59 protein-coding genes and 2 pseudogenes (1 of these 61 running past the window's edge) are annotated in these 57,671 nt (G+C 39.9%); 13 read left to right on the forward strand and 48 right to left on the reverse strand.

What is annotated here, in order from left to right:
• The 3 genes and pseudogenes from glmM to cdaA all read right to left on the reverse strand — a co-directional run.
• Positions 1–430, reverse strand: a pseudogene (gene glmM, locus AB2B47_RS04435) (phosphoglucosamine mutase); the annotation flags it as partial.
• Between the two features lie 32 nt (positions 431–462).
• On the reverse strand, positions 463–1,242 hold the full coding sequence (locus AB2B47_RS04440) for a CdaR family protein (RefSeq protein WP_320693720.1): 780 nt from the start codon (positions 1,240–1,242) through the stop codon (positions 463–465).
• Complete coding sequence (gene cdaA / locus AB2B47_RS04445; RefSeq protein WP_320693721.1) at positions 1,229–2,086, reverse strand: diadenylate cyclase CdaA; 858 nt, start codon at positions 2,084–2,086, stop codon at positions 1,229–1,231. Before cdaA ends, AB2B47_RS04440 begins: the two co-directional genes overlap by 14 nt.
• A 132-nt stretch (positions 2,087–2,218) precedes the next feature.
• Here cdaA and AB2B47_RS04450 point away from each other — a divergent pair, with 132 nt between their 5' ends.
• Positions 2,219–3,187, forward strand: coding sequence for an NAD(P)/FAD-dependent oxidoreductase (locus tag AB2B47_RS04450; RefSeq protein WP_320693722.1), 969 nt, complete (start codon positions 2,219–2,221; stop codon positions 3,185–3,187).
• Positions 3,188–3,226: 39 nt separating this feature from the next.
• Here AB2B47_RS04450 and AB2B47_RS04455 read toward each other — a convergent pair.
• The 15 genes and pseudogenes from AB2B47_RS04455 to rlmD all read right to left on the reverse strand — a co-directional run.
• Positions 3,227–3,518: pseudogene (locus tag AB2B47_RS04455) on the reverse strand (stress-induced protein); the annotation flags it as partial.
• Positions 3,519–3,655: 137 nt separating this feature from the next.
• Positions 3,656–3,886 (reverse strand): hypothetical protein, encoded by a 231-nt coding sequence (locus AB2B47_RS04460; RefSeq protein WP_368037989.1) that lies wholly within the window; start codon positions 3,884–3,886, stop codon positions 3,656–3,658.
• A gap of 16 nt (positions 3,887–3,902) precedes the next feature.
• A complete protein-coding gene (gene whiA, locus AB2B47_RS04465; protein WP_195183770.1) occupies positions 3,903–4,814 on the reverse strand; it encodes a DNA-binding protein WhiA in 912 nt (303 codons plus the stop codon).
• Positions 4,811–5,788, reverse strand: a complete 978-nt coding sequence (locus tag AB2B47_RS04470; protein ID WP_006151791.1) for a YvcK family protein — start codon at positions 5,786–5,788, stop codon at positions 4,811–4,813. The genes whiA and AB2B47_RS04470 overlap by 4 nt, the downstream gene beginning before the upstream one ends.
• Positions 5,785–6,675, reverse strand: a complete 891-nt coding sequence (gene rapZ / locus AB2B47_RS04475; protein WP_006151650.1) for an RNase adapter RapZ — start codon at positions 6,673–6,675, stop codon at positions 5,785–5,787. The genes AB2B47_RS04470 and rapZ overlap by 4 nt, the downstream gene beginning before the upstream one ends.
• 51 nt (positions 6,676–6,726) lie before the next feature.
• Entirely contained in the window at positions 6,727–7,107 is a 381-nt protein-coding gene (locus AB2B47_RS04480; RefSeq protein ID WP_001140424.1) for a RidA family protein, read from the reverse strand.
• 9 nt (positions 7,108–7,116) lie between these two features.
• Positions 7,117–7,704, reverse strand: a complete 588-nt coding sequence (gene yihA, locus AB2B47_RS04485) for a ribosome biogenesis GTP-binding protein YihA/YsxC (protein ID WP_006151693.1) — start codon at positions 7,702–7,704, stop codon at positions 7,117–7,119.
• Between the two features lie 8 nt (positions 7,705–7,712).
• Positions 7,713–8,945, reverse strand: a complete 1,233-nt coding sequence (gene clpX, locus AB2B47_RS04490) for an ATP-dependent Clp protease ATP-binding subunit ClpX (RefSeq protein ID WP_006152251.1) — start codon at positions 8,943–8,945, stop codon at positions 7,713–7,715.
• A gap of 31 nt (positions 8,946–8,976) precedes the next feature.
• Complete coding sequence (locus AB2B47_RS04495) at positions 8,977–9,147, reverse strand: hypothetical protein (protein ID WP_060955427.1); 171 nt, start codon at positions 9,145–9,147, stop codon at positions 8,977–8,979.
• Entirely contained in the window at positions 9,147–9,653 is a 507-nt protein-coding gene (locus tag AB2B47_RS04500) for a dihydrofolate reductase (RefSeq protein ID WP_320693723.1), read from the reverse strand. Before AB2B47_RS04500 ends, AB2B47_RS04495 begins: the two co-directional genes overlap by 1 nt.
• Before the next feature lie 127 nt (positions 9,654–9,780).
• A complete protein-coding gene (locus AB2B47_RS04505) occupies positions 9,781–10,299 on the reverse strand; it encodes a Dps family protein (RefSeq protein ID WP_320693724.1) in 519 nt (172 codons plus the stop codon).
• 148 nt (positions 10,300–10,447) lie between these two features.
• Positions 10,448–12,229: an ABC transporter ATP-binding protein gene (locus AB2B47_RS04510; RefSeq protein ID WP_320693725.1), complete on the reverse strand. Its 1,782-nt coding sequence runs from the start codon at positions 12,227–12,229 to the stop codon at positions 10,448–10,450.
• Positions 12,230–12,239: 10 nt separating this feature from the next.
• A complete protein-coding gene (locus tag AB2B47_RS04515) occupies positions 12,240–13,976 on the reverse strand; it encodes an ABC transporter ATP-binding protein (protein WP_006151955.1) in 1,737 nt (578 codons plus the stop codon).
• A gap of 230 nt (positions 13,977–14,206) precedes the next feature.
• Entirely contained in the window at positions 14,207–14,965 is a 759-nt protein-coding gene (gene tpiA, locus AB2B47_RS04520; RefSeq protein ID WP_006151862.1) for a triose-phosphate isomerase, read from the reverse strand.
• Between the two features lie 117 nt (positions 14,966–15,082).
• On the reverse strand, positions 15,083–16,450 hold the full coding sequence (gene rlmD / locus AB2B47_RS04525; protein WP_006151703.1) for a 23S rRNA (uracil(1939)-C(5))-methyltransferase RlmD: 1,368 nt from the start codon (positions 16,448–16,450) through the stop codon (positions 15,083–15,085).
• A 55-nt stretch (positions 16,451–16,505) separates the two neighbouring features.
• Here rlmD and AB2B47_RS04530 point away from each other — a divergent pair, with 55 nt between their 5' ends.
• The 3 genes from AB2B47_RS04530 (at position 16,506) to ntdP (ending at position 18,691) form a co-directional block, all read left to right on the forward strand.
• The gene (locus AB2B47_RS04530; protein WP_320693726.1) at positions 16,506–17,282 is read left to right on the forward strand and encodes an aminoglycoside 3'-phosphotransferase; all 777 of its coding nucleotides are present in this window, start codon (positions 16,506–16,508) and stop codon (positions 17,280–17,282) included.
• A 10-nt stretch (positions 17,283–17,292) separates the two neighbouring features.
• Positions 17,293–18,069, forward strand: coding sequence for a recombination regulator RecX (recX, locus tag AB2B47_RS04535; RefSeq protein ID WP_006152297.1), 777 nt, complete (start codon positions 17,293–17,295; stop codon positions 18,067–18,069).
• 88 nt (positions 18,070–18,157) lie between these two features.
• A complete protein-coding gene (gene ntdP / locus AB2B47_RS04540) occupies positions 18,158–18,691 on the forward strand; it encodes a nucleoside tri-diphosphate phosphatase (RefSeq protein ID WP_004252157.1) in 534 nt (177 codons plus the stop codon).
• 345 nt (positions 18,692–19,036) lie between these two features.
• Here the strand turns inward: ntdP and AB2B47_RS04545 are convergent, their stop codons facing one another.
• The 7 genes from AB2B47_RS04545 to AB2B47_RS04575 form a co-directional block, all read right to left on the reverse strand.
• A complete protein-coding gene (locus tag AB2B47_RS04545; RefSeq protein WP_006152178.1) occupies positions 19,037–19,894 on the reverse strand; it encodes an Rgg/GadR/MutR family transcriptional regulator in 858 nt (285 codons plus the stop codon).
• Positions 19,895–19,906: 12 nt separating this feature from the next.
• Positions 19,907–20,680, reverse strand: coding sequence for a class I SAM-dependent methyltransferase (locus AB2B47_RS04550; RefSeq protein WP_006151643.1), 774 nt, complete (start codon positions 20,678–20,680; stop codon positions 19,907–19,909).
• 292 nt (positions 20,681–20,972) lie between these two features.
• Positions 20,973–21,740 carry an epoxyqueuosine reductase QueH gene (locus tag AB2B47_RS04555; protein WP_004252154.1) on the reverse strand — a complete coding sequence of 256 codons (768 nt, stop codon included), beginning with the start codon at positions 21,738–21,740 and terminating at the stop codon, positions 20,973–20,975.
• Positions 21,741–21,807: 67 nt separating this feature from the next.
• Complete coding sequence (locus AB2B47_RS04560; protein ID WP_320693727.1) at positions 21,808–23,007, reverse strand: MFS transporter; 1,200 nt, start codon at positions 23,005–23,007, stop codon at positions 21,808–21,810.
• Positions 23,008–23,276: 269 nt separating this feature from the next.
• Positions 23,277–24,620 (reverse strand): asparagine--tRNA ligase, encoded by a 1,344-nt coding sequence (gene asnS / locus AB2B47_RS04565; RefSeq protein WP_006152324.1) that lies wholly within the window; start codon positions 24,618–24,620, stop codon positions 23,277–23,279.
• 150 nt (positions 24,621–24,770) lie between these two features.
• Positions 24,771–25,949, reverse strand: a complete 1,179-nt coding sequence (locus tag AB2B47_RS04570; protein WP_320693728.1) for a pyridoxal phosphate-dependent aminotransferase — start codon at positions 25,947–25,949, stop codon at positions 24,771–24,773.
• The gene (locus AB2B47_RS04575) at positions 25,946–26,434 is read right to left on the reverse strand and encodes a cell wall elongation regulator TseB-like domain-containing protein (protein WP_320693729.1); all 489 of its coding nucleotides are present in this window, start codon (positions 26,432–26,434) and stop codon (positions 25,946–25,948) included. The genes AB2B47_RS04570 and AB2B47_RS04575 overlap by 4 nt, the downstream gene beginning before the upstream one ends.
• Positions 26,435–26,702: 268 nt before the next feature.
• Between AB2B47_RS04575 and AB2B47_RS04580 the strand changes: the two genes are divergently transcribed.
• Complete coding sequence (locus tag AB2B47_RS04580; RefSeq protein WP_320693730.1) at positions 26,703–27,251, forward strand: NADPH-dependent FMN reductase; 549 nt, start codon at positions 26,703–26,705, stop codon at positions 27,249–27,251.
• A 42-nt stretch (positions 27,252–27,293) separates the two neighbouring features.
• On the opposite strand, the gene AB2B47_RS04585 is transcribed toward AB2B47_RS04580, so the two are convergent.
• Entirely contained in the window at positions 27,294–28,484 is a 1,191-nt protein-coding gene (locus tag AB2B47_RS04585; RefSeq protein ID WP_004252136.1) for an O-antigen ligase family protein, read from the reverse strand.
• Between the two features lie 212 nt (positions 28,485–28,696).
• Here AB2B47_RS04585 and birA point away from each other — a divergent pair, with 212 nt between their 5' ends.
• The gene (gene birA / locus AB2B47_RS04590) at positions 28,697–29,632 is read left to right on the forward strand and encodes a bifunctional biotin--[acetyl-CoA-carboxylase] ligase/biotin operon repressor BirA (RefSeq protein WP_006151414.1); all 936 of its coding nucleotides are present in this window, start codon (positions 28,697–28,699) and stop codon (positions 29,630–29,632) included.
• A gap of 58 nt (positions 29,633–29,690) precedes the next feature.
• Here the strand turns inward: birA and AB2B47_RS04595 are convergent, their stop codons facing one another.
• The 12 genes from AB2B47_RS04595 to AB2B47_RS04650 all read right to left on the reverse strand — a co-directional run bounded on the left by AB2B47_RS04595 (position 29,691) and on the right by AB2B47_RS04650 (position 43,441).
• The gene (locus AB2B47_RS04595) at positions 29,691–30,881 is read right to left on the reverse strand and encodes an acetate kinase (RefSeq protein ID WP_006151798.1); all 1,191 of its coding nucleotides are present in this window, start codon (positions 30,879–30,881) and stop codon (positions 29,691–29,693) included.
• A 50-nt stretch (positions 30,882–30,931) separates the two neighbouring features.
• On the reverse strand, positions 30,932–31,885 hold the full coding sequence (locus tag AB2B47_RS04600) for a class I SAM-dependent methyltransferase (RefSeq protein ID WP_006151658.1): 954 nt from the start codon (positions 31,883–31,885) through the stop codon (positions 30,932–30,934).
• 97 nt (positions 31,886–31,982) lie between these two features.
• Entirely contained in the window at positions 31,983–33,590 is a 1,608-nt protein-coding gene (locus AB2B47_RS04605; RefSeq protein WP_006151568.1) for a CTP synthase, read from the reverse strand.
• A gap of 270 nt (positions 33,591–33,860) precedes the next feature.
• A complete protein-coding gene (gene rpoE, locus AB2B47_RS04610) occupies positions 33,861–34,436 on the reverse strand; it encodes a DNA-directed RNA polymerase subunit delta (RefSeq protein ID WP_006152209.1) in 576 nt (191 codons plus the stop codon).
• A gap of 176 nt (positions 34,437–34,612) precedes the next feature.
• Positions 34,613–35,812, reverse strand: a complete 1,200-nt coding sequence (locus tag AB2B47_RS04615; RefSeq protein WP_006151612.1) for an ABC transporter permease — start codon at positions 35,810–35,812, stop codon at positions 34,613–34,615.
• Positions 35,809–36,702, reverse strand: coding sequence for an ABC transporter ATP-binding protein (locus AB2B47_RS04620; protein ID WP_006152132.1), 894 nt, complete (start codon positions 36,700–36,702; stop codon positions 35,809–35,811). The genes AB2B47_RS04615 and AB2B47_RS04620 overlap by 4 nt, the downstream gene beginning before the upstream one ends.
• Before the next feature lie 195 nt (positions 36,703–36,897).
• Positions 36,898–39,303: a phenylalanine--tRNA ligase subunit beta gene (gene pheT, locus AB2B47_RS04625; protein ID WP_006152266.1), complete on the reverse strand. Its 2,406-nt coding sequence runs from the start codon at positions 39,301–39,303 to the stop codon at positions 36,898–36,900.
• Positions 39,304–39,379: 76 nt separating this feature from the next.
• A complete protein-coding gene (locus tag AB2B47_RS04630) occupies positions 39,380–39,889 on the reverse strand; it encodes a GNAT family N-acetyltransferase (RefSeq protein WP_006151998.1) in 510 nt (169 codons plus the stop codon).
• Complete coding sequence (gene pheS / locus AB2B47_RS04635; RefSeq protein WP_006151624.1) at positions 39,889–40,935, reverse strand: phenylalanine--tRNA ligase subunit alpha; 1,047 nt, start codon at positions 40,933–40,935, stop codon at positions 39,889–39,891. The genes AB2B47_RS04630 and pheS overlap by 1 nt, the downstream gene beginning before the upstream one ends.
• Positions 40,936–41,211: 276 nt before the next feature.
• Positions 41,212–41,928 carry an LD-carboxypeptidase LdcB/DacB gene (ldcB, locus tag AB2B47_RS04640; protein WP_320693731.1) on the reverse strand — a complete coding sequence of 239 codons (717 nt, stop codon included), beginning with the start codon at positions 41,926–41,928 and terminating at the stop codon, positions 41,212–41,214.
• A 3-nt stretch (positions 41,929–41,931) separates the two neighbouring features.
• Positions 41,932–42,402, reverse strand: a complete 471-nt coding sequence (locus tag AB2B47_RS04645; RefSeq protein ID WP_006151611.1) for an HIT family protein — start codon at positions 42,400–42,402, stop codon at positions 41,932–41,934.
• Position 42,403: 1 nt separating this feature from the next.
• Entirely contained in the window at positions 42,404–43,441 is a 1,038-nt protein-coding gene (locus AB2B47_RS04650) for a M42 family metallopeptidase (RefSeq protein ID WP_006151741.1), read from the reverse strand.
• A gap of 132 nt (positions 43,442–43,573) precedes the next feature.
• Between AB2B47_RS04650 and AB2B47_RS04655 the strand changes: the two genes are divergently transcribed.
• Positions 43,574–44,125 (forward strand): DUF1307 domain-containing protein, encoded by a 552-nt coding sequence (locus tag AB2B47_RS04655; protein WP_320693821.1) that lies wholly within the window; start codon positions 43,574–43,576, stop codon positions 44,123–44,125.
• 37 nt (positions 44,126–44,162) lie between these two features.
• Here AB2B47_RS04655 and brnQ read toward each other — a convergent pair whose 3' ends face one another.
• From brnQ to AB2B47_RS04680, 5 genes are all read right to left on the reverse strand, one after another.
• On the reverse strand, positions 44,163–45,488 hold the full coding sequence (gene brnQ, locus AB2B47_RS04660; RefSeq protein ID WP_006152071.1) for a branched-chain amino acid transport system II carrier protein: 1,326 nt from the start codon (positions 45,486–45,488) through the stop codon (positions 44,163–44,165).
• 164 nt (positions 45,489–45,652) lie between these two features.
• Complete coding sequence (locus AB2B47_RS04665; protein WP_006152169.1) at positions 45,653–45,934, reverse strand: rhodanese-like domain-containing protein; 282 nt, start codon at positions 45,932–45,934, stop codon at positions 45,653–45,655.
• On the reverse strand, positions 45,931–46,521 hold the full coding sequence (locus AB2B47_RS04670) for a uracil-DNA glycosylase family protein (RefSeq protein ID WP_320693732.1): 591 nt from the start codon (positions 46,519–46,521) through the stop codon (positions 45,931–45,933). The genes AB2B47_RS04665 and AB2B47_RS04670 overlap by 4 nt, the downstream gene beginning before the upstream one ends.
• A 53-nt stretch (positions 46,522–46,574) precedes the next feature.
• On the reverse strand, positions 46,575–47,975 hold the full coding sequence (pepV, locus tag AB2B47_RS04675) for a dipeptidase PepV (RefSeq protein WP_320693733.1): 1,401 nt from the start codon (positions 47,973–47,975) through the stop codon (positions 46,575–46,577).
• Between the two features lie 9 nt (positions 47,976–47,984).
• Positions 47,985–48,590 (reverse strand): nitroreductase family protein, encoded by a 606-nt coding sequence (locus AB2B47_RS04680; protein ID WP_320693734.1) that lies wholly within the window; start codon positions 48,588–48,590, stop codon positions 47,985–47,987.
• Between the two features lie 231 nt (positions 48,591–48,821).
• On the opposite strand from AB2B47_RS04680, the gene AB2B47_RS04685 reads away from it, so the two are divergent.
• On the forward strand, positions 48,822–49,631 hold the full coding sequence (locus AB2B47_RS04685; RefSeq protein ID WP_320693735.1) for an amino acid ABC transporter substrate-binding protein: 810 nt from the start codon (positions 48,822–48,824) through the stop codon (positions 49,629–49,631).
• Positions 49,632–49,694: 63 nt separating this feature from the next.
• Here the strand turns inward: AB2B47_RS04685 and AB2B47_RS04690 are convergent, their stop codons facing one another.
• Complete coding sequence (locus AB2B47_RS04690) at positions 49,695–50,528, reverse strand: metallophosphoesterase family protein (protein WP_320693736.1); 834 nt, start codon at positions 50,526–50,528, stop codon at positions 49,695–49,697.
• Positions 50,529–50,746: 218 nt separating this feature from the next.
• Between AB2B47_RS04690 and AB2B47_RS04695 the strand changes: the two genes are divergently transcribed.
• Genes AB2B47_RS04695 through AB2B47_RS04710 form a run of 4 tightly spaced genes read left to right on the forward strand, consistent with a single transcriptional unit; the run spans position 50,747 to position 52,401 of the window.
• On the forward strand, positions 50,747–50,941 hold the full coding sequence (locus tag AB2B47_RS04695; protein ID WP_001082470.1) for a helix-turn-helix transcriptional regulator: 195 nt from the start codon (positions 50,747–50,749) through the stop codon (positions 50,939–50,941).
• 14 nt (positions 50,942–50,955) lie between these two features.
• Positions 50,956–51,498: a DUF3278 domain-containing protein gene (locus AB2B47_RS04700; protein ID WP_320693737.1), complete on the forward strand. Its 543-nt coding sequence runs from the start codon at positions 50,956–50,958 to the stop codon at positions 51,496–51,498.
• A 10-nt stretch (positions 51,499–51,508) separates the two neighbouring features.
• The gene (locus AB2B47_RS04705; protein WP_320693738.1) at positions 51,509–51,835 is read left to right on the forward strand and encodes a hypothetical protein; all 327 of its coding nucleotides are present in this window, start codon (positions 51,509–51,511) and stop codon (positions 51,833–51,835) included.
• A gap of 26 nt (positions 51,836–51,861) precedes the next feature.
• Positions 51,862–52,401, forward strand: a complete 540-nt coding sequence (locus AB2B47_RS04710; RefSeq protein WP_320693739.1) for a DUF3278 domain-containing protein — start codon at positions 51,862–51,864, stop codon at positions 52,399–52,401.
• Between the two features lie 74 nt (positions 52,402–52,475).
• Here AB2B47_RS04710 and AB2B47_RS04715 read toward each other — a convergent pair whose 3' ends face one another.
• From AB2B47_RS04715 to zapA, 4 genes are all read right to left on the reverse strand, one after another.
• Positions 52,476–53,372 carry a TDT family transporter gene (locus AB2B47_RS04715; protein WP_320693740.1) on the reverse strand — a complete coding sequence of 299 codons (897 nt, stop codon included), beginning with the start codon at positions 53,370–53,372 and terminating at the stop codon, positions 52,476–52,478.
• Positions 53,373–53,568: 196 nt separating this feature from the next.
• Positions 53,569–55,905, reverse strand: a complete 2,337-nt coding sequence (locus AB2B47_RS04720; protein ID WP_320693741.1) for an endonuclease MutS2 — start codon at positions 55,903–55,905, stop codon at positions 53,569–53,571.
• 109 nt (positions 55,906–56,014) lie between these two features.
• On the reverse strand, positions 56,015–56,563 hold the full coding sequence (locus AB2B47_RS04725) for a CvpA family protein (RefSeq protein WP_254733595.1): 549 nt from the start codon (positions 56,561–56,563) through the stop codon (positions 56,015–56,017).
• Positions 56,560–56,862, reverse strand: coding sequence for a cell division protein ZapA (zapA, locus tag AB2B47_RS04730; RefSeq protein WP_004252047.1), 303 nt, complete (start codon positions 56,860–56,862; stop codon positions 56,560–56,562). The genes AB2B47_RS04725 and zapA overlap by 4 nt, the downstream gene beginning before the upstream one ends.
• A gap of 86 nt (positions 56,863–56,948) precedes the next feature.
• Here zapA and rnhC point away from each other — a divergent pair, with 86 nt between their 5' ends.
• A protein-coding gene (gene rnhC, locus AB2B47_RS04735; RefSeq protein WP_320693742.1) for a ribonuclease HIII crosses the window boundary here: on the forward strand, positions 56,949–57,671 show its 5' portion. It continues 159 nt past the right edge of the window; the window shows 723 of its 882 coding nt (coding positions 1–723); it begins with the start codon at positions 56,949–56,951; its stop codon lies beyond the right edge, outside the window.

Here is a 57,671-nt window from a genome sequence, read left to right on the forward strand (position 1 = left end):
CACTTGGACGTGGGAGAGTATCTTCACTGGCGTCAAGCAAGGCTTCGATTTCTGCTTCTTTTTCATCGTCTAGCTTAAAGCCATCACCACCAAAGAATTTAATCCCGTTATCAAGGGCTGGGTTATGGCTAGCTGAAATCATGACACCTGCGCTCGCTCCTTCAGTTTTCACCAAATATGCTACTGCTGGTGTTGCAAGAACTCCAAGCTTATAAACGTGAATTCCGACTGAAAGGAGGCCTGCAATCAAAGCTGCTTCTAGCATTTGACCTGAGATACGAGTGTCACGTCCAACAAAAACCTTAGGCGCTTCTGTCGCATGTTGACTGAGGACATATCCTCCAAAGCGACCCAATTTAAAGGCCAATTCTGGCGTTAATTCTACGTTTGCTTCTCCACGGACTCCGTCCGTTCCAAAATATTTACCCATTTTAAGATTCCTTTTCTAGTTTAATGTTTATTTTAAGATTCTGACTTCGTCTCTGCTGCTGTCGTTGAAGAGTTTTCAGTAGACGAAGTGTTACTTGTTGTGCTTGTGCTACTTGTTGTTCTTACAGCTTTGGTCGTTACTTTCATAGTAGTTTCAAAAGGTGTAATCACTGTTGGTAAGACAGCCCCATTTTTATCAACAGCTTGCAAAGGAACTGATCCAGAATAGTTCCCTGTAATCTGTTCACTCGTTGGTAAAACTGCAACAATCCGATCAATCTTAGATAGTGTATCCGCATCACTAGTTACTGAAACTTTTTCATCAGAAACAGTCACACGTTCGATTATAATCTTCTCATCAATTTGACTAGAATCAATTTGAGGTACAACAGGTACATTATCTCGAGTAACTTTCTTACCAACCTTGACTGTGATCTTTTGAGGTGTTGCTACAGCTGTCAAACCACTTGGAAGATTTTCAATGGTCAAGGGAACTTCAATCGTTCCTTCTGTAGCCTGGGTCAAATCAGCAGTCACTTTAAATTTACGAGTGCTTTCCTGCATCTCACTAGCCAAGGTGACTCGATTCGAACCCGTCAAAAATACCGTTACTTCTGAACTGAAACCACTGATAAAATACTGCTCACTATCATACTGAATATCAATCGGTACATTGACTACTGTATTGGTATAGGTTTCAGTTTTAGTTTGCCTTGCATTGGTATTGTTTTGATAATTGATTGATGTTGCATAGATAAACAGGACACATGCAAAGAGGAGTGAGGAGATGATATAAAGACTATTTCTTTTCATTATTCCAGCCTCCTAATAGACGTTCTTTTAAGCTTAGTTCTTGTTCATCCTTAGGTATCAGAATACGACGTAGTTCTTCCTCGAATTCTTCCAAACTTAGATCATGTTTGAAGACACCATTGTAGGTGATGGATATACCTCCAGTTTCTTCAGATACAACAAAAGTAAGGGCATCTGAAACTTCTGATAAACCTATGGCTGCACGGTGACGAGTTCCGAACTCTTTGGAAATACCTGTGTTTTTAGTCAGTGGTAAATAGGCAGAAGTTACTGCAATCCGATCTCCACTGATAATGACTGCACCGTCATGGAGAGGCGTATTAGGGATAAAGATGTTAATTAATAACTCAGCAGAAATCTTAGCATCCAAAGGAATTCCTGTAACAATGTACTCCTGCAAGGTTCTCACACGTTGAACAGCTACCAAAGCTCCAATCTTTCGCGGGCTCATATACTCAACCGATTTGACAAAAGCCTGTATCATCTGCTCTTCTGAACTCATAGGAGTATTTGAAAAGAAGTCCGTAGCTCGACCTAATCGTTCCAAACCTGTCCGAATTTCTGGAGAAAAGATAACAACCGCTGCGATAACTCCATAGGTAATCAATTGGTTAATCAACCAGGAAATAGTCGTCAAGCCCAAAAAATTAGCCGCAATCTGAGCTAAGATAAAAACTAAAACGCCTCGAACCAAAATCATAATCTTGGTTCCTGCAATTGATTTTGTAAATTGATATAAAATATAAGCAACGATTAGAATATCAATCACATTTATCGCAATACTCCAAGGACTGGAAAATAAACTAGACCAGTATTGAAGATTAGATAATTGCTGAAAATTCATCCTATGTCCCCTCTCCAAAAATGCTTCTCTTCATTATACCATTTTTAATGGAAATTTTCTCCCCCCTACCTCATTTTAAATTAGTAGAAAATATGATAGAATAAAATGATAAACATGAAATAAGGAGAAACCATGTCTGAATTATATGATATTACCATCATAGGAGGTGGCCCAGTTGGTCTTTTCGCAGCCTTTTATGCAAATTTACGTCAAGCTAAAGTACAAATCATTGACTCTCTTCCTCAATTAGGTGGCCAACCTGCCATTCTTTATCCTGAAAAACAAATTCTTGATGTCCCAGGTTTCCCAAATCTCACTGGCGAAGAACTAACTAATCGCCTCTTAGAACAACTAAAAGGTTTTGATACACCAGCACATCTCAATGAAACTGTTCTTGACATTGAAAAAGAGAATGATGTATTTAAGATAACAACTACTAAAGGTATTCATAGTAGTAAAGCTGTCATTATCGCTATGGGTGGTGGTGCCTTTAAACCGCGTCCACTTGAATTGGATGGTGTTGATAGTTATGAAAATATCCATTACCACGTTTCTAACATTCAACAATATGCTGGCAAGAAAGTAACCATCCTGGGTGGAGGAGACTCTGCTGTGGACTGGGCCTTAGCTTTTGAAAAGATTGCTCCAACTACACTTGTTCACCGTCGAGATAACTTCCGTGCGCTTGAACATAGTGTCCAAGCCCTTCAAGAATCATCTGTTAGCATCAAAACACCATTTGTGCCAAGTCAACTTCTTGGAGATGGTCAAACTCTGGACAAACTGGAAATCACAAAAGTTAAATCAGATGAAGCCGAAAGCCTTGAACTGGACCACCTCTTTGTCAACTATGGCTTCAAATCATCAGTTGGTAATCTTAAAAATTGGGGATTAGAACTGAATCGTCATAAGATTATCGTCAATAGTAAGCAAGAATCAAGCCAGGCTGGAATTTACGCTATCGGCGACTGCTGCTACTACGAAGGTAAGATTGACCTGATTGCGACAGGTCTTGGCGAAGCACCTACTGCTGTCAACAATGCCATCAACTACATTGACCCAGAACAAAAAGTACAACCAAAACACTCTACAAGTCTATAAGAAAAAACCACGAATCCTAGGATTTGTGGTTTTATAGTTCTTGAGCGCTTTGATGCAATCTTTCTGCTCTTGTATATCGTATTTATCTTTAGTATTGGTCAGCTTGATTATGTTCTCAGTTACTTTCTGATTGCCTTTTACAGCTTGCTGAAAGATTGCAAAGGCTAGTAACGCCTCATTGTTGCCAGCCATACCTATTTCTTCAAGTTGTTTCTTGATTTTACTATCCGTCACATCCAAAGATAAGAGGGTTTCAAATGCTTTTTTAGATCAGTTTTTTTCTTCTAGCTATGCCAGACGCTTTTCCTCCTTTTGAGCTAATAGCTCTTATTTCATCTTTGCTTCGTTCTGTAACTGGTTTTAAATTTTTAGTCCCATCTCTAGATAATTTTCACCCCCCTTTCAAACAAAAAAATCACAAATATTTTATACTTATGATTTCATTGTATATAGTAAAAAAGGGATGTTTTACATTATTCCTAATAACTTTTCGATTTTGTTAAGCAAATCTCTATATTTTGAGTTTTCCTTTTCGTTGTTGATAAGATATTCGTTTGCAACGATGTTTAATGACTGATATAGTCCACCCATAATCCCAGATTGTTCATTAGTCAACTCATCTTGCTCTAAGTACTTATCATAATACATCTTGCAATTATCATATATACGCTCATTCAACTTATTATAAAGATTAGTCATTTTCTATTGTACCTATCTATAGTTCATCAGCAATTTTATTTATCTTTCTCAGTCGATGATTGACACCACTTTTTGTGAGTGGATTTGTCAAACTGTCAGCCAATTGCTGGATAGAGTAGTCCGGATGTTGGATACGCAAATGTGCTACTTCCTGCAAATCTACTGGTAGGCTATCTAGACCTATGGTATCAATGATTTTACTGATATTGTTGATAGTTTTCATGCTTGCAGAAACCGTACGAGCGATATTAGCTGTCTCTGCATTATTAGCACGATTGAGATCATTCCGAGTTTCTCGGAGAATCTTGACGCCTTCAAAAGTATCTCTCGCCTCCATGGCTCCCACTAAAATCAGGAAATCCATAATATCTTCCGCTCGCTGAAGATAGGTCACTGCCCCCTTTTTTCGTTCGATAACCTTTGCATCTAGCAAGAACTGCTGCAAGAGCGAAGCAATCCCTTGGGCGTGGTCTAGATAAACCGAACTAATTTCCAACTGATATTTCCCTGACTCGGGATCACGAATGCTGCCATTCGCTAAGAAGGCTCCACAGAGATAGGCACGACCTGCTTCCTCATCTCCTAAAATTTCTGGATCAATCCCAGTCTCCAAACCAAAGAAAGAATCGGCCAAACGCAAATCTGCTAAAAGTTCCTGGACTCGCTCATCCGTAAATACAGTATAGACGCGATTTTTCCGTAGATTACTTCTCTGGTGGTGACGAATCTCAGACTTGATGCCATAAAAGTGCAAGAAAGATTCATAGAGATGACGGGCCAACTTAGCATTTTCTGTAATGACGGACAAGGTCAAACCAGAGCTCGATAAACCAATACTACCCGACATCTTGATAATAGCTGACAATTCATGACGACTCAGGTGATGCTGACTTAAAATTTCTTCTTTTACTGCTACTGTAAAACTCATTTTCTCACCTGTATGATCCGCATGAGCTCATCTACGATTAAATCACCATCGTGAAAGGCTCCCCCATTTTCCAAGCGTAGAAAGTTGGATGAAATGACACGTGGGACTTGCTTACGCAAACCTTCAAAATCATGCTCAACCTGCACCAAATACTCATCAAAACGGTTGGTATCCATATAGTCCCTCGGAACCTTTTCGATATTAACAAGGACAGTATCGATAAATGGACGGCCCAAATGACGATGCAAGACTTCTACGTGATCACTATCTGAGAAATGTTCTGTCTCTCCACGTTGAGTCATGATGTTGCAGACATAGGCAATTTCAGCCTTAGTTTCCAGAAGAGCCTGACCAATTTCTTCAATAACAATATTAGGCAAAATCGAAGTAAAGAGCGATCCCGGTCCCAAAACAATCATATCACTCTCAAGAATGGTATTGACAACACGACGGCTAGCCTGCGGTTTTTCATCATCTAGAGTGTTTGTCACATAGACATGGTCAATCATACCTGGATGATCTGCAATGTGACTTTCCCCAGCAACTTCTGATCCATCTTTAAAGACAGCATGGAGTGTCAAAGGATGGTCACTTGATGGGAAAATCTTCCCTGTAGTATGGAAAAATTTACTCAGCAATTGCATGGCATTATAGGTTGAGCCCTGCATTTCAGATAATCCAGCTATGATAATGTTTCCTAATGGATGACCAGCAAAAGCACCTGCATCCTCTGAAAAACGGTATTGAAAGACCTTTTCATAGAATTTTGGCATATCTGACATGGCTACAAGGACATTACGTAAATCCCCTGGAGGTGTCAACTGTTGAATGTTTTTACGCAATTCGCCTGAAGAACCACCATCATCCGCAACGGTTACTATGGCTGCAATTTCGACGTCTTTTTCCCGTAGACTATTTAAAATAACAGGGATTCCGGTTCCTCCACCAATCACCGTAATTTTAGGTTTTCTCATGAACGGTTTACCGTTTCCTTTCTTCGGTCTTTATCACGATGACTTTCATTTACAGGCCAACTTTTTGATAGGTCAGTTGCTAAACGCTTGGCAAAAGCAACACTTCGGTGTTGGCCACCAGTACAACCAATCGCAATAGTTAAGACTGATTTGCCTTCTTTTTTGTAGCCTGGTAGGATTGGTTCAACCAAGGCTAACAAATGACGGTAGAAATCTTCAGATTCCTCATGGTTCATGACATAGTCATAAACTGCCTGATCTTCACCTGTCTGATTCCGAAGTTCTGGCAGATAGTAAGGGTTTGGCAAGAAACGAACATCAAATACCAAATCTGCATCAATTGGAATGCCGTATTTAAAGCCAAAAGACATGACCTCAATACGGAAGGACTGAGTTTGTTCTTGGTCCGAAAATTGCTCTGCAATAGTCTTGCGAAGTTCACGAGGAGTTAACTCTGTTGTATCAACCACATTTTGACTCATATTTTTCAAAGGAGCCAAGAGTTCGCGTTCCAGCTTGATCCCATCCAAAATACGACCATCTGCTGCAAGAGGGTGACTTCTTCTAGTTTCCTTATAGCGTGCTACCAATTCCTTATCAGCAGCATCCAAAAAGAGAATCTTGAAATCCAAATCATCTTGATTTTCCAATTCATCCAAGACAGCTTGAATCTCTGAGAAGAAAGAGCGGCTTCGCATATCCACCACTAGGGCTAACTTATGGTCGTCATCCTTGGTCTCTACCAACTGCAAAAACTTTGGCAATAGAGCTGGTGGCATATTATCAATGGTAAAATATCCTAAATCTTCAAAGGATTGAATGGCTACAGTTTTCCCTGCACCACTCATCCCTGTTACAATCACCAGGTGAAGTTGTTTCATTGTCATCATAGTCTCCTTATATCAAAAGAAGTTTGGAAGAACCAAACTTCAACTCGCTTATCCAATCTCAGCGATGACTTCAATTTCGACTTTTACATCGCGAGGAAGACGAGCTACTTCTACAGCTGAACGAGCTGGAAATTCCTTATTAAAGGCTGTTTGGTATACCTCATTGAAAGGTACAAAGTCGTTCATATCACTCAAGAAACAAGTTGTTTTAACAACATGGTCAAAATCTGTACCTGCTTCTGCCAAAATAGCGCCAATGTTTTTCAAGACTTGTTCGGTCTGTTCTTGAATCGTTTCTCCTACGATTTCTCCAGTTTCAGGAGATAAAGGAACTTGACCGCTAGCAAACAAAAGGTTCCCAACGATTTTTCCTTGAACGTAAGGTCCGATTGCCTTTGGAGCTTTATCTGTATGAATTGTTTTTGCCATATGTATTCCTCACAATTTTTCTAAAATAGCATCCCAAGCCTGGTCCATTCCTTCTTTTGTTACGGATGAAAAGAGGATAAAGTCATCACTTGGATCAAAGTTTAATTTCTTTTTAATGGCTGATTCGTGCTTGTTCCATTTACCTCGCGGAATCTTGTCTGCCTTGGTCGCCACAATGATGACAGGAATCTCATAATATTTAAGAAATTCGTACATCTGTACATCATCTGCTGACGGATCATGACGGAGGTCAACGAGACTAACCACTGCTCGAAGATTTTCTCGAGTGGTTAAGTACTCCTCAATCATGCGTCCCCATTTTTCGCGTTCCTTTTTGGACACACGGGCATAACCATAACCAGGCACATCTACAAAACGCATCTTATCATCAATATTAAAGAAATTAAGTAGTTGTGTTTTCCCTGGCTTTCCAGAGGTACGAGCTAGATTTTTTCGATTGAGCATGGTATTGATAAAGCTCGATTTACCAACATTTGAGCGTCCTGCAAGAGCAATTTCAGGAAGTTTATCCTGCGGATAGTGGGACTTGTTGGCAGCACTCAGTAAAATCTCAGCATTGTGTGTATTGATTTCCATAGTCACCTCTAGGCTGTCTCTAGAATTGGCTTAGCTGTTCCATCAACTGCTTCTTTTGTGATACGAACAGTTTTCACATTTTCTTGACTTGGAACTTCAAACATAACATCTAGCATGGTTTCTTCGATGATTGAGCGAAGACCACGCGCACCAGTCTTACGTTCAATAGCTTTGTTAGCGATCTCTTGGAGAGCCTCATCGTCAAATTCAAGCTCCACATCGTCATATGAAAGCAAGGTCTGGTATTGTTTAACCAAGGCATTTCTTGGCTCTTTCAAAATGCGAACCAAGTCATCTACTGTCAACTGCTCCAAGGCTGCAAAGACAGGCAAGCGTCCAATTAATTCAGGAATAATACCGAATTTCTGAATATCTTCTGCAATGATTTCTTGCATGTATGAGCTGTTTTCGTCAATAGCCTTGCTATTTTGTCCGAAACCGATAACTTTTTCACCAAGACGCTGTTTGACAATTTCTTCGATTCCATCAAAGGCACCACCCACGATGAAGAGGATATTCTTGGTGTCTACTTGAATCATTTCTTGTTGTGGATGTTTGCGTCCACCTTGTGGAGGAACACTTGCTACTGTACCTTCGATAATCTTAAGGAGGGCTTGTTGCACACCTTCACCAGAAACATCACGTGTAATAGAAACATTCTCGCTCTTCTTAGCAATCTTATCAATCTCATCGACGTAGATAATTCCACGCTCTGCTCGTTCAATGTTAAAGTCAGCTGCTTGCAAGAGTTTGAGGAGGATATTTTCAACGTCCTCACCCACATAACCAGCTTCAGTAAGAGCTGTTGCATCAGCAATGGCAAATGGTACATTCAAACTTCTAGCCAGAGTCTGAGCAAGGAAAGTCTTCCCTGATCCAGTTGGGCCAATCATTAGAATGTTTGACTTTTGCAAATCCACATCTTCAGTCTCTTCACGAGTGTCATGGAAATTGATGCGTTTGTAGTGGTTATATACAGCCACTGCCAGAGCACGTTTGGCACGATCTTGACCAATCACATAGTGGTTCAAAATATTTAGGAGTTCGATTGGTTTTGGTACCTCAGACAAGTCCGCCAAAACTTCCTCAGCCAACTCCTCACGAATAATTTCCTGAGCCAACTCCACACATTCATTACAGATAAAGGCATTGTTCCCAGCAATTATTTTTTTAACTTCTTCTTGGCTTTTGCCACAAAATGAGCAATAAACCATCATATCATTTTTCCTATTTGTAGACATGATTCCCTTCCGTTCTAACTATTCATTCTATCTAAAATAAGGTCATATAAAAAGCATGAATGCTATTCACCAAGTTTGTAAAAGCATTAAGCCAAAGCAGAGTAGCAAGTCCAAAGCGCTTTTTACGAAAAGCGTGTGATCCAGCCACAAGACAGACAGCACACAAAAGAGCTGTAAAAAATCCAAAAATACTACGCTCCATTAGACTTCCTTTCTCTTTCTATATTCGATGGTAAAATCATAGGCATTTTTCTCATCCTTGGTATAAGATTTGCTTGCAACAGTCTCAAAAACAGTCAAATCAAAATCTGCTGGAAAAAAAGTATCCCCTTCAACTTGAGCATGGATTTGTGTCACAATAATCTCATCGAGATATGGTTCAAAAAGCTGGAAAATCTGTTTGCCCCCAATGATATAGAGATTTTTATCTTGTTTATGGTACCAGTCTAAAACATCCTCAACATTTTGGAAAACCAGAGCACCCTCAATTGACTCTTTAGGATTGCGTGTCATAATCAGAGTCTCACGTCCTGGAAGCAAACGTCGTCCCATTCCATCAAAGGTGACACGTCCCATCAAGATGGCATGATTCAAGGTTGTTTCTTTAAAATGTTTTAACTCTGCTGGCAAATGCCATGGTAAGCGATCCTCTTTTCCGATTACACCCTTTTCATCTTGTGCCCAGATGGCTACGATTTTCTTTGTCATGCTTTCATCCTTTTTATTGATAGTTCTATTTTATCAAAAATCTTCAAAAAAGACTGTTTTGGAATGCCCTCCGAAATAGAAAAAATCCGTAGAAAGTTTCTACGGATTTTTGACAAAATAGAGTATCTTACAAACCAGGTGCTTGTCCTAATTCTGCTGCAAGCATCCAGACAGTTTTTTCAAGGTCTGCCTTAGCACCAACGAAGATATCATTGGTTACATCATCACCTTCTTCATCTGTTACATCCAAAGCTTTTTGGAAAAGAGTGATGAGGTAACGATAAATTTCAAGAACACGTTCCAAACTTTCTTCTACGTTGCGGAATTCTCCTTCTTCTTCTTCGATTTCACTGTGTTGAAGGAACTCTGTCAGAGTAGAGTATGGTTTGCCACCAAGGGTGATCAAACGTTCGCTGATTTCGTCAAGGTAACCATCAAGGCTATCCATGTATTCATCCATCTTAGGATGCCATACTTGGAAACCACGACCACGCATGTACCAGTGGACTTGATGAAGAGCGATATGTGCTACATACAAGTCTGCTACTGCTTGATTCAAAACTTCCTTTGTATTTATTAGCGCTTCTGCCGCTGGTTTAGTTAATGTTGCTACGTCTTTTACTGCTTCTTTTTTCAATTCTACCATTTTTCTCACCTCATAATTATTTTTTGTAACCATCTTTATTGATTACTATTTTAGTATACTACTCCCAGTAGACAAAAGCAAGGGAATTAACTCATATTAAAAAAGTTCTAATTGACTGATAATTTAAGAAAACGAATAGCTATTTATTCTAGCTATTTTCTCTGTTTTTATTCGAAAATTGACTTTGATAAAGATCATAATAGAAACCTTTTGCAGCTAAAAGACTTTCATGATTCCCCTGTTCGATTATCTGTCCATCTTTCAGCACCAAAATTTTGTCAGCTTCCTGAATAGTCGAAAGTCGATGGGCAATGACAAAGCTTGTTCTCCCCTTCATCAAACGTTTCATGGCCTTTTGAATCAAGAGCTCTAGACGAGTATCGACTGATGAGGTTGCTTCGTCCAAAATTAAGATTTTTGGATCCGCTAAGAGAGCACGTGCGATAGTTAACAACTGTTTCTGACCAAGAGAAATATTGCTAGATTCTTGATTCATCTCCATGTTATAGCCACCAGGAAGAGTGCGGATAAAGTGGTCAACATTGGCCGCCTTAGCTGCCTCAACGATTTCTTCATCTGTTGCCTCAAGATTTCCAAAGCGAAGATTTTCCTTGATACTGCCTTCATAGAGCCAGGCATCCTGTAGGACCATCCCAAACTGTCGACGATAGTCCTGACGAGACAGGTCACGAATATCTTGGCCATCCACTAAAATGGCGCCAGCTGTCACATCGTAAAAACGCATGAGAAGGTTAATCAAGGTTGTTTTCCCTGCTCCAGTTGGTCCTACGATTGCCACCATCTCTCCAGGTTCAACATCTAGGTTGAAATTGCGAATCAATGGTTTGTTTTCCACATATTGGAAATCGACATTTTTGAAGCTAACTTGACCTGTCAATGGTGCCAAGTCTTTTACTTCAGCAGTTTGGACTTCTTCCTGTTCATCCAAAACTTCAAAGACACGATCAAGCGAAGACTTAGCACTTTGCATTTGCCCAGCTAACTGAGTGATATTTTGGATCGGCTGGCTGACTTGCCATACATATTGAACGAAGGCCTGCATGTTACCAATAGTCAAGCGTCCTGCAATAACCTGCAAACCACCTAAGACAGCAACAATCAGGTAGGTTAAATCAGACACGATATGAAGGGCAGGCATCATCAATCCTGAAATAAAGCTCGCCTTAAATCCGACTTGTTGCAATTCATCCGTAATCTTTTCAAATCTCTCTTGAGAGTTTTCTTCACGTCCGAAAAGTTTTAAAACATTGAAACCTGTCAAGTTTTCCTGTACAAATCCATTCATACGTCCCAATATAGCCGCCTGCTGCTTAAAGTATGGCTGCGAACGATTTAGAATCGTTTTAGCTCCAAAATAAGTCACTGGAATCGACAAGATAACAATGATAGCCAACTGAAGATTTAGATAGAGGACCATTCCCATAACAAAAAGAATGGTAAAGACTGCATTGACAATCTGTAAGAAAGATTGTTGAAGGGCATTTGAAACAGTCTCTACATCACTGGTAAAACGGCCTAACAAATCTCCAAACTGGTGCTTGTCAAAGTAAGACACAGGAATACGATTGATTTTTTCACTCATTTTATTTCGCAAATCCTGTACCATAGACTGCACAGCATTGGTCATAAAGTAGTTCGAGTAGTAAGAACCCAACTCATAGAGAAGACCACGCAAGAGATAAATCACTAGAATTACTGCGATATAGCTGGTATTGATACCCGCTCCTGCAACACCATTTGCCATAGCAAGAAGATTGCTGGTTAATTCTGTGATGGCAAGCCCTAATACGAAAGGCTCGATAACACTCATAATGACGCTGACTATTTTCAAGAAGACTGCAAAGAAAACAGAGAAACGGTAGGCTTTTAAATAGCTCCATAGACGAGCTAGACTAGATTGTTGTTTCATCTTTTACCTCCTATTCTTCTGTCAGAGACGCATTTTTCAACTGCGACTCAGCAATTTCTCGATAGATGTCATTAGTCTCCATCAATTCTTCATGACGGCCACGACCAACGATTTCGCCCTTATCAAGGACGATAATCTGGTCCGCATCCATAATGGTTCCAACACGTTGCGCAACAATCAATACCGTAGCATCTTGAGTCACTTCCTTGAGACGACGGCGCAAGATAGCATCAGTACGGTAGTCCAAGGCTGAGAAGGAATCATCAAAGATATAGATATCTGGACCCTTGATGACTGCGCGGGCAATCGACAAGCGTTGCTTTTGACCACCTGATAGATTGCTTCCCCCTTCAGCTAGATGAGTTGCAAAACCTTCTTCTCGACTCTCGATAAAGTCCTTGGCTTGGGCTACATCAGCTGCTTGGTGCAAGTCCTCATGACTGGCGTCCTCTTTTCCGTAACGGAGATTATCTGCGATAGTCCCTGTAAAGAGCAAGGCTTTTTGTGGAATAAAACCAATTTTCTGGCGGAGTGATTTGAGACGGTAATCCCGGACATCAACACCATCGACCTTAATTTTCCCCAGTGTAACATCATAAAAACGAGGAATTAACTGAACCAGAGTAGACTTACCTGACCCAGTCGAACCGATAAAAGCAATGGTTTCTCCCGGTTTAGCAGTAAAGGAAATGTTATGCAAAACAGGGCTTTCTGTTTCCCCAGGATAAGCAAAGGTCACATTATCAAATTCTAAGTAACCATGTGTTTCTGTTTCTTGAATTCCGTCTTCATTTGGATCAATGGAAATCGGCATTTCCATGATTTCCTTCAAACGTTCACTGGATACGGCCGTTCTAGGGTACATGGTAAAGAGGTTTGACAAGAAAAGGAAGGACAAGAGGGCATGAAAACTATACTCGATGAAGGCTACCAAATCCCCAATCTGCAAACTTCCTTGCTTGAGAGGATCTAGAGCAAACCAAACGATAGCTACAATCATAGCAATAATGATTTGCACAAAAAGTGGCTCTGTCAAACCAGTCAATTTGAACAAACGATTTGAATTATCCGCATAGATCGCATTTTTCTCTTCGAAACGGTTTTCTTGGAAGTCTTCACGAGCAAAGGCACGAATCACTCGCAAGCCCATCAAATTTTCACGGACATATTGGTTTATCTTGTCCAGTGTTTTCTGTTGTTTTTCAGATAAGGGGCGCGTTTTGACCGCTACATAAAGGACTACTACAGCTAGGAAAGGAACGGAAAAAGCGACAATCCAGGCTAGTGAGGGACTAGTTAAGAAAATCATGAGAATACTCGACAGCATCATCATGGGAGTGATAACACCCAACTTAAGCGTCTGCTCTGCAAACTGCATAAGGACAAAGGCATCACTGGTAATACGAGTAACTAGTGAAGAAACACCAATTTGTTCATATTCGTGATGAGAATACTCTTGTAATTTAGCATAAACATCATTTCGCATGTCCTTAACCATATTGGTGGTCAGTTTACTAGCAGCATAGGATAGAACAACCCGCCCAAATGTCCCCAAGACGATAATAATCAACATTACGACAGCCCAAAAATAGAGTTTATCCTGGTCACCTTGGTTGATTCCCTGGTCAATCATGCGAGCAAGAACAGTCGGTAGCCCAAGATTGACAATCACAAAGAAAATAGCTCCAAAGAAGTCTAACACTAACCACTTGGGATAACGTTTGAGATAAGACCAAATATACAGCATGATTCTCCTTTCTTTTTCTTCTAATACTCTTCGAAAATCAAATTCAAACCACGTCAGCCTCACCTTGCCGTACTCAAGTACAGCCTGCGGCTAGCTTCCTAGTTTGCTCTTTGATTTTCATTGAGTATAAAATGCAGAAAAGAGCGTGCTTACGCACGCCTTTTTACTAAAAAGAAGACAGGCAGTCTTAACCTCGAGGGAGGGAACTGTCTGTCTCAGATATTTGAAGCTTATTTTACAAAGTCAAGCAATGCCAAGAAGCTTTCTGGATCAAGTGATGCACCACCTACAAGAGCTCCGTCAACGTCTGGACAAGCCATGTATTCTGCAACGTTTTCAGGTTTAACTGAACCACCGTATTGAACACGTACTTTATCAGCTACTTCTTGACCAAAGTCAGCTGCTACAACGTCACGAACAACTTTACACATTTTTTGTGCATCGTCTTGTGAAGCTGATTTACCAGTACCGATAGCCCAGATTGGCTCATAAGCGATAACTGATGAAGCTACTTGTTCTGCAGTCAATCCTGCAAGAGCAGCTGAAACTTGAGCACCTACGAATTCAGCAGCTTTTCCTGCTTCGTAAGTTTCAAGAGACTCACCACAACAGATAATTGGAAGCATACCGTTAGCAAAGATTGCTTTTGCTTTTTTGTTGATGTCTTCATCTGTTTCGTGGAAGTAGTCACGACGCTCTGAGTGACCGATCACAACATAGTCAGTACCGATTTCTTTCAAAACTTGTGGACTAGTTTCACCAGTGAAAGCACCAGCGTTTTCAAAGTAGCAGTTTTGAGCAGCAACTTTAAGGTTTGAACCTTTAGCAGCAACAAGAACAGTTGTCAAGTCAAGTGCAGGAACTGCAACCCCAGCTTCAACAAGGTCTGATGAAGGAAGTTTTGATGCTACAGCTTCAACGAACGCTTTTGCTTCTTCTGGGTTTTTGTTCATTTTCCAGTTACCAGCGATAAATGGTTTACGTGACATTTCACATACCTCTTTTTTCATTTTATTTTCTACTTATTTTATCATAAATAGAGGGAGCTTGCAAATCTTACTCTGTAACTAGAAGTCTTCTTTTCAAATACTTTCCAGTCGTCAATTCTATTTAGAGTCTGGCTTTCTCCTAGTTAATTTGACCACTGCTTCCGTCCGCGCAGTGTGCGGAAACATATCAACCGACTGGATATAATGCAGGTCATAGACTTCAACCAAGCGGACTAAATCACGCGCCAGGGTAGATACATTGCAGGAAATGTAGACCATCTTTTCAGGAGCGTATTTAACGATGGTATCTAAGAGTTTGTCATCTAAACCGGTACGAGGCGGGTCTACAATCAAAGCATCGGCACGATAGCCTTCCTTGTACCAACGAGGGATGATTTCTTCTGCAGTTCCAGCCTCATAGTGAGTATTGGTATAACCCATGCGCTTGGCATTTTCTTTGGCATCCTCAATAGCTTCTGGAATAATATCCATCCCTCTCAGACTTTTAACTTTTTTGGCAAAGGCAAAACCAATGGTTCCAACACCACAATAGGCATCAATCAGATGGTCATTCTCATTTACATCCAAGGCCTTAACGGCTTCACTGTAGAGGACTTCAGTCTGTTCAGGATTGAGCTGGTAAAAAGCTCGAGGTGAAAGAGAAAACTCATAGTCTAATACACCCTCACGAATACTATCCTGTCCCCAAATAATCTCAGTCTTGTCCCCATAAATCTCACTAGTTTTAGCAGTATTGGTATTGACTGCGACAGTCACTACTTCAGGATAATCCTTGACTAAATCTTTCACAAATTGAGTCAAATTTAATTGACGATTGGTCACAATGATAATCTGAACTTGCCCAGTTTTCCGTGCTCGACGAACCATGATGGTCCGAACCCCAAGGATTTTCCGTTCATCCGTAATCGGAATTTGATGGTAGGTCAAGAGCTCTGCCATTCGATTGGCAATAGCTTGCGTTTCCTTGTCTTGGACTAGGCAGTCTTTTAACTCGACCAAATAATGGGAATTTTGAGCATATAATCCCGCCTTAACTTGGCCTTTAAATTTTCGAGTTTGGAATTGCAGTTTAGCCCGATAATACTTGGGTTCCTGCATACCAATGGTTGGTCTAATCTCAAAGTTTTCATAGCCTGCAGGTGCAAATTTTTTCAGTGCTTGATGGAGAAGATCTGTCTTGAATTCCAGCTGCTTGTCATAATGCAGATGCATGATTTGACAGCCACCACACTCATTATAAATAGTACAGTCTGGTACCACTCGAAACTTAGATTTTTTATTGACCTCAAGCAGTTTGGCCTCAACGTAGTTACGCTTGACAGAAGTCACCTGACAATAGATATCTTCTCCCTTGAGGGCTCCAGGAACAAAAACGAGGGTTTTCTGGAAAAAACCAATTCCTTCCCCGTTAATCCCCATGCGCTTGATTTTTAATGGAATTTTTTGTTTGACTTTAAGACTCATAAGTCTATTATACCACGTAGTTTCTCAATGTTTAAGAATATGTTACAATAAAACCATGAATACAAAGATATCTCATTTTTCCCCATTGGATTTTCCTGAGCAATTACGAACTTATATAGAGGGAGCAACTCTTTCTGACAGCTCTTCTCATTCAGGCGCAAGGGTTCTCTATCTTGATTCAGGTTACTATTTGAAAATAGATCAAAAGGGAAGATTAGAGCGAGAAGCTAGCATTGCGAGTTGGTTTGAACAAGAGGGAATAGGAACTCCAGTCATCCACTATCTATCTACAGATAAAGACTACCTCCTGACTAAAGAGGCTATTGGTCATAATACTCTCGCTTTTTTAGACCAGCCAGAGACAATCTGCCGTACCATGGCAGAGGCTCTTAAAAAGCTTCACAGCTTTTATCCGCAAAAATTTCCATCAGATAATCATTTACAAGCCTATAAAGAAAGAGCCTTTAAAAACTATAAAAAAGGGGAGTTCTATGCTAAGGCTCTCCTACCCCAATTCCGGATTAGCAACCGCGAAGAGGCCTTCCAACTCATCCAAGAACAAGGGTACCTTTTAAAGACAGATGCCTTTATTCACGGGGATGCCTGTCTACCGAATTTTATTCTAAAGGATGTTGACCACTTCTCTTGCTTTATTGACCTTGGCTTAGCTGATTTCAGTGACCGACACATCGATCTCTTTTGGGCAGTTTGGTCCCTCAACTATAACCTACATGACCCTAAATACGCTGAACTATTTCTTGACTATTATGGGAGAGAACAGGTCGATGTAAATAAACTTCGACTCGTTGCTGCCTTTGAAGCGTTTGGATAAAAGGAAAACCATGAAAATCACAAAACTAGAAAAGAAAAAACGTCTCTATCTGCTAGAACTTGATAGCGACCAAACCTGCTATATTACAGAGGATACCATTGTTCGCTTTATGTTGACCAAGGATAAGGAAATTAGTCCTCAAGAGTTTGCAGAAATTCAGACCTTTGCACAATTTTCCTACGGAAAAAATCTGGCCCTCTACCACTTATCCTTCAAGGCCCGTACTGAAAAAGAAGTCCGAGATTATCTTGTTAAACATGAGATTGATGAGAAAATCATACCCCAAGTCATCCAAGCTCTCAAGGAAGACAACTGGATCAATGACCGTCAGTATGCCTATGCGATCATCAATTCCAATCAGCTATCTGGTGACAAGGGAAGCTTCATGCTCATACAAAAGATTTCTCAAAAAGGAGTTGCTAAGGCTGTTATCCAAGACGTCTTACAAGAATTTGATCTGACGGAAGTCGCAGAGCGTACAGCCGAAAAACTACTGAAAAAATATGATGGTAAACTCCCTGCCCGTGCCTTACAAAACAAGATAATCCAAAATCTTACCAACAAAGGTTTTTCCTACTCGGAGGCCAAAGCAGCCTTTGATCAGCTGGATAGCCAGGTAGAAGAGGAAACTGTTCAGGAACTTATTTTTAAAGAGTTAGACAAGCAGTGTCGGAAATATTCACGAAAGTATGAAGGTTACGAACTGAAACAACGTTTGACCCAAGTTTTAGCTAGAAAAGGTTATGATTTTTCGGATATAGCCAGCGCCCTTAGAGAATATCTTTAATTTTTTCATGAAAAAACTAAGAACTTTAAACAAAAATGTGATACAATAGTAAACGATAAACTTATAAATTGTAGAAAGTTGGTTAGTTATGAAACTTCCAAAAGAAGGCGACTTTATTACAATTCAAAGTTATAAGCATGATGGGAGTCTCCACCGTACTTGGCGAGACACCATGGTACTAAAAACAACAGAGAACGCTATTATCGGCGTCAACGACCACACACTTGTTACCGAAAGTGACGGTCGTCGTTGGGTGACTCGAGAACCGGCTATTGTTTACTTTCACAAAAAATATTGGTTTAATATCATTGCCATGATTCGTGATAATGGGATTTCCTACTACTGCAACATGGCTAGCCCATACTATCTAGACGAAGAAGCTTTAAAATACATCGACTATGATTTAGATGTTAAAGTTTTTACAGATGGCGAAAAACGCCTCTTGGACGTTGAAGAATATGAACGTCATAAGCGTAAGATGAATTATCCTGATGATTTAGACTATATTTTGAAAGAGCATGTTAAGATTCTTGTTGATTGGATCAACAATGAACGAGGCCCCTTCTCAGAAGCCTATGTCAACATTTGGTACAAACGCTACGTAGAACTAAAGAATCGGTAAAGTTGTCAAAGGTCAGGAACAAAATCCTGACCTTGTTTTTTGGTTGTGTAAAATATGTTGTGTAAACAAAACCTCTATAGTAGAGTTGCAATACATTACTAGAAAGAGATTTATGCAAAATTCACGTGATATACAAAACAAATAGATATACTGATATTTTTTAATCTCTTTGTTCCTTGTAAGTTAAGAACAATCTTCTATCGTTTAATACAAAAAATACGAAGATAATCGGTATAAAAAAATACAAATCACCTTCGTATCAAAATATTTAGTATTTTCTTTCTACATAGCATCAATCCTTTAGAACAATCTTTGGAAAAAATCACTTAACAAAGAAAATGTTATTTAATCTACTAACTCATTTAATCGTCTTTGAAAATATAAAGCAATATTTTTAGAGTCAATAAACTCAAAATATTTAATGACATTTTGCATTTGCTTAATTCCGGATTCTTTAGATTCTGTCAGGTATATTTTATATCCTTCTACAAACTTGAAGGTAGATTTTTCAAAGACTTTCGTGTCATCTTTTAATAATTTTCTTAATTTCATTTCAAAGTAGTCTGCATATGATAGGTGTGAATTTTCAAGGCAACAGAACCAAAAATTTAAACAAGCTGACACAACTAAATTTCTATTCTTGCCGATTTTTTCATAATAATGTGTACGCTCTAGTATTTCTTTTCCAAGCCTGTAAATATAATCTATTTCAAAAAGATGATATAAATTGCCAATCAGCGTTATCTCATAGGATTCCCATCGTTCCTTCTGAAATAAATAGTCATATACTAAATTTAGATCGTCTCTACTAACTACATAATTACAATCTATCTGATTTAATAATCCCTGAACCATAATTGTATTTATTCTATAAATTTTTTCCCCACTCTTCTCAAAAAGTTTTTGTTGCTCATTTTTTATCTCCTCCAATCCTTTAGTATTCAAACTATAAAAATTTGGAGATAAATTAACCAAAAAATTATCAAGCTCTGATCTTTTATAATCTTCTAGATAATTACAAAAATTCTCTATCGAAACATTGATATTTGATAATAATTCAAAAAACGTTGAAAGAGAAATTTCATTTTCTCCCCTTTCAAATCTAGAAAGTTGAGATTTTGATATAGAATCAGCTGCAGCATACTCTAAAGAATATCCGTTTAATTTTCTAAAATATCGAAAAGCTTCTCCGTAATTTTTCACACTTTCGTTCCCTTAACTTTCTTTTCGAGCGATAAACATACCATATTCTTTAGGAATGATCAACATACCATTATTAAACTCACTTTCCAATCTTTTACGTATTATTTCCTCTTCTAGTGAACCTATTTCGGAAATTCCTTTAAACGATTGGATGTATTTAACTAGGTCATCTATTCTAGTTACCTGTAACTCATCATCATAGAGTAATGTATCGACAGAGTTAAAATACCTACTCAGGTACCTTTTACCATTTTGTAAAGTAAACGTTTTATTTTCTAAATCTTGATCAACTTCATCTTTAAATAAACTTGCCAAATAATCTACAACCCCATTTTCACCAAATGTAGCACAGTAAAAAATGCCTCCCGTTTTTAAGACTCTATTCACCTCAGAGAGAGCTTTAGGAATATCATTCACATGATGTAGAAGCATATTAGCAATAACAATATCAAAGGTTTCATTCTCAAAAGAAATCTTTTGAATATCCATTATTTCATAGTTGACATTGTCTCTATTTCCAATCACTGATTTCGTTGTTTTTACCATATCTTTAGAAAAATCTGTAACAACCAACTGCTTCATTTTATCTATAGAATCACTATTACTTTTCCACAGTTCTCCTGTACCACATCCTAATTCTAGAACCTTTACTTCATCAGCGATTTGGTAGTTAGAAAATATCCAATTATTAAATCCCAGTTTATTTTTTGAATACTTCTTATGCAATTCTACTCGAATATCAAGATTATCATGATTTTTATATTGTTCAATTACCTTATCAACCATTCTGAATGACCTCCACTCTATAATTTGACATTATATCACAAGAATAAAGGTAGTGTAAAATAAGTTGTATAAATGCAAAAAGGAATAATTTTACCACAGTATTAAACTATTTTTTGGTCTTCTAGACTCCAAAAAACACTTTTAACCTAAACTTCATTTTTATCCACAAATCTTAAGTCTCAACTGATTTATTGAATTCTCGCAAGACACGGACTAAAAATTTAAAGATTGATCCATCTATTTCTATCCCAGTAAATTTTAGCAAAAAACCTGCCTTAAGGCAGGTTTCCCTTTAAATATCTAATTTCGTAACGGTAAATTTGATATGAGAATAATCTTTCTCGATATCCTTATCTACCATAAAGGCTGTTGCATCCTTCTTGACCTGCACCAAGTCGATATTCTGGGCTTGAGCTGCATAGACACAACCACAGTAACATTGACGATAGATATCGTACTCTTCACACATCTCTACAGAACGTTTGTAGCCTTGATTCTTCTTGAAATCACTCGGAAGATAATGAGTAGTATATATTTTCTGCACATCAATCCCAATACTATTGATGGTTTGTGAATTTTTGTGAGGACTGATGGTTAGGGCTGAGCCAAAGTAGTCAAATCCTAAGTCCATAGCCACCTGCGCTGTCTTATCCAAACGATAGTCAAAACAAACCTTGCAACGATCGCCACCTTCAGGTTCTTCTTCCAAACCTCGAACCAGTTTACGGTATTCATTGGGTTCGTACGGTGCTTCTAGATATTGGACATTATTGCCAGTTCGCTCATTAAAATCACTGACAAACTTTTGGGTCACATAAGCACGCTTATGATATTCTGCCTTGGGATGGATATTGGAATTAGCAAAATAAATGGTCACATCGGCATACTTAGTCAAGTACTCTAAAGTGTAGGTACTGCATGGAGCACAACAGACGTGCATGAGAATAGTTGGTCTTTCTTCATTTTTTTCCCAAACTTGGACCATCTTTTGCATGACACGGTCATAGTTGATCTTTTGATTGGGATTCATCTTGCTTAGAATTTCTTCAACATCAATCATGCTCTTCTCCTTTTCTTCTTGTTATTGTACCACAGGATGCTACTTTGAGCAAATAGGGTTTCGTGCTTTATTCAGTTTTCAAGTCCTGATTTAATAGCTTACCCATCCTTTTTAGGCTGATTATTAATATAGGATAAATTAAAAGTAAGATAAGGCCTAGAACTAAAAAGACAGCAACAAGACCCCAACGATCAATCAACCAACCTATCAATGGGAAAATGACAATCATGGAAAGACTAAAGAGCATGGAATTGATACTAAGCATAGTTGCTCTTACACTGGAAGGTAAATAACCTTGTAAGTCATTGAAATAGATAGGCTGATAAACTGCATAAAGTGTATTGGTTAAAAGATATACAAGAAGAAAAGCAAAGGGTGTTCCAGAAAACACCAATAGTAGGGACAAGCCCGTTAGTGCAACAAGAGTCGGAAAAACTAGATTGCTATTCCATTTTTTACCAATTTGACTAGCTACATAAACTGCTATAAGATTTAAGCCACTACTAATCAGCATGACCAGCGATACCTGCCATCCTACTATGTCACTTATTTTCTGCTGATAGTAAAAGTAAAACATGCACATGAGTGTCCCGACTAGCTGATAAGTCAGCATCCAGTAAAAGAGTACTGGTTTTTCCTGCCATTCCTTTCGAACTTGCAGGACAATCGTTTTAAAGGTTAAGACTTCATTTCTTCCTCTCTTAGCCATTGGTTCTTTCATAAAATAAATCAAGATTATAGAAAGAAAAGATAATCCAATAGCAATTAGATAGGTCCAAGCCAATGCTCCGTGAATAAAGAAGCCTGCCACAACTGTACCTAAGGTTCGGGTGACTTCTGCCACACCAGACAAAAAGCTAGAAATCTGAAGATATCGGTCCTTTTGACCCGCTTCTACCGCAGAATCATATAAGAAAGCGGGGCTGGTTCCCGAGTCAAAATTATAGGACCAAGCACTGACCATCATGGCAAGAGCATAAATCCAAAAATTCCCCTGACCAAACAAAATCAAGATAGAGGATACAATACTGGCCAAACGAGCCAAATAGAGATTGGTCTTGTAGCTAAATCGATCAGCCAACATACCAGAAGGGATCTCACACAAGAGACTTGTCCCATGAAAGATACTTTCTAAGAGACCGATTTGAAGCAAGGAAAGACCATTCTGAATGAAAAATAGAATCCAAAAACTGGTAATTCCAAAATAAGATGTAAATTCCAGACCTGCTAGGAGTGGAATATTGCGTTTGTAAGTTCTTTTAAACATTGTTTTCTCTCTTTCAATAAGTAATATGATTGTTTCTAAAAGACTTACTGAGATTTGCCTACATTTTCTCTACCTCTTTCATTTAAAGTAATACTCAATGAAAATCAAAGAGCAAACTAGGAAGCTAGCCGCAGGCTGCTCAAAACACTGTTTTGAGGTTGTGGATAGAACTGACGAAGTCAGTAACATATATACGGCAAGGTGAAGCTGACGTAGTTTGAAGAGATTTTCGAAGAGTATAAAAACGCCAGACGGCGTTTTTATGGCTATTAAGGTTTGATACGGTGCAACATACGTGGGAATGGAATAGCTTCACGGATGTGTTTTGTACCTGCTGCGAAGGTTACCATACGCTCGATACCAATACCAAATCCACCGTGTGGTACTGTACCATATTTACGAAGGTCAAGGTAGAATTCGTACTCTGTAAGATCCATACCAAGTGATTCCATCTTAGCGACAAGGGCATCGTAGTCTTCCTCACGCATGGAGCCACCAATAATTTCTCCGTAACCTTCTGGAGCAAGCAAGTCTGCACAAAGCACGCGATCTGGGTTACCAGGAACTGGTTTCATGTAGAAAGCTTTGATGTTTGATGGATAGTTGATCACAAAGGTTGGTACACCAAAGTGGTTTGAAATCCAAGTTTCGTGTGGTGAACCGAAGTCATCTCCGTGCTCAAGATGTTCGTAGTCAGCATCTTCGTCGTTCTCATGCTCTTGCAAAAGATCAATGGCTTCATCGTAAGTAATGCGTTTGAATGGCTCAGCAATGTAGCGTTTCAAGAGCTCTTTATCACGCTCCAAGGTTTCCAAGGCTTGAGGAGCACGATCTAGAACACCTTGAAGCAGCGCTTTAACATAAGCTTCTTGCAAGTCAAGTGACTCGTCGTGCGTCAAGTATGAATACTCAGCATCCATCATCCAGAACTCAGTCAAGTGACGGCGAGTTTTTGATTTCTCTGCACGGAACACTGGACCAAAGTCAAAGACGCGACCTAGAGCCATAGCACCTGCTTCAAGATAAAGCTGTCCTGATTGGCTTAAGTAAGCTGGTGTTCCAAAGTAGTCTGTTTCGAAAAGTTCTGTAGAATCTTCTGCAGCATTTCCTGAAAGGATTGGGCTATCAAATTTCATGAAGCCGTTCTTATCAAAGAACTCATAAGTTGCATAGATGATAGCATTACGGATTTGCATGACAGCTACTTGTTTGCGTGAACGAAGCCACAAGTGACGGTTGTCCATCAAGAAGTCTGTTCCATGTTCTTTTGGAGTGATTGGGTAATCTTGAGATTCACCAATAACTTCGATGTCTGTAATATCTAATTCGTAACCAAATTTAGAACGCTCGTCTTCTTTAACAATCCCTGTCACGAAAACAGAAGTTTCTTGGCTTAGGCGTTTGATCGTATCAAATTTTTCAAGACCTACTTCTTCACCAAATTTCTCGATAAAGTTTGGTTTGAAAGCCACGCCTTGGAAGAAGGCAGTTCCGTCACGCAATTGCAAGAAGGCAATTTTTCCTTTTCCTGACTTGTTAGCAACCCAAGCACCAATAGTGACTTCTTGACCAACGTAGTCTTTTACTTCGATAATTGTTACACGTTTTGTCATGTTTTATCTTCCTTTTTTCGTTTAACTTGTCCAAAGACATTATTACTCATTATTGTACCACAAATAATGGCTGATAGCTAGCTAGTTTGACAGAAATTCATAAGTTTTAGGCAACAAAAACCTCCGCCAAAAGGACGGAGGTTTAACTTATTATTTTTCCATAAATTGGTGCAAACGACGAATAGCTTCCTTAAGTGTATCTAGGTCTGTTGCATAGCTGAGACGAACATTTTCTGGTGCTCCAAATCCAGCTCCTGTAATCAAGGCCAGACCAACTTCCTCAAGGATAGCCGTTGTAAATGCTGTTACGTCGGTATAACCTTTCATTTCCATGGCTTTTTTAACATTCGGGAAGAGATAGAAAGCTCCTTGTGGTTTGACAACCTCAAAACCTGGAACTTCACACAAGAGTGGATAGATGGTATTGAGACGTTCCTCAAAAGCTTGACGCATAATTTCTACAGAATCTTGAGGTCCAGTTAGCGCTTCAATCGTTGCATATTGAGACACTGCTGTCAGATTTGAAGTTGTTTGACCAGTCAATTTGCTCATGGCAGCAATGATTTCTGGATCACCAACTGCATAACCTACCCGCCAACCTGTCATAGCATAGGCTTTTGAAACCCCGTTAATGACAATGGTTTGCTTGCGAATAGCTTCTGATAGACTAGAGATTGGGATGAACTCATTCCCGTTATAGACCAAACGACCATAAATATCATCGGCCAGGATGAGAATATCATGTTCAACTGCCCAATTTCCGATGGCCAAGAGTTCCTCACGAGAATAAATCATCCCAGTCGGATTAGAGGGTGAGTTTAGTACCAAGACTTTGGTCTTATCTGTGCGAGCTGCTTCTAATTGCTCTACAGTTACTTTAAAGTGATTGTCTTCCTTGGCTTGAACAAAGACTGGAACACCACCAGCCATTTTAACCTGATCCCCATAGCTGACCCAATATGGTGTTGGAATAATGACCTCATCGCCTGGATTGACCACAACCATAAAGAAAGTATAAAGGGAGAACTTGGCACCTGTAGCAAAAGTGACTTCATTTGCTGCCACAGAATAGCCATAATAACGTTCAAAATAGGTATTGACTGCTGCTTTTAACTCAGGCAAACCTGAAGCTACTGTATAAAAAGAAGCTCGTCCATCTCGAATAGCTGCAACAGCAGCATCTTGAATATTTTCTGGAGTATGAAAATCGGGCTGACCTAAAGTTAAGAAAAGAACATCTTTTCCTTCAGCCTTTAACTTCTTTGCTCTTGCATCACTAGCCAGAGTGACACTTTCTTCCATTTCTAATACACGCTTGGATAGTTTCATAGCTTCTCCTTTTCGATTAGGCTACCAGATTCAAAATCTACTAGATAATAGTCTCCTCTAGACTTGATTTCCCAGACAGGCTTTTCAGCGTACCGTCCAAAAGTAATCTTGTCAATCTCAGTTGCTCCTTTTTCTCTGACAACTGCTTCTGCTTTTTCTTGAGAAGTACCATTTTCTAGTTGATATACGTAAATATTGTTGCTACTTTTCTCTATTAAAACAGCAACTGGTTTCTGGTTCTTATCTTGGCCAAGAACACTATAATAGCTTTCTAAACCATTGAAGATATCAATCTGGCTAACCGTTTCTAGATTTGCATACTGCTTAGCGAGTCTCTCACCTTCTACCTTTGCAGTTCGATAAGGCTTCATGCTGAGCCATACCAAATAAAGAAAGGCAGAAGTGATGACTAGAGTTAACAAAGTTATACCAATAATGTACTGAAATAATAGGGAATTTTTTTCTTTTTTCTGTCTCTTTTTCACTCGTCTATTTTACCATCTATCCTAGTGAATTACAAGTGAAGTTAGGGGAGGAATCTGGATTTTCAATACGTTTTTAGGATATCATTACATAACTTCAAGCCGTGTTTTTATAGACTTTTCTACGGTCTTCATTTTTAATTAAAAACTTAGATTCTATTGATTTTATTTTCTGAGCATATCCCTTGCAAATGATTTTATCGTGTTGTAACATATATTATAACAACAGAGTGGTTCTGATTAAAAGATTAAAATTAAAAGGAGACTCCCTATGTCTAAAAAAGTATTGTTTATCGTTGGTTCACTTCGTGAAGGTTCATTCAATCACCAAATGGCACTAGAAGCTGAAAAGGCACTTGCTGGCAAAGCTGAGGTAAGTTACCTTGACTACTCAGCCATTCCTCTCTTTAGCCAAGACCTTGAAGTTCCTACACTTCCAGCTGTTGCAGCGGCTCGCGAAGCTGTTCAAGTTGCTGATGCTATCTGGATCTTCTCTCCAGTCTACAATTTCTCAATTCCAGGGACTGTGAAAAACTTACTTGACTGGCTTTCACGCGCAATTGACTTGTCTGACACTCGTGGAGCATCTGCTCTTCAAGATAAGATTATTACTGTATCATCTGTAGCTAACGCTGGACACGATCAACTCTTTGCGATTTACAAAGACCTCTTGCCATTTATCCGTACACAGGTTGTTGGTGATTTTACCGCAGCTCGTGTTAATGATTCTGCCTGGGCAGATGGTCAATTAGTCCTTGAAGATAGCGTTGCTGCTTCTCTAGAAAAACAAGCTGAAGACTTACTTCAAGCTATTCAATAATAAAAAAGATAGTAGAAAATCTCATTTCTACTATCTTTTAGTTTATTCAACAAATTCTCCAATCATACTATGTTTTAATGGTAAACTACACATTACTAAAAGGAAAATGAAGGAGGATTGAATCCAAAAGAGGGCCAAATCAAAAATTCCATGCACAGCAACTACTGTTAAGAATGAAAGATAAAGACCAACAATTGGACGCTTGCTCGGCTCCTGACTCATATCAATCAACATTCGAATTGGACCAGAAGAAGCTATTCCTAACAATACCGTTCCTACCACACCGTAACTCAATATCGTATCAATGTATATACTATGAGCATGTTCGTGATAAGGAGCAAAAATACGAGGATAAGAGTGCATATAGGTTAGGGGCCCCTCGCCCCAGAAGGGATTTTGTTTGAATAAGGTCATACCTGCATTCCAGATCGACACTCGTTCTTCCATAGATGAATCGAGCGTCCCCATTCGAACTCCCAAATCACTCGAGAAGAGGAAGGCTAGACCAACACCAAAGACTCCGATACTAAGCCAGAATGCACGCCAGTTTTTAATGGTTGTGAAAAGATAAATAATCGCACCAAAGATAATGGCTGGAAAAGCTGTTCTATTTTGGGTGAAATTCAAGCCAAACAAATTCGCAAAGATTGCAATGAGAGAGAAAATTCTCAACCATCTCAATCTAGTCGTACTTATTAGGTAAAATCCAATCATAATACAGAAGCAACAGATAATCCCATAATAATTAGGATTAAAGAAGGCTACCTCTGCACGGTTCTGATGCCAGACCTGCATCTTAGGTGATAAGAAAGTATAATCAAATTTCTTTACAATCTGAAAGTGCTCTAAAGCTGCAAAAACTGATGCTAGCACACTAAGCGACATAACCGATTGCAATACTAATCTGAAAAACTTAGGGGTTAAATGGGCTTGGTAATAATAAAAGAAAATTGCAAAGAGGAACATTCCTAAAGTGGAAACCATCCCCATCACATTTTGAGCTAAAAGAGAGATAACACCACTATAGCCGATAAATAAAAGTAAGATAGAATGGTGGGACAATCGTTTTAATATCCCCTTCATCTCTCCTGTAAATATTAGACCTATTAAGTAGGCGATAAAAATAATAACGAAAATATAAAAAGGCAAGAAAATACTTAGAATAACAGCTAGTAAGACTAGCTCTTGCTTGGATAAGCCTTTCAATTTTTCAATGATACCTATTGATTTCACAACAGTTCCTTTCTCTCTGCGCTATAAAGCTCAGATAAATAAACTATTAAAACATTTTACCATTTTTCAAATGATTTGAAAACCACTTTGTCCATGTCATCCTGACTAAAACTAGGTAAAATTTTATAGCGAGCTAAGATATCTCTCAAAGCGCGCATCCTTTTTTTAAAAATATGGTACAATAAATCTAGTTGTTCCAGAAAGGACCTAGTATGAAATCCTACCAAGAAGTTTACAAAATCTTAGCTCATGAAACAGATTATTTAAGCGGAGAGAAAATCGCTGAAATATTAAACCTCTCTCGCACCTCTGTTTGGAAAGCTATCCAACGCCTCCAGCAGGAAGGTTTAGAAATTGACAGCATCAAAAACCGTGGCTACAAACTTCTTCACGGTGACCTAATCTTACCTCAAGAAATAGAAGCCAACAGCCCAATCTCAGTTCAATTTAAACCTATCACCAAATCAACCCAGAGTGATGCTAAGGAGGCCATGGAAGCTGGTGCCAAAGGAGACACACTCTACCTATCAACAGGCCAAACTATGGGACGTGGTCGATTTCAACGCCCCTACTATTCTCCAGAACAAGGTGGGATTTACATGTCTCTCCACCTCAAGCCCAATCTCTCTTATCTAGATCTACCAGCTTATACACTCCTGACTGCAGCCGCAATTTATAAGGCTGTTAAAAACCTTTGTCTGATTGATTTAGATATCAAATGGGTAAATGATTTATACCTAAATCATAAAAAAATAGCCGGTATTCTAACCGAAGCCATCACTTCTGTCGAAACCGGCCTTGTCACAGATGTTATTATTGGTGTTGGTATCAACTTTTCTATCGCTGATTTTCCAAAAAACCTACAAGGGAAAGCTGGAAGTCTCTTCTCTCAAAATAGCCCAATCACTCGCAACGAGCTGATTGCAGAAATCTGGAAATGTTTCTACGAAACTGAGACCGATGAGCTGCTTTACCTCTATAAAAAACAATCAATTGTTTTAGGCAAAGAAATTTCCTTTAAGAAAGATCAAGAAATCATCTCAGGAAAAGCTTGTGATATCTCTGACCAGGGTCAACTACAGATCCAATTAGCTACTGGTGAGAAAATTTGGCTCAATAGTGGCGAAGTTTCGCTCACTAAATGGTGAATTATTTTTGTAAAATAAAAATCGACCTCTCTTTCGAGAAGGTCGATTTTCTTATCATTTATTTTTTCAAACGCTCCACATCACGCGCAATCACAAGTTCTTCATCAGTTGGGATGACAAGTACACGAAGTGTCGCAGCATCTGTAGAAATGTCTCCAGTTACTCCAAAGACATTTTTCTCTGGGTCTAGATCACAACCAAACCAAGAGATACCTGAAATAACTTTCTCACGCACAAGAGTTGCATTTTCACCAACACCAGCAGTAAAGATAATAGCATCTGCCCCGTTTAGAACTGCCAAGTATTGTCCAATGTATTTTTGGATACGGTCAACATACATTTCAAAAGCAAGAATAGCATCGTGATTGCCTTCGTTCACACCATTCTGAACATCACGCATGTCACTTGACAAGCCTGAAACGGCCTGAAGACCAGATTCACGGTTTAGAATACGACTAATATCGTCTGGAGTCTTGAAGTCTTCTGTATGTTCCATCAAGTAAGGAATGATAGCAGGATCGATATCTCCAGTTCTTGTTCCCATCATAACACCAGCAAGTGGAGTGAATCCCATTGATGTATCGATTGATTGACCTCCCTTAACAGCTGTGATAGAAGCACCATTACCGATATGGCAAGTGATCAATTTCAACTCTTCTAGTGGACGTCCCAAAAGTTTTGCTGCTTCTTGAGCAACGTACTGGTGACTTGTACCGTGTGCTCCATATTTACGAACCTTGTTTTCTGTATAGTACTTAGTTGGTAATGGATAACGGTATGCTTTTTCTGGCATTGTTGTATGGAATGATGTATCAAAGACTGCTACACTTGTAATATCTGGCAACAATTCTTTGAAGGCACGAATCCCAGCTGCATTGGCAGGGTTGTGCAATGGAGCAAGAAGTCCTAGTTCTTCAATTTTTTCTAAGACATCACCTTCAACAACTGTAGACTCTTTGAAGTACTCTCCACCTGCAACAACACGGTGTCCGACACCAGTAATTTCATCATAAGTTTTAATAATATTAAAACGAATCAAGTCATCAAGTAAAATCTTAACAGCCAAGGTATGGTTTTCAATATCAAGAACTTGTTCTTCAGAACGACCATCAAACTTAACTGTTGACACCGAATCCTTCAATCCAATTCGCTCAATCAAACCTTTTGCAAGCACCTTTTCTTCTGGCATTTGGTAAAGTTGCCATTTCAAGCTAGAGCTTCCAGCGTTAATTGCAATGGTTTTTGTCATAAATTTATTCCCCTTTTTAAGCGTTTTCAACTATTATATCAAAATTTACACTAGATTTCATGCCCTTGACACCAATTTTGAAAATTTTCCTTAAATTCCATCAAAATTTCAGGGTCACGAAGACTGGTAAGTGGGTAAACAAATGGTTCAACTCCTTCTCCCGTCTTCTTTTGTAGGACAAAAATGCTCTTAGACTGAGCTCCTTGGGCGAAGAGATCCTCTGGTAAGGCAATAATTGCCACTAGTTGAGCCTGGTCAGTGAGCCATGATTTCAAAAGTTCACTCTGAGGACTTGTCAGAAGATCTGTTGGAGCTAGAAAAATCGCATAGCCTCCTGTTCTGAGATACTTGAGTGATTGTTCCATTAACAAATGATGAGCATAAGTATGTTCATTCGTAGCCGCTACTTGATAACGTGAGGCTGTCTGATCATCTGGATAGTAACCGACAGGCAGGTCGCTCACAATGATGTCACTTTCTTTTAATACTTGTGGACGTACTGCATCTCCTTGGACAAAGCCCATTTGAAGATCCATTACTTCCGCCATGCTTGCCGCCAAGTCAATCAAGAGATCATCAAGTTCTATTCCCAGGTAATCTACCTTTTTGTTCATGGACGTTAAGAAACTAGCTCCCAGAATTCCCATCCCAGAACCCAATTCCAATAAGCTCACATTTTCAGCAGGGAAAAGTTGTTCAATGATAAAAATCATCAAGTGACCAACCACATCCGGTGTGAACTGGTGATTGGCTTGAAGAGGTTCTGTTTGAGCTGCCTTCATTAACAAAAATTGATAGGTCCGTAACCACTCCTCTTTTCGAAGTGCCAATCGTTTTAGAGCCTGGTTATTGTTTTTGACTTGCTCTAGATTGGTTTGACCATCTAGATAAATCCCATTTTGTTCAATTAAGGCATCATAAAAGCTTGTCGCCAAATCGTTTTGAATGATTTGGACATTTTCTAGTAAATAGGTATATGCTTGTTCAATTTTTTCAAAATCCATAATCTTATCTTACCAAATTCAGAGCTGATTTTCCAGATTTTCATAATACTGAAAACAAATTAAAAACCTCTGAGATGACTCTCAAAGGTTTATTCTACTATTTACTATTTTCAACAGCTGCTGTTACAAAAGCAGTGTAAAGTTCTTCTGGACGATTTGGACGACTTGAAAGTTCTGGATGGTACTGACAAGCCACAAAGAATTTGTTTTCTGGGATTTCAACAATTTCGACCAAGCGATTGTCTGGTGAAACACCTGAGAAGACAAATCCTGCCCCTTCAAACTGCTCACGAAAGGTATTATTAAACTCATAACGGTGGCGGTGGCGACGTTGGACCACTTCTTTGTTATGATAAGCTGCCGCCGCCTTAGAACCACGTTTCAACTTAGAAGGATAAAGTCCCAAACGAAGGGTTCCCCCCATGTCCTCAACATCAATCTGATCACGCATGATATCGATGATTGGATATTTTGTATCAGGATCAAGCTCTGCTGAATTAGCTCCTTCAAGTCCCAAAACATGACGGGCAAACTCGATACAAGTCAATTGCATTCCCAAGCAAACCCCAAGCATTGGTACATCATTTTCTCGAGCATAGCGAATCGCTTGAATCTTACCTTCTGTCCCACGTTGACCAAAACCACCTGGAACGATAATTCCATCAGCGTCATCTAATAGTTCTGCCACATTGTCAGCTGTCACATCGTTAGCATTGACCCAATCAATCTTCACTTCTGTATCATTGGCATAACCAGAGTGTTTCAAGGCCTCTACGACAGAAATGTAGGCATCTTGCAGCTCGACATACTTACCAACAAGAGCAATTTTGACTTGTTTTTTTAGATTCATAACCTTATCAACCATAGCTGACCACTCTGTCATATCTGCTGCCGGTGCATCAATCTTCAAATGGTCACAGACGATTTGATCCATGCCTTGAGCTTGCAGATTAAGCGGAATTTGGTAAAGATGATCTACGTCTAAGGACTCGATAACTGCTTCTGGTGCCACATCACAGAACTGGGCTAGTTTGTTTTTAATCCCTTGTCCTGCTGGTTTTTCTGTACGAATGACTAACATATTTGGCTGGATTCCCAAACCACGCAATTCTTTGACAGAGTGTTGAGTCGGCTTGGTCTTCATTTCTCCAGCCGCCTTGAGGTAAGGAAGCAAGGTTGTATGGATATACATGACATTTTCTGCTCCGACATCAGACTTCATCTGACGAAGCGCCTCTAGGAATGGAAGGGACTCAATATCTCCAACTGTTCCCCCAACCTCTGTAATAATAACATCAGAGTCAGTCGTTAGGGCGGCACGCTTGATTTTTTCTTTCAAGGCATCTGTAATATGAGGAATGACTTGGACAGTTGCACCGAGGTACTCCCCACGACGTTCTTTACGCAGAACTTCGCTGTAGATTTTACCAGTTGTCACATTTGAGTATTTATTGAGATTGATATCAATAAAACGTTCATAGTGACCCAAGTCCAAATCTGTCTCAGCCCCATCATCTGTTACAAAGACTTCCCCGTGCTGGTAAGGACTCATGGTTCCTGGATCAATATTGATATAAGGGTCAAATTTTTGGATGGTTACCTTCAAACCACGATTTTTCAAAAGGCGCCCAAGGCTCGCTGCAACGATACCTTTCCCAATAGATGACACCACACCACCAGTTACAAAAATATATTTCGTAGACATAGATTCCTCTTTCTAAAATGCTCAAGATCTTGTTCACTAGAGGGGGACTAAGAAAACAAGACCTTCACCGATAACCACAATCCAGGATGATAATTCCCCTGGAAAAACAAAAATAGCTCCCTAGTAACTAGGAAGCCCCGACCTCAAAAAGAGGTGCCCGAACAATATCTTACCTCAATTTAGCTCATTTGTCAAATGTCATTCTTTACTAGATTTATAGTTCTACTGCAGAAAAGAAAAACAACAAGGGAATTTCCTTGTTGTTTGGTATTATTCTTCTTCTTCCTCAGAATCTTCGTCATCTTCTTCAACGAGTTCGACATCTTCCCCAAGATCATCTGGTGCGATTTCGTTGATTTCAGCGTCGTAGGCTTCTACTTCGTTCTTTTCATCATCTGGATTTTCATCATCATAAGAAAGAGCTGGATCTTCTTCGTAGGCATCCTCATCCTCTGGATCATCTGCACCATAATCAATGGCATCCGTATCTCCATCCATAAAGGCATTAACACGTTTTTTCTTAGCCTTAGGTGCTACTTCTTCATCGTCACTTTCTTCAAGAGCAATGATTTCTTCGTCAATTTCATCAACTCCATACCATGAACGAAGGCCCCATTTGTTATCTCCAAGAGAGATGAAGCTACCATCAAAGTTCAACTCTGTATAGAACAAAGGTAGTGCTTCGCGAATATCACTATTAGAGGTACCAAGATAGTTTTGGATTTCATTGACCAAATCGCTAAAATGCATTTCGTGATCGCGACCACGTTGTTCCAAGATGGCACGAGCCACCTCAATCATAGATAGTTCACTTTTTTCTTGCCCAGCAAATACTTCTAATTCCAAAGCGTTTCTCCTCTTTTTTTACTACTAACGCCAGAGTATATAAACTCTGGTCTCATTTTATCACGTACTCTTTATTGTACGATAATTTTCTTTATTAGTCAAAGGTTTAGAAGAAATAATGTGAAATATTTCAGCGAATGAAAAGACCTGGGAGATACACTCACAGGTCCCTTACTTTATTTATAGCTTAAAGCTCGTTTAAAGGTTTTCCAGATACCTAAATCATCTGTTTGGAGGACTAGGCTAGCATACATACGTCCGATAAAGGCGGTTGCAGTCACGGCAAATACAACTGTTATCGCAAGAGAAATCCAAGCCTCTATGCTATTTGCATAACCATTAATAGCCCTGAAAGGCATAAAGAAGGTTGAGATGAATGGAATATAAGAACCAATCTTCAAGATCAAATTATCCCCAGAAGCTCCTAAGGCGGTTACCCCTATAAAACCTACCATAATTAAGAGCATTAAAGGGGACAAGGCCTTACCAGAGTCTTCAGGTCGAGAAACCATAGAACCTAAGAAGGCAGCCAAGACCACATACATAAAGAGACTGACCAATACAAACAACAAGGTATTGACCGAAAAAGCTTCTCCCAAATGACTTAGAATACCTGAATTAGCCAAGAAAGGCATATCCTTAAAGAATAAGATAGCTCCAAGTCCGCCTACAACATAAATACCAATATGAGTCAAAATGACAAGAAGTAAGGCAATCATACGTGCATAAAAGTAGTGACTAGCACGAATACTTGAGAAGACCACTTCCATAATTTTTGTCCCTTTTTCACTGGCTACCTCTTGAGCAGTGACACTGGCATAAGTAATCAAGATCATATAGAGGAAGAAGCCTAGTCCTGCCGCCGCAAAGGTTTGGACCATCTTTTTACTTTCCTTAGATTCATCAATCTGCTCTGAGAATTGAATCGTTTGTGCCAAGTGCTGTTCCTGTTCCTGAGATAAATGTGCCTCCGAACGATTGAGTTGGTATTGGAGCTCATTTAACTTAGTTGTCACAGCTAACTTTATACCACTTTCAAGTGAAGTTTCACCGTGATAGACTGCCTTGAGAACACTACCTTCTTGATCAATCGTTAGATAGCCCTTGATTTTTTCATCCTTGACAGCTTCTTGGGCGCTTGCTTCATCCTTATAGTCAAAATTAATGCCATTGGTCGATTTAAGACTCTCTGTTACAGCAGGTACCGAACTAACTACTGCCACCTTATTATTCTGAGCCAGAGAGGAACCTTGGAGATAGCCAATTCCGCCAGACAAGCCGATAAAGAGGAAAGGCGAGATTACCATAAAGAAGAAACTCCAGGATTTGACATGACGTAGATAAGTTTCTTTGATTACAACCAACATATTTCTCATACTTCCACCCCTGATTCTAGTTTAAAGATTTCATCAATTGTCGGAGCTTGCTGGTCAAAGGTCGCGATATAGTGTCCTTTAGTCAAGATAGCAAAAAGCTCCTGTCCTGCATTTTCATCATCTAGGATGAGCTTCCAAATCCCCTGCTTGGTCAAGCTAGCATGAATGACATGTGGGAGTTTTTCCAAGTCTTCCTGACTCTTTTCACTTGCAACAAAGAGTCGCGTTTTGCCGTATTGATTGCGAACATCTTGGACCGGTCCATGCAAGACGACACGCCCATCACGAATCATAAGGATATCATCACATAGCTCTTCGACATTGGTCATGACGTGGTCTGAAAAGATAATGGTTGCACCACGTTCTTTTTCTTTCAGGATGACCTGCTTGAGCAATTCAGTATTGACTGGATCCAGTCCACTAAAAGGTTCATCTAGAATGATCAGATCTGGTTCATGCATTAAAGTAATGATCAGCTGAATCTTCTGTTGATTCCCTTTTGAGAGACTCTTAATCTTGTCTGTCAATTTCCCCTTGACTTCCAGCCTCTCCATCCATTGAGGGAGTTTTTCTTTGATTTCTTTTGCATCCATGCCTTTTAACATGGCTAGGTAACGAACCTGCTCTAGAACTGTCAACTTAGGCATGAGACTACGTTCCTCGGGTAGATAGCCAATCCGAGCATAGGTTTCTTGACGAATTTCCTGGCCATCAAACTGAATTTCTCCCTGATAATCTAAAAATTTCAAAATACTATGAAAAATGGTTGTTTTCCCTGCTCCATTTTTTCCAACTAGACCTAAAATTCTTCCAGGCTGAGCTTGAAAATCAACGCCAAACAAGACTTGTTTGGGACCAAAACTTTTTTCAAGATTGCGGACTTCTAACATAATCCACCTCCTACTAATCTTACTCTCATTATACTCCTTTTTTTAGTCATTACAAGGATTTATGTACATTTTTATTAGTAGAATTTACTGGGCATTTTTTATATTAAAACGAAGAAGATTCAACTTCATTTTTCTTTCCAATATTCGGCATTTACAAAGACAAAAAAATCCATCCTCAGGATGGATTTTAGACTATTAACGCACTTCTGCATTGACTTTTTCTTCGAGAGAAGCTTGGATTTTTTCCATGTAGCGTGCGACTTCTTCGTCTGTCAAGCTATCTTCTGGATTTTGGAAAGTCAAGCTATAGGCCATGGACTTCATCCCAACTCCTAGTTTTTCACCTGAGAAGACGTCAAAGAGTTTGATGTCTGTCAAACGTTTCACTCCCGCAGCTTGGATGGCATCAACCACCTCTTGGTGAGTCACTTCTGCCTTGAGGAGGAGGGCGATATCACGGCTGACTGCTGGGAATTTAGTAATTTCCACAAAGGCTGCTGCTGGTTGAAGGGCTGCCTCAATAGCTGAAAGGTTAAGCTCAGCTACATAAGTCTCTGGAATATCGTAAGCCTTAGCCGTCACAGGGTGCACTTGACCGAGGAAACCGACTACTTGATCACCGAGTGAGATCAAAGCTGTACGTCCTGGGTGAAGACTCTTAATCTCTTGCGTTGCTGCATAAGTCACTTCAAGACCCAAACGAGTAAAGAGTGCTTCAAGGATTCCCTTAGCATAGAAGAAGTCAACAGGAACAGCTGCTGTTTGGAAGTCTTTTTCAGCGACTAAACCAGTCAAAGCAAAAGCAAAGCTGTTGATTTCATTTGGCAAGTCTTCTTTTGGATTACCCGTCTGCTCGAAGACTTTTCCAATCTCATAAAGAGCCAAGTTTTTATTCTTACGCGCTACGTTGTAGGCAACTGTATCTAAAATACCTGAAACCATATTTTGACGAAGGACCGAACGGTCCACAGTCATTGGCCACATCAATTCTGTCAAATGACTTGGTTGAATGGTAAACTCAACCGCTTTTTCAGGAGTTGTCAGTGCATAGGTGATGATTTCTGTCAATCCAGCACCTTCTGCAATGGTACGAACTTGACGGCGAAGCTTTTGTGTAGCTGTTAATTCACCGGCTGTCCCATCATCTTTTGGAAGACTGGTTGGCAAGCGGTCATAACCATAAATTCGGGCGATTTCTTCAAAGAGGTCCGCTTCGATAGTGATATCCCAACGGCGACGTGGAACGCTAACTGTGAAGGCTTCTGCATTTCCAGAAAGGCCAAATCCAAGACGACGGAAGACATCCTCTACATCCGCGTAGGAAAGTTCAGTACCAAGGACACGGTTCACGTCTGCAAGAGTAGAAGAAATTTCTACATTAGATGTATCCAACTGGCCTGCTGAAACGATTCCCTTACGCACTGTCGCACCAGCCAATTCCGCAATCATGCTTGCTGCTGCATCAAGGGCTTCATTAACAGTTGCCACATTGATCCCTTTTTCAAAGCGTGAAGATGATTCAGAGCGTAGGTTGAGACGACCACTTGTCTTACGGATAGATTTGCCATTGAAGACAGCAGCTTCAAGGACGACACGAGTAGACTTTTCAGAGATTTCTGTAGCTTGTCCACCCATGACACCTGCAAGGGCTACTGGTTTGTCAGCAACAGTAATCACTAAATCAGTTGTTTCCAACTCACGCTCTTCCCCATCCAAGGTCACTAATTTCTCACCAGCACGTGCTTCACGCACACGGATGTCATTTCCTTCAAAGGTATCTAAGTCAAAGGCATGCATAGGCTGACCAAAGTAAAGCAAGATATAGTTGGTCACGTCGACGACATTATTAATGGGACGAATGCCTTCGTTCATGAGGAGGTTTTGCAACCATTGTGGACTTGGTGCGATGGTCACATTGTCCAAGATACGAGCTGCATAGTAAGGAGCCTTGTCTGTATCAATGCTGACAGAAAGAGCATCCGCTGCAACTTGGTCAGTTTCTGTTAAAGTAAATTCTTTAAAATTGACTGCCTTGTCGTAGATAGCTGCTACTTCGTGAGCTACCCCACGCATAGAGAGAGCGTCTGCACGGTTTGGAGTGATAGAAAGTTCGATGATTTCATCATCCAAGTCGAGATAAGAGAATACTTCCTCACCTGGAACGGCATCATCTGGCAAGATTTGGATGCCATCTGCAAATTCCTTTGGTACAACGGAGTCAGAAATGCCTAATTCACCAAGTGAACAGATCATCCCGAGTGACTCTAAGCCACGGATTTTCCCTTTTTTAATCTTGTAGTTGTCCGCAATGCGAGCTCCCGGAAGAGCCACCATAACCTTGATGCCTGCGCGCACATTTGGTGCTCCACAGACGATTTGACGGGCTTCTTCTTCACCCACATTGACTTGGCAGACATGCAAGTGTGTTTCGGGCACATCTTCACAAGACAAGACTTCACCGACGACAATTTTTGAGAGGCCAGCAGCAGGTGATTCCACACCTTCTACTTCGATCCCTGTGGTTGACATTTTTTCAGCCAACTCTTGTGATGGTACATCAATGTCCACCAATTCTTTTAACCATTTATAAGATACAAGCATAATTTAATTCTCCAGAATGACAGTTGCCACTCTAGTTTTTTTCCTTTCCTATCATTTCATTAGAAGAATCATCTTCTTACCTTAATTTCTTTTTCAGTAACCAATCCGTATCTACCTTTTGCCCAACCATAAAACGATGTTGACTAAATTTTTCAAAACCATATCGATTATAAAATGCTTGAGCTTTTGTATTATGCTCCCAAACACCTAGCCAAGCCCAGGAAAAACCATTTTTTTCGGCATGTTCCAGAGCGAATTCAAATAGTTGCTTACCAAGTCCAAATCCTTGATATGTTTGTAGTACGTAGAGGCGTTGAATTTCAAAAGCGTTCTCTAATTCTCTCTCGGTTTGAGCATTTCCCCAGTTGACTTTGAGAAAACCAGCTATCTCCTCTTCATGCATAATGAAATAGGTTTCGGAGTCAGGATCTTCCAACTCAGTTGACAAAACTCTCAGATTATAAGCCTCTTCAAAGTATTCCTGTAACTGCTCTTCCGTATTACCTTGAGCAAATGTTTCACGAAAGGTTTGTTTGGCAATTTTTGCTAACACCTCAACATCTGCTATTTCTACTTTTCTAATCATTATTTAAACTGTTCTGAGAAGCGGACATCGCCTTGGTAGAATCCACGGATATCGTTGATTCCGTAACGAAGCATAGCTACACGCTCTTGCCCAAGACCAAAGGCAAAGCCAGAGTAAACAGTCGCATCGATACCACTCATCTCAAGGACACGTGGGTGAACCATACCGGCACCCATAATCTCGATCCAACCTGTTTTCTTACATACGTTACAGCCGTCTCCTCCACATTTGAAGCAGGAAACATCGACCTCAACAGAAGGTTCCGTAAATGGGAAATAAGATGGACGCAGACGGATCTGACGCTCTTCACCAAACATTTTTTGCACAATCAACTGAAGCGTTCCTTGAAGGTCAGCCATAGAGATGTTTTTCCCAACAACCAACCCTTCGATTTGGTGGAATTGGTGACTGTGAGTTGCATCGTCCGTATCACGACGGAAGACACGCCCTGGCGAAATCATCTTCAAAGGACCTTTAGAAAAATCATGGGCATCCATAGCACGCGCCTGAACAGGAGATGTGTGAGTACGGAGCAAGATTTCTTCTGTGATATAGAAAGTGTCCTGCATATCACGAGCTGGGTGGTCTTTTGGAAGGTTCATACGCTCGAAGTTGTAATAGTCTTTTTCAACTTCAAATCCATCCACGACTTGGTAACCCATCCCGATGAAGATATCTTCAATTTCTTCACTAGTCTGTGTAAGGACGTGACGGTGACCAGTCGCAACTGGGCGACCTGGAAGCGTAACATCAATGCTCTCACTTGCTAGTTGAGCTTCAACTTTCTTTTCTTCCAAGAGCTTAGCTGATTCTTCAAGTGCAGCTGTCAAAACATCACGAGCTTCATTGACGTGTTTTCCGATAATTGGACGCATTTCTGCAGAAACGTCTTTCATCCCTTTAAGAATTTCAGTCAGTGATCCTTTTTTACCAAGGACAGAGACGCGCAATTCTTGCAGCTCTTTTTCATTTTCAGCAGAAATCTGCTTCAGGCTAGCTAGCGTTTCTTCACGAAGCGCTTTTAATTGTTCTTCAATAGTTGACATAATTCCTCCATCAGTCTCTCGTAGATAAAAAGAAAACCACATGCCAAAAACTCCACTCGGAGCGTTGACACGCGGTACCATCCGTTTTTATCTGACAAGTCAGACCTTTATTTCTGAATCCATAGGCAAGTGAATTCACCCAGCTTTCATATAGAGAGCTTTCAGTCACGGCTCTCCTCCCTGATATACTTCCCCTGAGATACTAGTCTTGCAGATTCCTATTTAATTATTATTCATTTTATCAAATTTCAAGCATTCTTGCAAGATATTTTGCGACTAATCAACATAGTCCCCACCTTCAAAGCCGTAATACTCTTCCAAGCTGAGTCCACTAGCTGCGATTTCTTTGGCTTCTTTTCCGACGTAGCGAAGGTGCCATTCTTCAGCCATATAGCCTGTTTCTTTTTCCTGACCTTTGAGATAGCGAACGACAAAACCATAGTCTGCAGCATGATCTAAAAGCCATTGGGCAGCTTTTTCTTCTGTCACTAAATCTCCATCTGTACCGATAAGGTCAAATGCTAGACCAGTTTGGTGTTCACTATATCCAGGTCGAGCAGAATAGCGGTCAGCCTCTGCCTTTCCGTCTTTGTTGACATAGTCCTGATAAAGTTGAGTTTGAGTTTCATAACTTCTGAAACCACTATAGTGGTCGCTGATTGGGAAACCTGCTTCCTGCATAGCAACAATAAGCTTCAACAACTCTGCCTTTGCTGTAGGATTTTCTCCAGGATTATAGTCTTTAGACAAGGGATAATGCTTATTAGCGATAATAATCTCATCGTACTTCCCTTGAACGCTATAGTAATCTCCTTTATTAACTACTTCTGCCTTTTTCTGGCTTGCTTCTTGAGATTTACTACCGACAGTCCCTTCTTGGACGGTTTTTTCTTCAGTTGAAGTCTGCGTTTCTGAAGTCGCTGGCTTTTCTTGCGAACAAGCTGCCAATGTCAATGCTAGCAATCCTGATAATACAAGGTATCTTTTTTTCATTGTTTATCCTTTCATTTCTATCATTTGGTCCAAAGTTTTAGATAAGGTTTCAACCAAACCTTCTAATTTGCTTCCCTTAACCTGATATTCTTCAGCAACCATTTCTTCCCAAGGAACCCACCAAACTGGACCACGACCATTAAGACCATGTCCCTTCATATCACCCTCTCGTCTCGGAAAAATATGCCAGTGGGCATGTGCATCACCGTTTCCCAACAACTCTACATTCATCTTTTGAGCAGAAAAAGCCTTAGAGACGGCTTCCTGAACCAGACTCATTTCTTCTAAAAAGCGAAGTTTAACTGGAGCTTCCATATGATGTAATTCTGTGACATGTTCTTTTGCTAGGAATAGAGTGTAGCCTTCAAAATACTGGTGGTCTCCAATGACAACATAGCCTGTTTCCAGTTCTTTCACAAAGTAGGGATTATCCCCTGACTTTATCAATTCAATTCGTTGGCAAATCAAGCACATATCAGTCCACCAACTCACTCTTGAGGTAAGCGTCTACCATACGCTCAGTAGCAAGAACAGAATCGATATGAGTCCGCTCGTAAGAGTGACTAGACTCGATACCCGCTCCTAGAAGAGCGTGTTTGACTTCTGCTCCAGCTGACATAGCTGCAGAAGCATCCGAACCATAAAATGGATAGATATCTAGTTTAAATGGAATGTCCTGCTCTTTTGCCAAGGCAACCAGATGTTGACGGAATTCGTAGTGATAAGGACCTGAAGCATCTTTGACACAGATTGACACTGTGTACTCATCCGTCTGCTGGTCATCTCCCATCGCTCCCATATCTACTGCTAGATATTCGACAACTTGACTTGGGATACTTGAGTTAGCACCATGCCCCACTTCTTCAAAGACCGAGAAGGCAAAATGCGTAGTGACAGGAAGTTCAATCCCTTCTTCCTTATAGGTTTTAAGGAGATTTAGAAGGATAGCTGCACTGACCTTATCATCCAAATGACGCGATTTGATAAAGCCTGTCTCAGTTACGACAGTTCGTGGGTCAAAGCTGATAAAGTCACCAACCTCAATACCAAGTGCGCGTGTTTCTTTTTCATTGGTCACTTTTTCATCCAAACGCACTTCCATATTGTCCTGCGTGCGTTCAGCAGTTCCAGCATCCTTGTATACATGACAAGAAGTCTGGTGGATCAAAATGGTACCTGAAACAGTTTTCCCTGTACTAGCTACATGGACCGTACAGTTTTCGCCTTCAATCATATTCCAAGGATAACCACCGATACGGTCCATTTTAAGACGACCATCTGGTTTAACTGCGCGAACGATAGCTCCCAAGGTATCCACATGGGCGGTCACATAACGCTGTTGCTCGTCATTTTTACCTTTGACAGTAACGTTGACACCACCTTTGGCAGTACGGATTGGTTGATAACCTAGTTTTTCAAGAGTCTCAACCAAATAATTCGTAATTTCACGTGTAAAACCTGTTGGCGATGCGATAGCAGTTAGTTCTTTGATATATTCTACAGTTTGATTCATTTCTTCACCTCTTCCTAATATTATATCACTTTTCCCATTTTAGTATGTGTAAAAAGGAAAAACGAATATACTTTGATTGCGAAAGTATTTTATGATATAATGAAAAAAGTTCTTATGATGAAAGGAAAAAATATGAACAGATATTTCAAAATGACGCTTCTCTTAGCCTTACCGTTGGCATTCTTGTTGGGATGTTCTAAACAATCATCAATAACTTCTAACTCCTCAAAAGCAGAGACAACTGAGGTAAAAACGACTGAAGCTGAAACAACTGAGGCTGAAACTACAGAAAAGAAAGCTGAATCAAAAACTGTAACCTTTGTTCATGACAGTAATCCTGGAAGACATTCTACCTTGACATATACTGTTGAGGGTGATGACGTTATGAAACAAGAAGTTTATAATGTTTTTGAACCTGAAATACTCAATAAGAGCGCTGATGAGCTTAAAGAACTTATCGTGAAAACTTATAAAGGGTATGAAGGAATCAAAGGTGTTACACAAAATATCGAATTCAAAGATGGAAAAGTCATCCATACCATGGTCATTGACATGACTGTAGTCAATCTTGATGAGATGAAAAAAGCAATGCCTAATGAATATTCAGGAGCTGGAAAACGAGTGAGTTTTTCAAAAACTAAAAAGATGCTTGAGGACCTTGGATATACTGAAAAAACGAACTAAGAGTAATAAAAAACCTTGGCATAAGCCAAGATTTTTTTTATTCCATCTCAAAAGCTTCACTCTTTTGCTTATTTGGAAGAACAAGAGAAAGTAAAATCCCAATGATCGCTGGTACTAACCATGGCAATGAAGCCTTAGCAAATGGTAGAGCATTCACAATGTTGGCAAGGAAGGTCACTTCAAATGAACTTCCCAAGACACTAGCTACGGCAATAGCTGTAACAAGACCCATCGTCAATTGCATGCCTGGTTTTGAAAGTGGTACAAACTTGTTCACAATCACAATCATAACAATCACAATGGTAATTGGATACAAGATAACTAGGACAGGGATAGAATATTTGATGATTGCATCAAGACCAAGGTTGGCAATTGCAAAACCAATCAAGGTAAAGACAGTCGCATAAACCTTATAGCTAAGTTGTGGGAAACGTCCGTTAAAGAATTCAGCAGTTGAAACAATCAAACCTACAGTCGTTGTGAAGCAAGTTACTATTACCATGGCTGCTAGGAATAATTGAGCTGTTGAACCAAAGATTTCTTGGGTCGCTTGTGACAAGATATAAACCCCTGGAGTTCCACCCTTCATCGCTTCTTCTGTCATTGGGAAGTGATTTCCAAGGAAACCTAGACCAATGTATAGAGCACTAAAGCCAAGCGCTACGACAATTCCGACTACCCAAATGGTTGAGATGTACTCTTTCTTACTCGAAAATCCAAGTTGTTTCAAGGTTTCAACAGCGATTACACTAAAGGCAACAGATGCGAGAGCATCTAGAGTATTATATCCTTCAAGGAATCCTGCTCCAAATGCTGAAGCTTGATAAGCTGCTGTAGCTGCTTGCGGTGCATTTCCACCATATTTAAAGGCTCCAAGAATTACCAAGATGATAATTAAGAGGGCAAAAACTGGTGTCAAAACACGACCGATACGATCCAAAATTTTTGAAGGATTAAGCGCGATTAAGTATGCTGCAACAAAGTAGATAAGGGTAAAGACAATCAAGCCTAGACCTTTGTCAGCATCTGCCAAGAGTGGACTAATCCCTACTGCATAAGAAGTTGTTGCAGTACGTGGAATGGCAAAGAATGGACCAATCGACAAGTACAAAACTGCTAGATAAATCGTTGCAAACCAAGGGGAAATCTTTGTAGAAATCTCATAGATATATCCCTTAGGATTTAAGGTCCCGATGATCAAGGTCAAGACGGCAAGTCCGACACCTGAAAGTACAAATCCTGCAATGGCAGGGAGAAAGTGTTCCCCAGATTGAGCACCTAGAGTAGGGGGGAAAATCAAATTACCCGCACCAAAAAATATTCCAAACAGGAGTAATCCTGTTAAAGCACCTTTTTTAGCCATAAACTCTCCTTATATAAAATAAAATACTTTCTTAGTATAACATGATTAAAGGCTTGAAAAGGCTATCTCGGAATAATTTTAAAATGTTTTCAATTTTCTGATTTTTAGAGTAAATAAACTCCCTTTAAAACCTTTCTTATTTTCGGTCTTAAAGGGAGATTTTCTTATTCTAAGGCATCCATGCCACCTTGGACATTGATAACCTCATATCCTTGTTCTGCTAAAAATTGACAAGCGCGTGCTGAACGCATTCCTGATTTACAAATCACGTAGTAAAGATTATCCTTATCTAGTTGTTTATAAGTATCAGCTAATTGGCTGAGAGGTAAATTACGAGCGCCTTCTAAATGAAGAGTCTCAAATTCCTCTACTTCTCTCACATCTAATACAGAAAGCGACTCTTTCTGGTATAGTTGGTAAAAATCATTAAAAGTAATTTCTTTCATTTTTCTTCTCCGAGAATTTTTTGAATTCTTTCTTTCAAGTCAGGCAAAACATCTGCTTCAAACCAAGGATTTTTTTTCATCCAGATTTGGTTCCGAGGTGACGGGTGTACCAGTGGGAAATAATCAGGCAAATAATCCTTAAACCGATGCACACGGTCTGTTACCTTGCCACTGACTTTCTCATGCAGATAGTAAGCCTGAGCATACTGCCCAATCAAAAGCGTCAACTGAATATCTGGTAATTCTTTCAAAATTTTAGGGTGCCACTTTTCTGCAAAACCAGGTCTGGGCGGTAGATCACCAGATTTCCCATGTCCTGGAAAATAGAAATCCATGGGCATGACAGCAAAGTAACCTGACTTGTAAAAGGTATCCTCATCCACACCCAACCACTCTCGCAAGCGGTCTCCACTTTTATCCTTCCAGTAAAGTCCTGCTTCTTGGGTTTTGAGACCAGGTGCCTGCCCAATGATATTGATACGAGCAGTTTTTGGAGCTGCAAAGAGAGGTTCGATTCCTTGCTCAGTATAGTGTTGATTTTGTGGATTAGCCATGATGGCTTGTTTGATTCTTTCGATTTGAGACATCTACTCTCCCTCCAAAAAGAAGTCTAAGCATAAAATCTCAGACTTCTATAGCATTATTTGATCAATTCATAGATAGCTTCAGCGTAGATGGCTGCTGCACGGAAAAGATCGTCCAAGGCGATAAATTCGTTGGCTTGGTGCATAGTGTCGATAGAGTCTGGGAACATAGCACCATAGGCTACACCACGCTCTAAGAGACGTCCGAAAGTTCCGCCACCAATAACTTGTTCATGCCCTTGAAGACCTGTTTGTTTTTCATAAACATTTAACAAAATTTGGACAAGCGGATCTTCCATTGGAACATAGTGAGGTGTGTGTCCATGTTCAGAAAGGCTAACTGAAGCAACTGGCAAGCTTTCAAGAACTGACTTGATTTGCTCTGGACTTGTTCCTTTTGGATAACGGAAGTTAAGGGCAATGGTATTGTCAGCATTTGCTTCGTCAAAGCGGAAGACCCCAGCATTCATAGAAAGAGCACCCATCTTTTCATCCACATGAGCCACTTTCAAGTTTTTGCCTTCATGGTCATTTAAGAGAATCTTACCTGCAATGTCAAGGAAGTCTTTTGCAGCTCCTTCAAAGGCAAATTGGCTGAGGAAGAGGGCTAGATAAGTTGCACCATTGACACCTGAAGCAGGCATAGCACCGTGGGCAGATTTACCGATAATCGTAACCTTGTACTTACCATTCTCTTCTTGAATGTCTCCTCTAAGCTTGTGCTCTGCAACAAATGCGTCTAGTTTCGCTTGCAAGTCAGCCAAGTCACCTGAAACAACTGCCGTTGCTGATTCTGGCACCATGTTTTCACGCAAACCACCTGTGAAGCTGTGAAGACGAGCTGCACCCTTGTTTTCACCGGCAAAGTGGAGATATTCAGTGATATTTCCTTTTTCACCATTGATAATTGGGAATTCAGCATCTGGTGAGAAACCAAAATCTGGCTTCGCAAGTCCTACATGCTCAAAGTAGTAGTCCATGTCTGCCCAACCTGATTCTTCATCAGTTCCGACGATAAAGCGAACTTTTTTAGAAGTTGGAAGTCCCAATTCTTTGATGATTTTCAAACCATAGTAACAAGCAGTGGTAGGTCCCTTATCATCTGAAGCACCACGCGCATAGAGACGACCATCCTTGATGGTTGGAGTATAAGGATCAGTGTCCCATCCGCTACCTGCTGGCACCACGTCCATGTGGGCAAAGATACCGAGAACTTCTTCCCCTTCACCAAACTCAAAATGTCCTGCATAGTTGTCGACATTTTTTGTTGGGTAACCATCACGGTCTGCGATTTCAAGGAATTTCTCCAAAGCTTTTACCGGACCAGGTCCAAATGGGTGCTCCGCGTCTGCCTTACTGTCATCACGTTCTGAGTTGATTTCCAAAAGGCTAAACAAGTCAGCCAAGAGGGCTTCTTTACGTTTTTCTACTTCTGCTGTAAAATCAATAACTGTCATTTTTACTTCCTATCTTTTTTCGATAATTTCATCTACTGGCAAGCGGTAACTTGGTTCCAACTTCTCGTCTGTGTATCCTACTGTGATCAAAAGTTCTGGACGGAAGCGTTCTTCGATTTCCAAGACTTCATTGACTTTTGATTTGTCAAAACCAAGGATAATGTTTGAACCGATTCCCTGGTCAGTCAATGCAAGGACTAAGTTCATCGCAACCAATCCTGCATTAAGGGCTAGGTAGTCACTGATTTGTTGTTCATTGTAACGCGCAAACTCTGCTGGAAGATTTTTCATAAAGTACTGAAGTTGTTCTTCTGAGAAGTTCTTTGCTCCACCAACACGGGCAATCTTGCGAGCTCGTTTAGCTAGGTCAGTGTCTGTAAACAAGGCAATGGTTACAGGGGCAGATGCTACTTGCTCAAAGTTTGAACCGTAAGCCAATTTTGCTAGTTCAGCATTTCTCTCGCGAACCACAACAAACTTCCAAGGCTGACTGTTGTGAGCACTCGGTTCCAAGGTTGCGATTTCAATAGCTGTTCGAACATCCTTGGGATCAACCGGTTTATCAATAAAATGCTTAGTCGCATGACGTTTTTTATTTAACTCAAGAAATTTCATAATTGATTTCCTTTTCTATTTCTACTGCTTCCATTTTACCACATTCTGAAAGAGCTTGCAGAGATTTTTCATTTGTGGCCTAAATTATCTTTTTCTTATCTGATTTAAATTTTAGATTACAAACTCTAACTGAAAATTATAATATTTTTCTATCACTTCCATAAAAAATATATATTGGCTATTTGATTGATTGTCTGGTAAGCTAGATACCATTAAGTAAAGGAGACACACATGAAAAAATTATTCTTATTATTAGCCATTAGTCCCTTGTTGGTCGCCTGTCGACAAGCCAAACAAGATAGTACTTCAACTTCCACTGCTAGCCCTAAAACCATTGTCGTAGCAACTGCTGGAGACATCCCTCCTTTTGACTTTGAAAAAGATGGTAATTTGACTGGATATGATGTTGAAGTTTTAAAAGCAGTCGATGAAAAACTAGATCAATACAAGATTGAATTTCAAAAAACAGCTTGGGAGAGTATCTTCCCTGGATTGGATGCAGGCCGTTACCAAGCTGCTGCCAACAACTTGAGCTTCACCAAAGAAAGAGCCGACAAATATCTCTACTCCCTACCTATCGCAAAAAATCCTTTGGTTCTCGTAAGCAGAAAAGACAAGGCTCTTACTTCTCTTCAAGACATCGCTGGTAAAACTACTCAGGATGACACTGGAACTTCTACTGCCAAGGTTGTTACAGACTGGAATCAAAGCCACTCAGACAATCCTGCCACCATCCAATACTCTGGTGAGGATGTGGCTAAGCGTCTGACTGACCTCGCCAATGGTGAATTTGATTTCCTAATCTTTGATAAAATCTCTGTTCAAAAAATTATCCAAGACCGAGGTTTAGACTTGAACGTAGTCGACTTGGAAAGCAATGACAATCCAAACAACTACATCATCTTCTCAAGCGACCAAAAAGAATTTAAAGAACAATTTGACAAGGTTCTCAAAGATCTCTACCAAGACGGAACCCTTGAAAAACTCAGCAAAACTTATCTCGGTGGTTCTTACCTACCAGATAAATCTCAATTACAATAAGATACTAAATAAACGATTGGCTCGTCCAATCGTTTATTTAGTATCTGTTAATTAAAGCAACTCTTACAAAAAATCAAAATAATTCTTGACATCCTCTACATAGCCATGCTTTTCAATTAAACTAGCTAACAAATCTCTATTATGGCCTTGATAGTTGTCCTCACGTCGCAACTCTTCATACATTTCGATAAAAGGAAGGTCTTTGGTCTTGGCTGATTCTAGCTCTGCTTCATAGTCATAGGCAACTTTTCGAAATTGGATATTGACTAATTCACCATTTTCAACCTCAAGTAAGGCATACTGGGCACGGTGATTTTTCAGCCCTACCCAGTCAAAATAAGGCATACCAATCGAACCTGGATTGATGATTTGTTGACCTTGGCTCCCATAACGAAGCAACTGCTTGTGAACATGACCATAGACGGCTACATCAGTAGTTTCATCAAGTAACTGGTCAAATTTTTCGGTATCATTTTCAACCAGCAAATCACCACCATAATTTTTCTCAGGTAAATTATGTGAAAGAGAAAAGCGTAAGCCTTCTACTTCTTTTTTGGCTACCATAGGTAGATTTCTCAACCAATCAATATGCTCTGGGTTTAGACGCTCCATCAGATACTGAGTCATCCTGAGAAGCTGAATTTCTTGGGGATCCTCTAAACCATATTGCCCATCTAAAGCCTCTAACACACAATCATCCCAGTTGCCTCGAACAGATGCTGTAATGGGAAGGTCTTTCAAAAGAGCCACCAAGTCATTTGCTCCCGGCCCAGGAAGAAAAATATCTCCCAGAAGCCAATATTCAGTCGCTCCCAAATTTTTAGCGTCCTCAAGCACTCCAGCTAAGGCTGTCGTGTTGCCATGAATGTCTGATAAAATTGCAATCTTATGGTTCATTTTCTGCTCTTTCTTTAGTGTATAGCTTTCAGTCTATCCAATTCACTCTTATAATTTTGTACTTTTCTTCATTATAGCATAAAATCGCTAGAAGATTTTATAATGGAAATATTATCACCAAGATTCTTTTAAAAATATGTCAAAAATAGTTGACATTTTATTTTTTAAAAGATATACTATAGTCAAATATATGTGACATAATCAAATAAGGAGGAAGAATGAATCGTGTGAAAGAATTCCGCAAGGAATTGGGCATATCCCAGCTCGAACTTGCAAAGGATATCGGTGTCTCTAGACAAACCATCAACATGATTGAGAATGACAAGTACAATCCTACTCTAGAACTCTGTCTCAATCTCGCTCGTAGCCTCCAAACAGACCTCAACAGTCTTTTTTGGGAAGATGATTTTTAACAAAAGGAGAAAAAATGAAAAAAGAAACCTTCACTGAAAAACTGATCAAACGCACATATGGTATTTCTGGACCACTTGATGAACACAAGCAACGTGAGGCTGACCGCATCGGAAATAAAATCTTTATGGTTCTCTTTTATCTCATGATTTTTGGCAATCTCATTCCCTTTGTCCTTGCTTATAAATATCCACAAATCGTCGCATTTGGATATCCAATCATCATCTTTCTGATTTCTATGGTTTGTGCTATCTATGTCAGCACTCAAACTAAAAAAACAGGTATTACTGCTATCGACCCTGATATGTTGAGCCAGAAAGAACAAAAACAATTGCGCTACCCTGGTCTTAAAGCTGGACTTATCTATGGAGTCTTTATGTTCTTTGGCATGCCACTTCTCAATGTCTTAACAGATGATAGCAAGGACTATTTCGCCTCTCTTTTCAATCTAGGTCATTTCACATCCATTCTTTTCGCAGCCTTCTTTTTCGGATTAATGATGCAACTTGTCGTCTGGCTTCGCATTCGAAAAGCCAAGGAAGATCAAGACGACTATTAGGAGAAATCATATGAAATCACTAGTAACGTTACTTACCTATCATCTTTTGTTCAGTTCTCTACTCGCCTTCATCATCATTTCAGGGAACTTGCCCATCTACGATACAGTCCTTGTTCTTGTCTTTGTTCCAGCACTCAACAAAGGACTGACTTATCTAAAGATAGATTCCCAAAAAACGCGCATACTCAACTTAGCACTATGCTTTATGATTATATCCTTGCCACAACTGACGGTTATTTCAAGCGATTGGAAATATTATTTACTATTCACTATCGCTACCCTTTCTTCTATCACTTATCTTTATTATCTCTATCAATTCGTAAAAGAACCAAAGTAACATCGTTCATTTAGGAGAAATTATCCATGCAAAAAGAAGATTTAACAACTCGCTTACTTCGAAATTTCTTTCATATCCAAGGCCCCTTTGATGAATGCCGTCAAGAGGTTATCTACAAGGCTTGCGCCCGTTCCATGGTCCAAATCTTTTACTCTTCCTTCTTTCTCTTCCTGTTCTATATTTTGTTTGGACGCTTTATAGAAATTGTTCAATCGGTTATGCCCTACATCTATTTTGGACTCATTTTGTTCATGAGTATAAAAGCCCAAAGAGCTGTCAAAGAGCTGAATCTTGAAAAGGATGATAAATCAGAAATCATCTACAAAACTTACAGCAAACACCAAATAAAAGTTCGTAGTTGGTTGGTATTTATAATTATTGAGATTGGCTTATTTGCCCTGCTACTCTTTCATAAACTCTTCGTTCAGCAGGTACCCCTTTCAACATTCTTGGAAAAAATCATCCAAACAGAGATAATGATCCCCTTACTGGTCTTTGGTCTTAGTATTGGAGCCATCTTTGGGACTATGACTTATTGTTTTTTATCCGAACATGAAGAACAGTAGGAGAAAGCTGATCTAATTGATTTACACGTTCAAGATAGAACAACCCCTAACACTTCTCCGTGCTAGGGGGTCTTTTAGTTCCTTAAATATCGTATATACTCTACTAATACGTAGATGAGGATTGTTAAACAAATGATAATCTCTAACCAAACGAGGAGGTTGAGGACCGAAAACTGCAGAATGCCTTGGGACATTTTCAATGAAGTTGCTGTGATGATGGTAGGGAAAGTTAGGGCTGAAAAAGAAGGTTGGAAGCCTTGTTTTAAAATCCTTGGCAAGCGACTAAGGACAAAGAAAAAAAAGGTCTGTGATGCAAGGATCATAACTAGTAAAATCCAACTAGGAAGACTGTGTCCTCCTACTCTCACTAATGCTGCCAAAAGGAGAGAAAATGGAGCACAATAGATTCCTTCTTGCCCCAACAAAGCGAGCGGTAATGGATTTTTCCTCAAATCTTGATAAATTAGAGGGTAAAGGATAAGGGTTAAGATAAAACCAAAAATCCAAGCTCCATAGGCAATCCCAACAACGCCCACCACGGGGTAGGTCAAACTTGCTACTGCTATTCCTACATAAAGAACCGTCCAAGTTGGTGTTGCACTGGTCCTTTGTTTAACCAAGACATAGTTCTTTGTAAAGTATAAGATGAGGTAAACATCTAGAAGAAAAGCAAACCACCAGAGAATCTGAGCAACAATGCTCATGTTCGAGGGTAAGATTCGTAATAAATACGTTGATAAAATCATCCCTGCCATGGGAAAGGTTGCCATTCCTGACAAAACAGGGGCTTTCTTTAATTCTTGCTTACTTTCATGCCAGTTATTGAGGTGGCTCACCAAAAAATAAAACCACAAAATCAAGCCTGACAAACTAAAGATGTGTGATAAAAGCGGAAAAATATCCAAGATGAGATTTCCTGCTCCAGCCAATCCCAATAAGCAACCTGAAAAGGCTAAGGGGAGTTTTTTCATACCAACCTCCGAAAATGACGTTACTATCAGTATAGCATAAATAAAGCTCAGCTAGACAAGGCTTCATCAATTTTTTTGCTATAAAACGATTGTCCCCTTTTAAAATACTCACTAACAATAATGATTAAAATAAATTCATCAAAAGAGTACCTATCACTTGATAGGTACTCTTTTGACATTTCATTCTATAGCTTGGCTAGCCTTTAAAGGTAACGATAGTCGCTCCAGAACCACCTGCATTTTGTGGCGCATAGCCAAAGCTCTTGACTTGCTTGTTTCTTTGGAGATATTTGGTTACTCCTTCACGGATGACTCCTGTACCGATACCATGGATGATGTCCACTTGAGCCATGTTGTTGAGCAGGGCTTGGTCGATAAAGGCATCTAAGGCTTCCATAGCTTCCTCATAACGTTTGCCACGAAGGTCTAGTCGAGCCTGTGGACCTTTACCGCCTGCCCGTTTGACAACGTTGACTTGTTTTTTCTTGACTGGTGCTTCTTGCTGAGCCTGAACCAAGTCAAACTCTTTTTCTTCAAGCGTCATCTTAATCAAGCCAACTTGAGCTTCCCAGCGACCATCCTTGAGTTGATTAGTCAAGGTACCTCGTTGACCATAGCTTAAAACGATGATATCATCCCCAACTTTTGGAGCTCGTTTTTTCTTAGCCTTCTGGAGAACCTTGTTTTTAGAAAGATCAACTTTTTCAGGAGCTAACTTCTTGAGTTTGGCCTTGGCTTCGATAATTTCATGTGGTTTAAGCTGAGATTTACTGTGAAGATTTTTAAGAATATCATCACTTTCTGCCAGAGCTAAGTCAACAATCTCCGCAGCTTGCTCACGCGCCTTATTGAGTTCTGTTTCCTTCTCACGATTAAGCTCATTGTAAAGTTTTTTGAGGGCACGATTCATCTTGAGGTTTTCTTGCTCAACTTGGCGAATATTCTCAAGACGTTTACGGCTTTCAAGCGTCTGCTCTTCCAATTGTTCAATAATACGATTGACATCATTGTCTTGATTAATCTGCTTGCTAGCGTCACCTACGATGACATCTGACAAGCCGAGACGTTTAGCAATCTCAAAGGCGTTGCTTCGACCAGGTACACCTTGCATAAAGCGATAGGTCGGGCGCAGGCTAGCTGTATCAAATTCCATGCTGGCATTCTGAACATAAGCCGTTTCAATCCCATAGGCTTTGAGTTCAGGATAGTGAGTGGTTGCCATAGTCTTGACCTGACGCAAGCGCAAGTCTTCTAGGATAGACATAGCAAGGGCTGCACCTTCTTGGGGATCTGTTCCTGCTCCAAGCTCATCTAGTAACAAGAGCGAGTTTTGATTGACCTTACCAAGAATATCTACAATATTAGTCATGTGACTAGAGAAGGTTGAAAGACTTTGTTCGATGGATTGTTCGTCTCCGATATCCGCAAAGACCTCCTCAAAAATTCCCACACGACTTCCCTTATCCGCCAAAATCGGCAAACCTGACTGGGCCATCAATTGCGTCAAACCTAAGGTTTTAAGCATGATAGTCTTACCACCCGTATTGGGACCAGTGATGACGATGGCTGTTAAATCCTTACCAAAGTGTACATCATTAGCAACAGCATTTTGCACCAAGGGATGGCGAACATGAAGAAGTTGAATCTCCTGTCCCTCAGAGACTTGAGGCACTACTGCTCCAGTTTCTTGGATAAAGCGGACCTTAGCCCGAATCAAGTCCAAATGTCCAATAATCCAGGCATCATTTGCGATTTCAGCTGCGTGCGGTCTTACTCGTTCAGAAAGTTCCTGAAGGATACGCATCATCTCATAGCGTTCATCTGCACGAAGACTGGCGATTTCTTCACTCAGTTTGACTACTTCACGTGGTTCGATATAGACAGTGTTCCCGCTGGCAGAAATATCATGAACCACACCGGCAATCTTATTACGATAGGTGTTTTTGACAGGAAGAACCTGGCGACCATTTCTACTAGCGATGATACCTTCAGTCAACATCTGAGCCTTTTGTTTGAGAAGGTCTTGCAAGACGTCACGAACTTGGCTCTCGCTATCATGGATTTTACGGCGGATTCGTGCTAGTTCTTCACTAGCAAAATTCTCAATAAATCCAGCTTCATTGATGGCTTGGAGATTTCCCTGCAGATGTGGGAAGTCGTGAAGTTTTTCAAACCAATTTGCCAAGTGGTCCAAGCGTACATTCTCAAGATTATCATAGAAATTTTTCAGTTCACGGCTGGCAAATATGACACGTTTGAGAAGGAGAAATTCCTCTATGTTGAGATCAGCACCCATCTCCAAACGTTTGCAGGTAGCCGCAATATCTTTTGTTGCCGAAATGCTGAAATGAGGATGCTCAACAAAGAGTTCTTGCATCTCCTTCATCTCTGCAAAGGCCTGTCTAATTTTATCAGCTTTATCTGTTGGGACTAGCTCTTTTAACTGTTCTAGTCCTTGTTCCGTCAAAAGATGAGGTTCAAATAAAGCCTTGACCTTGTTAAATTCTAACGTTTCTAGTATTTTTGTATTCATCTTATTTCCTTAGTATAAAAGTTATGGCTTTTCTTATTTTCAACTCTTTAAATCAATCTCTTACTTTTCGAAATTGTAAACAAAAGGCTAGGAATAGTTCCCGCCCTTTTTATCCGATTAATTTAGTTACCCAAAGCTGTTTAATAAAATTAGTTGTGAATGGAATGCTTTGGATGATATGTCTAGCTACAAAGCTATTTTCAAGTGAATTTTGAACAATTTGTAATGGCACAGTCGCGAGAATCGTTAGCATCATCTGGAGGACAAATAAGGTCACACCGATTGATAGCACACCCGCACCGATACGGTAGTATTTCCCATCAAGTATCTTACTTGGTACTAGGTTTAGAAAAAGACCAAGCAAACGGCCGATGCAGTAAAAAATCGTAAAGGCTAATAGGAAGCCAACGCCTGCATAAAAAACCTTATCTAGATGGAAAAGTTGATTGGATGGGAAAAAGAAAGTTCCCTGTCCTTCCTGCGGATTAGCATAAGGGATTAATAAATTGAACTTCTGCCCTAAAGCTAGGTAATATTTGCTTGCAAAATAAGCAGAGACAATCGTTGCTACAAGATAATATGCTTGTAAAATAATTCCTCTGCGGTAGCCAATATAAAAGCTCCAAGCAAGGATTAATAAGAGTAGAATGGAAATCATAGGGAATCCTCAATCTTACTCTGCTCTTGTTTAGCCGCAACCACTTTATAACGGAGCGATTCTAACTCTTGCTCCTTATCATCAAATTCAATCTCACGACTGAGCTGAGTAGATAGGCAGTTGACTGCTAAGAGAATAGCTACTGTCTCATCATCAGCTCCAGGCATTTGTTCTTTGATTGCTTCATACTTTTCCGTCGCAACTTTAGCAATCTCCTCCATGAAAAGATTGTCATGTTCAGTTGTCAGCGTTAATGTTTTTTTCCCAAATGTAAACTTGAATCGATTTAAATTTGCCATAAAATTCACCTCAAGATATTATACCAAATTTCACTTAGTTTGTCAGTTTTTACCAATTCTAGCGCTTTTATGGTACAATAGAGACTATGGCAAGTATCACATTAACTCCGAGTGAAAAGGAAATTCAGGCTTTTATTCAAAAGCATGAACATGCACTCACTCCTAGTAAAAATCCCTATATTCGCTACTTTTTAAAGCTTCCTCAAGCCAGTGTTTCCGTCTATACATCTGGGAAAGTCCTCTTGCAAGGAGAAGCCACTGAAAGCTATGCTAGCTTTTTTGGTTATCAAGAAGCACAAGTAGTTAGCGGGCAAAATTTCCCCTTGATTGGAACAGATGAGGTTGGAAATGGTTCCTACTTCGGTGGTCTGGCTGTAGTGGCGTCATTTGTAACTCCTGATCAGCATGACTTTTTACGAAAACTCGGGGTTGGAGATTCTAAAACACTAACTGACCAAAAGATTCGTCAGCTTGCTCCCCTTCTTAAGGAGAAGATTCAGCATCAAGCACTCCTTCTTTCGCCAAGTAAGTATAACGAAGTCATTGGAGTACGCTATAATGCTGTTTCTGTCAAGGTAGCTCTTCACAATCAAGCAATCTTTCTCCTCCTTCAAAAGGGAGTTGAGCCTGAAAAAATTGTTATTGACGCCTTTACCAGCTCACAAAATTATGAAAAGTATCTAAAAAATGAAGCCAATCATTTTCCTAATCCAGTCACGCTAGAGGAAAAAGCTGAGGGCAAGTACTTGGCTGTTGCAGTTAGCTCCATCATTGCGCGTGATCTCTTCCTAGAAAATCTTGAAAACCTA

Origin of the sequence: Streptococcus wuxiensis (genome assembly GCF_040888245.1) — a bacterium.
Lineage (GTDB): Bacteria > Bacillota > Bacilli > Lactobacillales > Streptococcaceae > Streptococcus > Streptococcus wuxiensis.

Coding starts and splice junctions, on each gene's coding strand:
- AB2B47_RS04605 (WP_006151568.1), bottom strand. CDS start 33,590: ATGTCTACGAAATATATTTTTGTAACTGGTGGTGTGGTGTCATCTATT.
- AB2B47_RS04550 (WP_006151643.1), bottom strand. CDS start 20,680: ATGGTTGATAAGGTAATTGAACAATATAAAAATCATGATAATCTTGAT.
- AB2B47_RS04670 (WP_320693732.1), bottom strand. CDS start 46,521: ATGTCTCAAATCGAAAGAATCAAACAAGCCATCATGGCTAATCCACAA.
- AB2B47_RS04645 (WP_006151611.1), bottom strand. CDS start 42,402: ATGTGCTTGATTTGCCAACGAATTGAATTGATAAAGTCAGGGGATAAT.
- AB2B47_RS04695 (WP_001082470.1), top strand. CDS start 50,747: ATGAATCGTGTGAAAGAATTCCGCAAGGAATTGGGCATATCCCAGCTC.
- AB2B47_RS04665 (WP_006152169.1), bottom strand. CDS start 45,934: ATGAAAGAAATTACTTTTAATGATTTTTACCAACTATACCAGAAAGAG.
- AB2B47_RS04720 (WP_320693741.1), bottom strand. CDS start 55,905: ATGAATACAAAAATACTAGAAACGTTAGAATTTAACAAGGTCAAGGCT.
- AB2B47_RS04480 (WP_001140424.1), bottom strand. CDS start 7,107: ATGGCAAAAACAATTCATACAGATAAAGCTCCAAAGGCAATCGGACCT.
- ntdP (WP_004252157.1), top strand. CDS start 18,158: ATGAAACTTCCAAAAGAAGGCGACTTTATTACAATTCAAAGTTATAAG.
- ldcB (WP_320693731.1), bottom strand. CDS start 41,928: ATGAAAAAAAGATACCTTGTATTATCAGGATTGCTAGCATTGACATTG.
- AB2B47_RS04530 (WP_320693726.1), top strand. CDS start 16,506: ATGAATACAAAGATATCTCATTTTTCCCCATTGGATTTTCCTGAGCAA.
- zapA (WP_004252047.1), bottom strand. CDS start 56,862: ATGGCAAATTTAAATCGATTCAAGTTTACATTTGGGAAAAAAACATTA.
- pepV (WP_320693733.1), bottom strand. CDS start 47,975: ATGACAGTTATTGATTTTACAGCAGAAGTAGAAAAACGTAAAGAAGCC.
- AB2B47_RS04555 (WP_004252154.1), bottom strand. CDS start 21,740: ATGATTGATGTTGAAGAAATTCTAAGCAAGATGAATCCCAATCAAAAG.
- AB2B47_RS04680 (WP_320693734.1), bottom strand. CDS start 48,590: ATGAAATTTCTTGAGTTAAATAAAAAACGTCATGCGACTAAGCATTTT.
- yihA (WP_006151693.1), bottom strand. CDS start 7,704: ATGGAAATCAATACACACAATGCTGAGATTTTACTGAGTGCTGCCAAC.
- AB2B47_RS04615 (WP_006151612.1), bottom strand. CDS start 35,812: ATGAGAAATATGTTGGTTGTAATCAAAGAAACTTATCTACGTCATGTC.
- AB2B47_RS04630 (WP_006151998.1), bottom strand. CDS start 39,889: ATGATTAGAAAAGTAGAAATAGCAGATGTTGAGGTGTTAGCAAAAATT.
- AB2B47_RS04580 (WP_320693730.1), top strand. CDS start 26,703: ATGTCTAAAAAAGTATTGTTTATCGTTGGTTCACTTCGTGAAGGTTCA.
- AB2B47_RS04620 (WP_006152132.1), bottom strand. CDS start 36,702: ATGTTAGAAGTCCGCAATCTTGAAAAAAGTTTTGGTCCCAAACAAGTC.
- birA (WP_006151414.1), top strand. CDS start 28,697: ATGAAATCCTACCAAGAAGTTTACAAAATCTTAGCTCATGAAACAGAT.
- AB2B47_RS04460 (WP_368037989.1), bottom strand. CDS start 3,886: ATGACTAATCTTTATAATAAGTTGAATGAGCGTATATATGATAATTGC.
- AB2B47_RS04650 (WP_006151741.1), bottom strand. CDS start 43,441: ATGAATCAAACTGTAGAATATATCAAAGAACTAACTGCTATCGCATCG.
- AB2B47_RS04560 (WP_320693727.1), bottom strand. CDS start 23,007: ATGTTTAAAAGAACTTACAAACGCAATATTCCACTCCTAGCAGGTCTG.
- AB2B47_RS04690 (WP_320693736.1), bottom strand. CDS start 50,528: ATGAACCATAAGATTGCAATTTTATCAGACATTCATGGCAACACGACA.
- AB2B47_RS04725 (WP_254733595.1), bottom strand. CDS start 56,563: ATGATTTCCATTCTACTCTTATTAATCCTTGCTTGGAGCTTTTATATT.
- rlmD (WP_006151703.1), bottom strand. CDS start 16,450: ATGAGTCTTAAAGTCAAACAAAAAATTCCATTAAAAATCAAGCGCATG.
- cdaA (WP_320693721.1), bottom strand. CDS start 2,086: ATGAATTTTCAGCAATTATCTAATCTTCAATACTGGTCTAGTTTATTT.
- AB2B47_RS04510 (WP_320693725.1), bottom strand. CDS start 12,229: ATGAAACAACAATCTAGTCTAGCTCGTCTATGGAGCTATTTAAAAGCC.
- AB2B47_RS04705 (WP_320693738.1), top strand. CDS start 51,509: ATGAAATCACTAGTAACGTTACTTACCTATCATCTTTTGTTCAGTTCT.
- AB2B47_RS04685 (WP_320693735.1), top strand. CDS start 48,822: ATGAAAAAATTATTCTTATTATTAGCCATTAGTCCCTTGTTGGTCGCC.
- AB2B47_RS04500 (WP_320693723.1), bottom strand. CDS start 9,653: ATGACAAAGAAAATCGTAGCCATCTGGGCACAAGATGAAAAGGGTGTA.
- clpX (WP_006152251.1), bottom strand. CDS start 8,945: ATGTCTACAAATAGGAAAAATGATATGATGGTTTATTGCTCATTTTGT.
- recX (WP_006152297.1), top strand. CDS start 17,293: ATGAAAATCACAAAACTAGAAAAGAAAAAACGTCTCTATCTGCTAGAA.
- pheT (WP_006152266.1), bottom strand. CDS start 39,303: ATGCTTGTATCTTATAAATGGTTAAAAGAATTGGTGGACATTGATGTA.
- AB2B47_RS04570 (WP_320693728.1), bottom strand. CDS start 25,949: ATGAAACTATCCAAGCGTGTATTAGAAATGGAAGAAAGTGTCACTCTG.
- AB2B47_RS04470 (WP_006151791.1), bottom strand. CDS start 5,788: ATGAGAAAACCTAAAATTACGGTGATTGGTGGAGGAACCGGAATCCCT.
- whiA (WP_195183770.1), bottom strand. CDS start 4,814: ATGAGTTTTACAGTAGCAGTAAAAGAAGAAATTTTAAGTCAGCATCAC.
- AB2B47_RS04700 (WP_320693737.1), top strand. CDS start 50,956: ATGAAAAAAGAAACCTTCACTGAAAAACTGATCAAACGCACATATGGT.
- rapZ (WP_006151650.1), bottom strand. CDS start 6,675: ATGACAATGAAACAACTTCACCTGGTGATTGTAACAGGGATGAGTGGT.
- AB2B47_RS04440 (WP_320693720.1), bottom strand. CDS start 1,242: ATGAAAAGAAATAGTCTTTATATCATCTCCTCACTCCTCTTTGCATGT.
- pheS (WP_006151624.1), bottom strand. CDS start 40,935: ATGTCAACTATTGAAGAACAATTAAAAGCGCTTCGTGAAGAAACGCTA.
- AB2B47_RS04655 (WP_320693821.1), top strand. CDS start 43,574: ATGAACAGATATTTCAAAATGACGCTTCTCTTAGCCTTACCGTTGGCA.
- AB2B47_RS04715 (WP_320693740.1), bottom strand. CDS start 53,372: ATGAAAAAACTCCCCTTAGCCTTTTCAGGTTGCTTATTGGGATTGGCT.
- AB2B47_RS04515 (WP_006151955.1), bottom strand. CDS start 13,976: ATGCTGTATATTTGGTCTTATCTCAAACGTTATCCCAAGTGGTTAGTG.
- tpiA (WP_006151862.1), bottom strand. CDS start 14,965: ATGTCACGTAAACCATTTATCGCTGGTAACTGGAAAATGAACAAAAAC.
- AB2B47_RS04595 (WP_006151798.1), bottom strand. CDS start 30,881: ATGACAAAAACCATTGCAATTAACGCTGGAAGCTCTAGCTTGAAATGG.
- AB2B47_RS04495 (WP_060955427.1), bottom strand. CDS start 9,147: ATGGAGCGTAGTATTTTTGGATTTTTTACAGCTCTTTTGTGTGCTGTC.
- AB2B47_RS04710 (WP_320693739.1), top strand. CDS start 51,862: ATGCAAAAAGAAGATTTAACAACTCGCTTACTTCGAAATTTCTTTCAT.
- asnS (WP_006152324.1), bottom strand. CDS start 24,620: ATGACAAAACGTGTAACAATTATCGAAGTAAAAGACTACGTTGGTCAA.
- AB2B47_RS04505 (WP_320693724.1), bottom strand. CDS start 10,299: ATGGTAGAATTGAAAAAAGAAGCAGTAAAAGACGTAGCAACATTAACT.
- brnQ (WP_006152071.1), bottom strand. CDS start 45,488: ATGGCTAAAAAAGGTGCTTTAACAGGATTACTCCTGTTTGGAATATTT.
- AB2B47_RS04600 (WP_006151658.1), bottom strand. CDS start 31,885: ATGGATTTTGAAAAAATTGAACAAGCATATACCTATTTACTAGAAAAT.
- AB2B47_RS04450 (WP_320693722.1), top strand. CDS start 2,219: ATGTCTGAATTATATGATATTACCATCATAGGAGGTGGCCCAGTTGGT.